Below are 56,268 nucleotides of genomic sequence, written 5' to 3'. Positions count from 1 at the left end.
GTTTCGTCGATGCGCACCGTGGTCCTCCGCATGACTCCAGCGTCCGCCGGTGACATAAAAATGTCAACAGCACAGAGTAGCCACACGCTCACGTTCTTTGCATCGCCTTTGCGGAATCACCACCGAGCGACATTCACCTTTCCGTCCGTCGTCACCCGGACGGCCTGCCCCACGAGCTCCCGCGACTCGGCGTCCGCCATCAACTCCTCCTCCAGCACATGCGCGTACGCCCGCCCGCCGCCCGGCAGCTCGACCACCGCGTACCCCCGCTCGGCGCCCCCGTCCCGCCCGTGCGCGACCGTGTACCCGGCCACCACCGCAGTTCCCTCGTACATGTCGACCACCGGCACCGGCTCAGCGGTGAACACCGGCGCCCCGTCACCCAGCACGCCCCCCGGCTCGGTGGACCACACGGCGTACGCGTGCTTCGTCAGGTGCATGCCGACCCCGGTGACGAGCCCGTGTCCCGGCCAGGCACGCAGCAGCCCGGCCATGGTGGCGGTCGAGTGCAGCACGTAACCGCTGGCCGGCCCGCCCGCGTACGGCAGCCCGCCGGTGACGGTGAGCCCGCGCGCGTCCATCGGATCGAGCCCGATCGCGTTACACGCCTGCCGCAGCGCGACGGCGAAACAGCTGTACACGTCGAGCGCGTGCATGTCGTCCAACCCCAGCCCGGCCCGCTCGAACGCGACGCCGGCCGCCCGCCCGATCGCCTCCGACGACCCCAGCGCCGGCCGCGCCGCGACCTCCCAGGTGTCCTCCGCGTACGCCCAGCCCCGCAGATACACCCGCTGATCGGCTGGCACCCCGAGCCGATCGGCCAGCGCCGTGCTGACGAGAACGACGGCCGCCGCCTGATCGACCTCCAGCACCGCGACGGTGTTCCTGGTGTACGGCCACCCGACGAACCGATTGCCCGTCACCAGCTCCTCCGGGCCGCGCACGCTCTGCCGCCACGCGTACGGGTTCGCGGCGGCCACCTCGGTCATCGGCGCCATCATCCGGCCCCGCTCGCGCATCTCCTCCTCGACGGACTGACCGCACGCCGCCCGCCGGGCCGTCTCCATGATCGCGTACGTGTGCACCGGCAGGAACAGCTCATGCGCGAGCTCAGCGGGATGCGGCGGCCGTTCCCAGCCGTAGGGCGGCTTGGGATCGGCGGCATGACTCCACGGCACCCGCTCCCCCGCCACCCGGTACGCCCGGCGCGTGGCCAGCGCCTCGGCCCCGACGACGAGCGCCGAGTCGAGCCGCCCCTGCGCGATCTCGTTCGCCGCGGCCCCGATGAGCAGCTGCGGCGCCGTGCCGCTGACCTTGGAGTACACCTGGTGCCGCGGCACCGCAACGAGACGCTCGGCAAGCCTGCCGGTGGGCGAGTCGTACTGCCAGGAGTCGGTGTAGACGATCTGGATCGAATCCAGCCGCCCGACAGGCAACCGCGCCTCCCGGGCGGCGGCGCGGGCCGTTTGCTCCCAGAGGTCAAGCGGTTCGGGACCGGGCTGCTCACGAACAGTGCACTGCGCGACGCCCACGAGGCAGGGGGTGCGTGGATCCATGCCATCATCTAACCAGAACAAGGTTCGGTTGATAAGAAGTGACGTTTGGTAAGTGCTGTTACCACTACCTTTCACAAACAGAGGCGATTTCGCTGGCCCTCAACAAGCCGTAACCGCTCCACCCCATTTACCGCCGCCTCCTGGCCGACTCGCCGAGTTGACGATCCAGCTCTGGAAACCCGGACCGGCTCGAGGCTGCAACCGATCACGACGCCCGCATCAACAGCCTGCGCCCGACCAGGGCCGCAAGGGGTGCCCAACAGCGTGGGCCGCGTCCTCTCCGCAGAGTTTGGGCATCTACTGGATTTTCGCCTTACGCGCCCCGGAAACACCAATTCCCACAACGGAGGCACCCAAAAGCAATTACCCCGCCCAACCGTTCAACATGCACGGCGACTTCACAGCGATGGATGCCTTAGCCAAGCATCACGGTCGACTGAAAGAAGGACCGACGCGAACGCCGACCGTCTCGACGTCGGTGTCGACGGCCAGGGCTTCACCCGGAACCGCGACGCCAGGGCGACGATGTTCTCCTTCGGCTACCCGCCGGCGGCAACCCCCGCACCGGCAGCACGGCGGAATGCGGCAAGGCCGAGCCGATGCCCGCCTCGGTGGCCAGCACGTCAGCCGCGTTGCTCGTTCACCGTCCGACGCCGGCAGCAGGCAACCGCTGGACCGGCAACATGTCGTAACCAATCAGTATGCCCAGGGGCACCCGTCACCTCTGGGCCGGGGCCTTCAGGTGGTGCCGGAAACCGCAGTCGACCTGGGGTGACGTGGTCCAATAAATGATCATTGGCGGCATGTTTGACATGCTCCTTATAGGACACGGGTCACGCTTGATCAGATAACGAATCTCCATCCGAGCTGCAATAAGGGCTGTTGATCTGGAAAAATCCACCCTTACAACCCCAAGAAAGGCAATTCATGATCCCCCGGGCCAGGCATCTGGCGGCCGCCGCGCTCAGCGGCGTGCTGCTGACGCTGCCTGCCCTCACCGGGGTCGCGCCCGCCGCCCAGGCCGCGTCCGCCAGCAAGGTGCAGACCGTCACGCTGGCCAGGACCAAGGCGGACGTGCAGAAGGTCGCCGACTACTGGAAGCCGGACAAGCTCAAGGACGCCGACAGCTACAGTCCCGCCGCGCCCGCCTCCGAGGCCGCGCCCGCCTCGTCGAGCGGCGCCGTGAGCGTGTCGAACCAGGCCATCGCCGCCCTCCGGAAGGCGCAGGGCACCCAGAACGTCGCCCCCGTCGCCCCTAGGCAGGGCGCGGCCAAGACCATGGGCAAGGTCTTCTTCCGCTTCGGCGACAAGGAGTACTGGTGCTCGGCCAGCTCCGTCGCCGCCAGGAACCTCAGCGTGGTCGCCACCGCCGCACACTGCGCCTACGACCCGCGACAGGGCAAGGCCGCCGATTACTGGATCTTCGTCCCGAACCCCACCAACAGCGGCGAGATGCCCGACGGCATCTACGTGGGCTCCTCGATCAGCATCCACGAGGACTGGGTCGGCAAGAACGACTACGACTACGACTACGCGTTCGTCACCGTTCACCGGGGCTTCACCTGGGAGAAGCAGGGCGCCAAGTACGTCGCCAAGGACGTCGGCCGGCTACAGGAGAACGTCGGCGGCCAGGGCCTGGAGCTGGGCAAGAAGGCGCCCGTGTCGCGGGTCGACGCCTTCGGGTACCCCGCCGGCCCGCAGCCCGACGGCACCCGCCCGTTCAACGGCACGACACTTCAGACGTGCGTCGGCAGCACCCGCAAGGCCGTCGCCCCCAGCCTGGAGCTGAACTTCGGCGTCCAGCTCGCCCCCTGCAACTTCAGCAAGGGCGCCAGCGGCGGCCCCTGGCTCGTCGACTGGCAGTCCGCGAGGAAGCTCGGCAACCTCGTCGGAGTCAACAGCCTCACCTGGAACCGTGACGCCAAGGGTGAGTTCGACGCGGTGTCGTCCCCGTACTTCGGAGCCGTGACCGGCGACGTCTACCGCCACGCCGCCGCACAGAAGATCCTGTCAAATGTGATGTAAGTCATATGCAACTCCCCAGTAACGGGGGGTGATCAGCTCATACCTGGATCTCGGTACGATCACGGCAACCATTCAGAGGTTTACCTGATCTTCTTTCCGCCCGCATGGCCCGGGTTGGCCCTGTACGGTTCCGGACTGTCCGTTTGCTGACAATCAAAGCGCACAAAGGCGCCGCGTCAGCGTAAGGGAAAGCCTGGAGTTACCTTGAAGCGAATCCTTCTCCCCGTCGGCGGCGCCGCTCTGGCCACCGGCCTGCTGGCGACCGGCCTGACCGGCACCGCAGGGGCCAGCGCCGACGTGGCGATCGACCCCATGGCCAGGAACACGAGTCAGGCGGCCTCCGTCGCGTCCTTCTGGCTGGCCTCGAACGGTGCCGCCCTCCGCCGCGCGACCGCCTACACGTGGGACTCCAAGCAGGTCCGCAAGGTCGTCTCCACCGGCGGTTACAACCCTGACGGCCGTCCCGCCAGCGTCGCCCCGACGAGCAACGGAGGCGGCGGCAGCTCCTCCAACGTGAACCTGCCCAAGACCATCGGCAAGGTCTTCTTCGTCGACGGCAGCGGCAAGTTCCGCTGGTGCTCCGCCACGTCGATCCAGTCGAACTACCGCAACCTGGTCGCCACCGCCGGCCACTGCGTGTACGACACCGACGCCAACCGCGACACGATGGACTACTGGGTCTTCGTCCCCGGCTACTACCAGGGCAAGGCGCCGTGGGGCATCTACGTCGGCAAGACCGCGTACACCCACTACGACTTCGGCGTGTACGAGGACTACGACCGCGACTACGCGTTCGTCACCGTCTACAACGGCATCCAGTTCGAGGGCGCCAAGCGGGTCAGCAAGTCGGAGTACAACCGGTTCAGCGGGCCGAAGCGCTCCTGGGGCGGCCACCACTACATCCTGCTGTCCAAGGACGCCGGCCGCCTCGGCGACAACGTCGGCGGCCAGGGCGTCGCCTGGAACCAGCCGCCGAACCGCACCGTCCGCACCTTCGGCTACCCCTCCGCCCCGCACCCCGACGGCGACAAGCCGTACAGCGGTGTGACGCCGAAGCACTGCTACGGCAAGACCACCTCCAAGACGGTCGGCGCCTCCTGGCTCAAGATCGACGAGCACATCGGCCTCAAGTGCGCCGTGACCCCCGGTTACGACGGCGGCCCCTGGCTGTCGCAGTACAACAACGGCAAGCGCCTCGGCTACGTGAACGGTGTCACCAGCACCTTCGCCGACCAGGACGCCAACGACCGCATCGACTACATCACCTCGCCGTACTTCGACGGTGAGACGGCTTCGATCTACAACGAGGCCAAGAACAAGTGGTCCGGCAAGATCGTCGGCCGCAACGGCGAGCTGTACAAGTAAGCCCCTCCACGAAAGGCCCGGCCCTCACGGCCGGGCCTTTCGGCATTCCCGGCTCCCCTTGCTCGACTCACCACCCTCCGGCTGCATGATCCTCGCCCATCAGGCGCTCCGCGCCGTGCCCTGCTCGGGCAGCGCTCCTGGGGGCTCCGCCCCTCGCGCACCCCGCCCCCACGTGGGCCGTCTGGCCACGGACGGAGGCGACCGCCACCGTGACCAGGCAGCCGGAGCGGAACACCCCGCATTCCTTGGGTGAGGGCCACGACCACCGCGCCTCGCAAGCCAGGCAGCGTCGTGCCACCCGAGAGGCTGTCAGGCTCTATGGGCAGCCCATAGGCGGCAAGCACTCCACCAAGCGCCACCGCGCATGCCGGCTCCCCGGATGTGGTCCCGCCAGCCTCGCAGGGTGTCCCTCCTCCCCTGTTTGACCGGGGGCGGGGTGGAGGAGAGACGGCGCCCTAGCCAGACGCCCCGTGGGCTCCGAACCGTCCCGGCCGCCCTGCAGGACTTCCATCGCGCCTAACGGTCCTGCTGCGACTGGAAGATCGGCCACCACTGCCCGTTGCATCGGCCGCGTCGCCGAGCAGCCGCCCGCATTGACGTACTCCCCCAGCAGGCCCCAGCCGATCACGAGGGTCACCGCTGATGGCCGCGGCGTCACCAGGCCGAGCTCCCAGACCTCCAGCACACGAGCAAGCGCGTCCCGAACCGCCCATTCCCTGCCCTGGATGGCCGCCAAATCGCGCTCGAGGCGTACGCGCGGGCCGACCGTACGACTTCCGGCCCGAGTTGCACGGGCAGTACCTCCAGCGCGGAGTCGTCCAAGTGGAGGCAGACCCCGGCCGCCGGGTCTGGCCGGTACCGGAGGCTCACAACCCCGCTGCACGAGGCCAAGAGCGTGATCAGCCCCATGCTCGGCCCGAGCGACCCTTCAGCAGCCGAATGCAGCCCGATCCGAGACAGCGCTCGTCGCGACGGCGGCCACGAACCCACAGCACCGGTGGCCGGTGCACGAGATCCGGCACCGGCACCCACCGTTTTCCGCCCCACCGGCACCCCCGAACGCCCGGAACGGAAGGGAAAGCCGCCACCCCGAAAGGGACAAACCGACACGTATCCCCGACCCCGAAACCCGAACCTGAACGTTCCCTGTGAAGATCAGAGCGAATTAGACGGAGCACACGCCAATCCGGTTCCTGTGATCTGAGTCACATTTGACTGGCCACCCTATGCACATGCCCGTTAACGGAACTTCGGCACCATCTGCCACAACCCCGCCATGCCCTGCAAAAACGCATCCAATCGATCACTCGCCGCATTCGACCTTGACTGGTAACGGAATGGTAACGCGAGTCGGGGCCCCAACCGATCGGGTCATTTCGGCTTTCACCTGCGGAGATCACCGCGCTATGTTCCTTGCTATCCCTTTACTGACGCATGGGTCGCACGTTGCGGCCCACGACAGACCAAGGAGCAGTTCCCTTGAAGCGCATCCTCATCCCCGCCGGCGGCGCCGTCCTCGCCACCGGCCTTCTCGCTGCCGGCCTCGCCGGCTCGGCGACGGCCACGAGCGACATCGCCAAGGACCCGATGGCGACGAGTGCGGCCAACGCCAAGGCCATCGCGGACTTCTGGGCGGACAACAACAACGCTGCCCTCAAGGCCGCTACCCAGTCCAACGTCTGGGACAACGCCGACGTCGCCAAGCTGAAGACCGCCGGCGGCTACAGCGCCGACACCAAGCCCGGCTCCGCCGCGCCGATCGGCGAGGAGAAGAAGAGCTCCTCGAAGTCCCAGAACGTCAACATGCCGAAGACCATCGGCAAGGTGTTCTTCGTCAACAAGAAGGGCGAGAAGAAGTGGTGCTCCGCCACTTCTATCCAGTCCAAGTACCGCAACCTGGTCGCCACGGCCGGTCACTGCGTGTACGACACGGCCAACAACGCCGACACGATGGACAAGTGGGTCTTCGTCCCGGGTTACTACCAGGGCAAGACGCCGTACGGCATCTACGTCGGCAAGCAGGCCTTCACCCACTACGACTTCGCCGTCTACGAGGACTACGACCGCGACTACGCGTTCGTGACCGTCTACAACGGCGTGTACCTGGGTGGCGGCAAGGCCAAGCAGGTCTCGAAGTCGGAGTACGACAAGTTCCAGGGCCTCAAGGAGGCCAAGGACGTCGCCATCACCGCTGCCGAGTACCAGAAGTGCGTCGACCTTCACGGTGGCGAGACCCCGGACTGCTGGGCCAAGACGGACACCAAGGTGGACGTCGTCGGCCCCGACTACCCGGGTGCGGTCAAGGCCTTCACCGAGGTGACCAAGGAGCAGTACGACGCCGCTCCTACGGGCAAGAAGAACGGCACCAAGGCCCCGACCCAGACCAAGACCGACTTCGTGACCGAGTCCGAGTACAAGGCGTACAAGGGCCCGGGCTACCGGAAGATCGACAGCAAGGGCAACTTCACGATCACGCACTACTTCATCAAGCACTTCGTGAAGAAGACGGACGTGAAGGGCTACTTCAAGACCGTCTTCACGATCGTGGAGGGCTGGGTCAAGGACGCCGGCCGCCTCGGTGACGTCGTGGGCGGCCAGGGCTTCGCCTGGAACCAGCCCACCGGCAAGTACGTGCGCGTGTTCGGCTACCCGGCCTCCGCGCACCCTGACGGCCACAAGAACTACACCGGCATCACGCCGAAGTGGTGCTACGGCAAGACCACCAAGAAGCTGGTGGGTTCCGCGGCCAAGAAGATCGAAGAGCACGTCGCGCTCAAGTGCGCGATGACCGAGGGCGCCGACGGTGGTCCCTGGCTCTACAACTACAAGAACAGCAAGCGTCTCGGTTACGTGAACGGTGTCACCAGCACCTTCAACGACCAGGACGGCAACAACCGCGTCGACTACATCTCCTCGCCGTACTTCGACGGTGAGACGGCGTCCATCTACAAGGCCGCGGCCAACTCCTGGTCCGGCAAGGTCGTCTAAGTAGTCAGCTCGTCACTGTTCGACACTGTTTGACCCGAAGGGCCCGGCATCCGCCGGGCCCTTCGGCATTCCGGCGGGAAAGTGTTGGGCGTTTGGACGCACGGGAGCCTCAGACGGTGCCATCGAAGCAGTGTGATGTGCGCCACATCGCCCCAGGAGAGGGATCGGCGGCGGCACCGGAGGCCCGGTTGTCACGCCAGTATCGCACGGCAAGTGATCTGCGGTTATGTGCCGTAGACGGCCTTTGCCCAGATGATCCGGCACGCTCGTTCAAACATCACAGAACGGTCACGCCCGCCATGTCCCATCTTTTCCTGTCAGATCAGCTACCGGTTCCCAAGATCGACACTGTATGTTCCTGGCTATCCCTTTACTGACGCATGGGACGCAAGAGGCGTTCCACGACAGCGCAAGGAGTTAAAAGTGAAGCGCATCCTCCTCCCCGCCGGTGGCGCCATTCTGGCCACCGGTCTGCTGGCCGCCGGCCTCGCCGGTTCCGCCACCGCCGCTGCGCCCGACTGGGCGTACGACACGATGGCCAAGGACGCCCCGGCCGCTGTCGAGGTGGCCAAGTTCTGGCTGGCCGCCAACGGTGCCACCAACAACCTCGCCAAGGCGACTCCCTACACCTGGGAGACCAAGGCCACCTCGAAGCTCAAGGTGAGCGGCGGCTATTCGCCCGACACCAAGGCGACGACGGTCGCGCCGATCGGCGAGGAGAAGAAGACCGCGGCTAAGACCAAGAACATCAACCTGCCGAAGACCATCGGCAAGGTGTTCTTCGTCGACTCCGAGGGCGACCTCAAGTGGTGCTCCGCGACCTCGATCCAGGGCAAGTACAAGAACCTGGTCGCGACCGCCGGTCACTGCGTCTACGACGAGGGCAAGAACGCCTCCGTCATGGACAACTGGGTCTTCGTGCCGGGCTACTACCAGGGCAAGACGCCTTACGGCATCTACGTTGGTAAGACCGCCTACACGCACTACGACTACGCCGTGTACGAGGACAACGACCGCGACTACGCGTTCGTGACCGTCTACAACGGCATCCAGGTCGGCGGCGGCGAGCCCAAGGCTGTCTCCCAGGCTGAGTACGAGAAGTTCAACGGTGCGAAGTTCACCAAGAACTACACGATCTCCAAGGCCGAGTACGACAAGTGCGTCGACCTGCACGGCAAGGAGACCGCCGACTGCCAGGCGAAGACGACTGACCTCGAGGACCTGGCCGGCCCCGGCCACCCCGAGGCCGTGATCGTCCGCAAGGAAGTCACCAAGGAGCAGTGGGACGCCGCGCCCAAGAAGGACGCCGGTAACGTCCAGGGTCGTCAGTCCGCCCTGTACCCGCAGGTCGACTACGTCACCAAGACGGAGTACGAGAACTACAAGGGTCTCGGCTACCGGAAGATCGACGACAAGGGCAACTACACCATCACCCGCTACGGGCTGGTGTACTGGGTGAAGCAGTCGAAGCAGGTCGACTACTTCAAGACCGTGTTCTACGTTGTCGACGGCTTCATCAAGGACGTCGGTCGCCTCGGTGACAACGTCGGTGGCCAGGGCATCGCCTGGAACCAGAAGACCGGTTCCAAGGTGTTCGTCTTCGGTTACCCGGCGGACGCCCACCCCGACGGCCACAAGGCCTACACGGGTGTCACGCCGAAGTGGTGCTACGGCGCCACCTCCGGCAAGACCTACGCCTCCGCTGCGTACAAGGCTGAGGAGCACATCGCTCTGAAGTGCGCCATGACCCCGGGTGCCAACGGCGCTCCGTGGCTCATCAAGTACAGCAACGCGAAGCGTCTGGGCTACGTCAACGGTGTTACCAGCCTGTTCCACGACCAGGACGGCAACAACCGCTACGACTACAGCTCCTCGCCGTACTTCGACGGCGAGACCGGTGCGGTCTACGCGCAGGCCGAGAAGAACTGGTCCGGCTCCCTCAAGTAAGCCTTGAGAGAGTCATGAGGGCGGGGGTCCAAACCCCGCACTCACCTTGCGTCACCCGAAGGGCCCGGCAGCAATGCCGGGCCCTTCGGCATTTGTCACGGCAAATCACAAGACCCCTTAGCCCTGTGACCAGAGTGGCGATAGGGTTCTTACGCCCGTTTTGTAAACTTCGTGGAGCACCCCAGTGAAGCGCCTCCTCATCCCCCTCGCCCTCGCCGGACTGAGCGCGGCCACGCTCAGCGCCCCGGCCAACGCCACCGCACCCACCTGGGCCAAAGACCCGCTCGCCCCCAAGCCCGCCGACGCCTACAGCAACGCCTTCTTCTGGCTGGACGCCAACGGCGCCGCCCTCCGCAAGGCCACCCAGTACCGCTGGGACGCCAAGAAGGTGGAGAAGCTCGTCGCCACCGGCAGCAAGACGCCGGACGACGGCAAGCCCGGCATGGTCGCCCCGCCGACCAAGGCCCCCACCCTCAAGGTCAAGAACGTCAACCTGCCGCGCACGATCGGCAAGGTGTTCTTCATCGACCACAAGGGCGAGTACCGCTGGTGCTCGGCCACGTCTGTCCAGTCCCGCCACCGCAACCTGGTCGCCACCGCCGGCCACTGCGTGTTCGAGAACGGCAAGGACGACGTCTTCGACAAGTGGGTCTTCGTGCCCGCCTACTACCAGGGCAAGGCCCCGTACGGCATCTACGCCGGCGCGTACGCCTTCACCTCCTACGACCTCGACACCTACGACGACTACGACGGTGACTTCGCCTTCGTCGCGGTGCACAACGGCTTCCAGTTCGACGGTGACAAGCAGGTCACCAAGGCCGAGTTCGACAAGCGGGCGGGCGACAAGTGGTCCAAGGACGTCGCCATCGACGAGGCGGCGTACAAGAAGTGTTACGACCTGCACGGCGGTGAGAGCCCCGACTGCTGGGCCAAGCTGACGACGACCACCGACATCGTCGGCCCGGACTACAAGGACAAGAAGCGCGCGTACAAGGAAGTCGACAAGGACGAGTTCCTGAAGGCGCCGAAGGGCGACGGCAACGGCACCCAGGAGCCCGCGAAGACGGTCAAGGACAACGTGACCGAGTCGGAGTACAAGGCGTACAAGGGTCCGGGCTACCGCAAGATCGACGAGGCGGGCAACTACACCATCACCCATTACTTCCTGGGCTACTGGGTGAAGGAGAGCGCCAAGACGGACTACTTCAAGACCGTCTTCTATGTCGGGATCGCCAAGGACACCGGGCGGGTCGGGGACGTCGTCGGCGGCCAGGGCATCGCCTGGAACCAGCCGCTCGGCGGCAAGGTCATGGCCTTCGGCTACCCGGCCGACCCGCACCCCGACGGTGACAAGCCGTTCACCGGCGTGACCCCCAAGTGGTGCTACGGCAACACGGCCAAGAAGACCTACCAGGCCAACATGTTCCGGGTCGAGACGCACCAGGTGCTCAAGTGCTCGATGACCGGTGGCGCAGACGGCGGCCCCTGGCTGCTGCGCTACAACAACAGCAAGCGCACCGGCTACCTCAACGGCGTGACGAGCATGTTCCACGACCAGGACGAGAACAACCGCGTGGACTACATCAGCTCGGCCTACTTCGACGGTGAGGTCGCCGACGTCTACAACAAGGCGAACTACGCCGAGACGAAGAAGATCGTCGGCCCGAACGGCGAGCTCCTCAGCTAGACCAGTGCCTGAGGGAGCCCGCCGCACGGGGGCTCCCTCAGACCGGCAAACCTCAGACCGGCAAACCTCAGGCCGGCGAAACCTCAGACCGCCGCCAGCTCCCGCGTCCGCTCGTTCAGCGCCCGGACCGCGGGTTCGTTCTTGTACGGCTCCAGCCGCCGGCGCAGGTCGGCCACGTAGGACCGGGACCGGACGGACTGCAGCTCCCCGGCCAGCGTCATGGCGCCGCTCGCCGCCGTGCACGCCTCCTCCAGCTCGCCGCACTGCAACAGCCCGGCGGCCAGCAGCGACAGGTTGAACATCCGCCCGCGCACGAACCGCCCGTCCATGTCGAGGGAGCGCCGCGCCTGCCGTACGGTGCGCTCGCCCTCCCCCAGGTCGCGGAAGCAGTGGGCGAACTTGGCCGACAGGTAGGCCTCGTCGAAGTAGCCCAGCCAGCGCGGCTCGTCGCCCGGGTTGCGGGTGTCGAAGGCGCGTTCGGCCTCGTGCAGCGACGCGGCGCAGGCGCGGGCGTCGCCGAGCCCGGCGTGCGCGTGCGCCTCCAGGACGTGGCCCGAGGAGACGAGCGTGGAGACGCCCGCGCGGCGGGCCGAGAGCTGGGCGGCGCGCGCCAGGTCGAGCGCGTGCGCCGGCTGGCCCATGTAGATGGCCTGGTGGGCCATCCCGGCGAGGATCTCGCCGCCGAGCGCGTGGTCGTCGGCGCCCCTGGCCAGGCGCAGCGCCTGGATGAGGTAGCGCTGGGCGAGCCCGTGCTGCTCCATGTCGTAGGCCATCCAGCCGGCCAGCCGGGTGAGCTCGGCGGCGGCCGCGGCGAGCTGCCTGCCGGTGGCGTCGCCGTAGGAGCCGTCCTTCAGCAGCGGCGTGACCGCCGTGTCCAGATATTTGACCACGGAGGAGCGGACCCGGCCGCTCCCGAACCTGTTGTCGAGCTCACCGAATGATCGGGTGACCTCGTGGATGGCGGCGATGTCCGCCCTCCCCACGCGGCGGGGGCCCGAGCTGCTCGGGCGCCCCTCCTGTGGTGAGGTCAGCCACCGCACGGCTCCCACGGAGCCCGCGCCGATCGCGAACGTCGAGTCGATCAGGAATCTTCGTCTCTCCACATCGGCCCGCCACAGCGCCGTCACGGTCGCGACCCCCTCCTGCCACGTGTGCGTGAACTCCTGCCCGAGATCGAGGGGTGTAGTGATGACCGGCATGCCCAGATCCTCAGAACTGATGGGCCTGCCCAGCCGTAGTGCGAATATCTCGGTAAGGAGGCACGGCACCGGGTCGCGCGGGCGCTGGCCACCGATCCAGCGCAGCACGGAGCTGTGGTCGTACTTCAGCCCGGGGGTGCCGCGGGCGGCACCCAGATCGTTGAGGCGCCTGGCCAGTCCCTTGTGGGAGAAGCCAGCCTCCGCGATGAGCTGCTGTAGCAGTCGGTTGGGCTCGCGTTCCATCGCTCTCCTCATAACGGGAGCCGGCGCCCGCATCCTTACAGAGAGCTATGTTTATAGCACGCCGAGTAAAGAGAGTTTGGTGTTTCCCGGAGCTCGTTTTGACGGATGCGGGCGCCGCGAGGTCAGGCGCGGGCGACGCCGTCGATTCTGGCCTGGGCGGCGACGGCTGCCGTGACGGCGGGGGCGACCCGGGCGTCGAAGGGGCTGGGGATGACGTACTCGGCGGTGAGGTCGTCGCCGACGACGGCGGCGAGCGCGTCGGCGGCGGCCACCTTCATGTTCTCGGTGATCGCGGTGGCGCGGACGTCGAGTGCGCCGCGGAAGACGCCGGGGAAGGCGAGCACGTTATTGATCTGGTTGGGGAAGTCGGAGCGGCCGGTGGCGACGACGGCGGCGTGCCGGGCGGCGACCTCCGGCAGGACCTCGGGCGTGGGGTTGGACAGGGCGAAGACGATGGCGCCCTCGGCCATGGAGGCGATGGCCTGCTCGGTGACGGTGGAGCCGGACAGCCCGACGAACACGTCGGCGCCGGCCAGGGCCTCCTCGGTGGAGCCGGTGTGGCCGGCCTTGTTGGTGTCGCGGGCCAGGGCCTGCTTGACGGGGTTGAGTCCGTCGCGGCCGTCGTAGATGAGGCCCTTGGAGTCGGAGACGGCGATGTCGCCGATGCCGGCCTCCAGCAGGATGCGGGTGACGGCGACGCCGGAGGCGCCCGCGCCGGCCACGACGGCGCGCAGGTCGCCGAGCGAGCGGCCGGTGAGGCGGGCGGCGTTCTTCAGCGCGGCGAGGGTGACGATGGCGGTGCCGTGCTGGTCGTCGTGGAAGACCGGGATGTCGAGCAGCTCGCGCAGCCGGTCCTCGACCTCGAAGCAGCGCGGCGCGCTGATGTCCTCCAGGTTGATGCCGCCGAACGAGGGCGCGAGCCGGGCGACGGTCTCGACGAGCTCGTCGACGCCGGTGCAGGCCAGGCAGATGGGCACGGCGTCGACGCCGGCGAACTCCTTGAACAGCAGGGCCTTGCCCTCCATGACGGGCATGGCGGCCGACGGGCCGATGTCGCCGAGGCCGAGGACGGCGGTGCCGTCGCTGACGACGGCGACGACGTTGGAGACCCAGGTGTAGTCGTCGGCGAGCGCGGGCGTCTCGGCGATGGCGGTGCAGACGCGCGCCACGCCGGGCGTGTAGGCGAGCGACAGGTCGCCGGCGTCGCGGACGGGGATGGTGGAACGGATTTCGATCTTGCCTCCGCGGTGCAGGGCGAAGGCGGGATCCTGGTCGAGAGATGTCGGTGTGGCAGTCACTGTGACCCCTGTAAGTCGGCGGACGGAAGTGAACCTTCGGCGGACGTGCACGAGGGCTGGCTTCGGTAGGCGCCAGGATCCCCTCGTCAGATCGTCTCGGTGAGGGGTTACGGGGGTCACCCGTTTCTCCATACTGCCACATGCTGAGACGGACACACCCGGTGATCGTGCCCTGGTATCAGGGCCGACGCCGTTCCGTTGACGCATTGTTGCTCACCAGATGACGGACTGCTGCAAAAGCCCATCTAAACTGCACGAAACCCCAACATTCTTGGCATAAACACTGAGGAGGCCACCCATGGCCCTCTGGCCCTTGAACCGCCGAGCCTCCGCCGCCGGCGCGCTCGCCCTCACCGCCGCCCTGGCGCTGTCCGGCTGCGGCAGCGAGTCGTCGTCGAGTGGCGGCACGACCTCCGCCAGCGCCTCGGCGGCCGGTGGCGCCCAGCTGGTGAAGCCCGGCAAGCTCACCGTCTGCACGAACATCCCCTACGAGCCCTTCCAGTTCAAGCAGGGCGCCGACATCGTCGGCTTCGACGTGGACATCGTCGACCTGGTGGCCAAGAAGCTCGGCGTCGAGCAGGAGATCGTCGACATCGACTTCGCCGTGATCAAGAGCGGCGCCGCCATGGCCACCAACAAGTGCGACCTGGCCGCCGCCGGCATGACCATCACCGAGGAGCGCAAGGCCAACATCACCTTCTCGGACCCGTACTTCGACGCCACGCAGGCGCTGCTGGCCAAGAAGGGCACCGGGGCCGCCTCCCTGGAGGACGTCAAGGCCAAGGGGCTGAAGCTGGGCGCCCAGGCCAGCACCACCGGCCTCACCTACGCCACGGAGAAGGGCTTCAACCCGACCGAGTACGCCGACTCGGCCAAGGAGCTGCTCGCCCTCCAGGCCGGCCAGGCCGACGTCATCATCCAGGACCTCCCGGTCGTGCTCACCTGGCTGAAGAAGCCGGAGATCGCCGAGAAGTTCGAGCTGATCGCCAGCCTCGACACCGGCGAGCAGTACGGCCTCGGTCTGAAGAAGCAGGCGGACCCGGTCCTGCTCAAGACCATCAACGAGGAGCTCGCCAAGGCCAAGTCGGACGGCACGTACGAGAAGATCTTCGTGAAGTGGTTCGACAAGAAGCCCGGCGAGCTGGGCTGACCCCATGGCGGACGAGCCGAAGACGGCTGAGCCGGGACGCGCCCGGCTCAGCCCCCGCAAGAGACAGCGGATCAGCCGCGGCGTCCAGTACGCCGTCCTGACCATCGCCTTCGTCGCCCTGGTCGTGTCCGCCGACTGGGGCAGCCTGGCGCAGAACTTCGCCCAGCCGGACGTGGCCGGGCAGATGCTGCCCGAGCTGTTCACGATCGCGCTCAAGAACACGGTCATCTACTCGGTCGGCGGGTTCGCGTTCGCATTCGTGTTCGGCCTGATCGTGGCGCTGATGCGGCTGTCCACGGTGGGCCCGTACCGGTGGCTCGCGACCCTGTACATCGAGATCTTCCGCGGCCTGCCGGCGCTGCTGGTCTTCCTGATGATCGTCTTCCTGCCGCTGGCGCTGCCCGGCTTCGAGGTGCCCGGCGGCACGTACGGGCAGGCCATCCTCGGCCTGGGCCTGGTCGGCACCGCCTACCAGGCGGAGATCTTCCGGGCGGGCCTGCAGGCGGTCCCCAAGGGACAGACCGAGGCCGCCAGGTCGCTCGGCATGTCGGCGGCCCGGGCGCAGATCACGGTGGTGATCCCGCAGGCGATCCGGATCGTCATCCCGCCGACGACCAACCAGTTCGTGGCCCTGCTCAAGGACTCCTCGCTGGTGCTGTTCCTGGGCGTCTCGGGAGAGTTCGTGGAGCTGACGAAGTTCGGCAACGACATGGCGTCCACGCACGCCAACGCCACGCCCATCCTGGTCGCCGGCCTGACGTACCTGATCGTCACCATCCCGCTCGGCTACCTGGCGGGACGGCTGGAGAAGCGCAAGGGGACGGCCCGATGACCGAAGCCATCGAGATCGAGGACCTGCACAAGCACTTCGGCCAGAACGAGGTGCTGCGCGGCATCGACCTGACGGTCGGCACCGGCCAGGTCGTCTGCGTGATCGGGCCGTCCGGCTCGGGCAAGTCGACGCTGCTGCGCTGCGTGAACCTGCTGGAGCAGCCCACCAAGGGCACGGTGCGGGTGCGGGGCGTCGAGGTCACCGACCCGGACGTGGACATCGACGAGGTCCGGCGGACCATCGGCATGGTGTTCCAGCAGTTCAACCTCTTCCCGCACATGACCGCGCTGCAGAACGTGATGATCGCCCAGCAGCGGGTGCTGAAGCGGGGCAGGAAGGAAGCCGAGGTCGTCGCCAGGGAGAACCTGGAGAAGGTCGGTGTCGGGGCCAAGTGCGACGCCTTCCCGGCGCAGTTGTCCGGCGGGCAGCAGCAGCGGGTGGCGATCGCCAGGGCGCTCGCGATGAACCCCGACCTGATGCTGTTCGACGAGCCCACCTCGGCGCTCGACCCGGAGCTGGTCGGCGACGTGCTGGCGGTCATGCGCAAGCTGGCCGAGGAGGGCATGACCATGCTGGTCGTCACCCACGAGATGGGCTTCGCCCGTCAGGTGGCCGACCGGGTGGTGTTCATGGACGGCGGCGTCGTGGTCGAGGACGGGCCGCCGGCCCAGGTGATCGGCGACCCGCAGCACGAGCGGACCCGCGCGTTCCTGCACCGGGTGCTGCACCCGGAGGGCTGAGCGTGAGCGGGGCGTCCGGGGATTCCGGGCGCCCCGCCGTTTCGTGTAATACTCCGGCATGGACCTGACCTCTTACGCCGAGTGGGCGGTCCGCCTCGTCAACGATCCCGCTCCCCCGCCCGAGCTGGTGCGGCTGCGGGACGAGCTGGCGGCCGTGTTCGACGCCGCGGCCGACGCCGAGGAGCTGGCCGCCCTGCTCAACGCGCTGCTCGTGCGCTATCCCGTACGCCCGCAGCTCACCGACCACGACGGCCGGGGCTGGCACCTGCACCTGGCCGACCACTCCGGCGCGGCCGCGGTGATGGGCCTGGCCGCGGTCGTGGCCACGCTGGGCGCCGACCGGCTCGGCCGCTGCCTGGAGCCGCGCTGCTCGCGAGCCTTCCTCGACACCTCCTCCAACCGCTCGCGCCGCTACTGCTCGGCCCGCTGCGCCAGCCGCGCCAACGTCGCCGCCTACCGGGCCCGGCGCCGCAGCGGCCAGTAACGCAGCACGACCCGCCCGACGACGTCCTCGACCGGCCCGAAGTCCCAGCTGTCGCGCCGGCCGCCGGCCCGCTGGTTGTCGCTCTCCAGCCACCAGCCGCCCTCGCCGTGCCACTGCGCCCGCTTCACGATCAGCCGGCTCGGGTCGCCGGGCAGCCTCGCCACCACGACGTCGCCGGGGCGCACCCGCGCGCCCCGCCGCACCAGAAGCCAGTCGCCCGGCTCCAGACCCGGCCGCATCGAATCCCCTTCGACACGCACTCTCATCGCCGAGACCCCCTCCTCCACAGGCGTTTGGACCCGAGTAAGGTCGGTACAGGACCAAGCTGATTCGGCATCAAGGAAGGATTTTCTGATGCTTGCACGACTGCTACGACCCAAGCATGTCGCTTCCGCACACTGCGACCTGCCCTGTGGGGTCTACGACCCCGCCCAGGCCCGGATCGAGGCGGAGTCGGTCAAGGCGATCATGGAGAAGTACGCGGGCAACGAGGACCCGGTGTTCCGCGCCCGCGCCATCAAGATCAAGGAGGAGCGGGCCGAGCTGGTCAAGCACCACCTGTGGGTGCTGTGGACCGACTACTTCAAGCCGCCGCACCTGGAGCAGTACCCGCAGCTGCACCAGCTCTTCTGGGAGGCCACCAAGCTGGCCGGGGCCGCGGGCGCCAAGGGCACCGTCGAGGTCGCCAAGGCTGAGGACCTGCTCGGCAAGATCGACGAGATCTCCAAGATCTTCTGGGAGACCAAGGCCGCCTAAAGCGGCACAAAGGCTCTGTGCGGCTACCGCCCGCACAGAGCCTTTTTCGCTGATGGCGAGTCTGAATCCGCCAAGCACCTCCCGGGGGCGGTAAGTTGCAGTAGGCGTCGTATACGCGAGGAGGAACGTGACCGAGGAAACCGAGACGCGTGCGACAGGCGAGGCCGCCATCCGCGACGTGGTGAGCATCAGGCTCCCCGCCGACAGCGCCTACCTGTCCGTGTTGCGTACGGCCACCGCCGGGTTGGCCGCCCGGCTCGACTTCACGCTGGACGAGATCGAGGATCTGCGGATCGCGGTCGACGAGGCGTGCGCCATGCTGCTCAACGAGGCCGTGCCGGGCACCGACCTGACCGCCGAGTTCGAGCTGACCGGCCAGGAGATGCAGGTTCGCGTCGAGGTGGCCACGGTCGGGAGCTCCGCGCCCAAACGCGATGACTTCGCCTGGATGGTGCTGACCGCCCTGGCCGACGACGTCGACGCGGTGACCGACTCCCCCGATCGCATGGCGATCGTCCTGCGTAAGCGCCGAGGCGCGGCGAGGCCGGCGTGACGGAAAGGACTGGAGCCATGGCCACCAGCGAACACGCCGTGCCCGACAGGGTGCGGGCTCGCATGCTCTTCGCCGAGCTGTCCGAACTCGGCCCTGACGAGCCCCGGCGCCAGCGCATCAGGGACGAGCTGGTCGAGCTTCACCTTCCGCTGGTCGAATACCTCGCGCGCCGCTTCCGCAACCGCGGCGAATGGCTCGACGACCTGACCCAGGTCGCCACGATCGGCCTGATCAAGTCCATCGACCGGTTCGACCTCAACCGTGGCGTGGAGTTCTCCACCTACGCCACGCCCACCATCGTCGGCGAGATCAAGCGGCACTTCCGCGACAAGGGCTGGGCGGTGCGGGTGCCGCGCCGCCTGCAGGAGCTCAAGCTCTCGCTGACGAAGGCCATCAGCGAGCTGTCGCAGCGCGAGGGCCGCGCGCCCACCGTGGCCGAGCTCGCCACCTACCTCAAGATGACCGAGGAGGAGGTGCTGGAGGGCCTGGAGTCGGCCAACGCCTACTCCACCGTGTCCCTCGACGCGCCCGACTCCGGCGACGACGACGCCCCCGCGGTGTCCGACTCGCTGGGCATCGTGGACGAGTCGCTGGAGGGGGTCGAATACCGCGAGTCGCTCAAGCCGCTGCTGGAGCGGCTGCCGCCGCGCGAGAAGCGCATCCTGCTGCTGCGGTTCTTCGGCAACATGACCCAGTCGCAGATCGCCACCGAGCTCGGCATCTCGCAGATGCACGTCTCGCGGCTGCTGGCCCGCACCCTGGCCCAGCTCCGCGAGGGCCTGACGGCCGACGACTAACCCGCGGGAGCGGCTTCGGCCGCTTCCGTTCTTCTCGCTCCCGCCCGCGCCGCCACGGCGAGCACGAGCAGCAGCGCGGCCACCGGCCAGCCCGCGCCCCATTCGGCGCCGGACGCCGGCGCGAACGTGCTGCCGAGCCCGGCCCGATCGATCACCGCCGCCGTGGCCGTCCTGGTCAGCCAGGGACCGGCGACGACGGCCACAGTCACCGCGAGGGCGATCCAGCCGAGCCGCGCCGCCTCCCCCCTCCCCAGCGGCCGTCCCTCCATGAGGGCGCGCAGCACCCCGGGAAGCAGCAGCGCGGCCACCCCCGCGCTCAGCCCGGCGAGCAGCACGTCGGCCCGTGACAGCAACTGCTCCGCGAGCGTGGAGCCCCAGACGTCCAGCACGCTCTCCCTCCGCCGGACGGCGGAGCTCCCGGCGAGCGGCACACCTGTGCGCAACGACAGCACCGTGACGGTGACGTAGCCGCCGGTCCTGGTCATCGCGTTGATCGTGTACGCGACTGCCCCGATCGCCGCGATCGCCCCGGCGAACCTCGTCAGATGTACGACCAGACGGCCCATGGCCGCATTATGGGCGCCGTGGCCGCGCCCGTACAGGTCAGGACTCGTCGCCGTAGAGCGCGCGGGTGGTGGGCGGGGCGAGCAGGCCGACGAGGCCGATCAGGGCCACCACCAGGAGCGGGATGCCGAGCTCGGGACGGCCGGAGTCGAAGAGCGTGACGGAGATGGGGATCAGGAAGATCTGCGCGAGCACGGCCGGCGCCCGCCCCCAGCGCTCGGCGGCCAGCAGGCCGCCCCAGGCGACCCAGAGCAGCCCCGCGCCGATCAGCAGCCCGAAGGCGGCCTCGGCCAGCGCGGCGGTCAGGTTGGCCGGGGTCCCGGACACCGTCTCCACCCCGACGTAGACGCCCAGCCCGAGCGCGATCAGCCCTTCGAGGGCGACGACGAGGGCGGCGGCAACCAGGCTCCACGGACGCTTCGACACACCCCGCACCCTATCCGCCGCCACCGCTGCCCCGTTCGCCGCCGTACACACCCGATGAATGGGATTTTTCACGACAATATCGACAGGCACCACCGGTTACGCTGGCCATATGCGCGCGATGCTCCTGGTCAACCCCAAGGCCACCACCACCAACGCCCGCACCCGCGACGTGCTCATCCGGGCGTTCGGCGCGGCCGTGGACCTCAGCGTCGAGGAGACCGCCTACCGGGGGCACGCGGCGATGCTCGCGGCCACCGCGCGGGCCAAGGGGTTCGACATGGTGGCCGTGCTGGGCGGCGACGGGACGATCAACGAGACCGTCAACGGGCTGCTGAACCCGGTCGACGGCGACGACACCGGCCGCCCGGCGCTCGTCGTCATCCCTGGCGGCAGCGCGAACGTGTTCGCCAGGGCGCTCGGGCTGCCCAACGATCCGGTCGAGGCCACGGGCGCGGTGCTGGAGGCGCTGCGCGACGGGCGGCGGCGCGGCGTGGGCCTGGGGCAGGCGCTGTGGGACGGCGAGAGCCGCTACTTCACGTTCTGCTCGGGGATGGGCTACGACGCCGAGGTCGTAAGGGCCGTGGAGGGCCTGCGCGGGGCCGGGCGGAAGGCTACCCCTGGCCGGTATGTGAACACGGCCCTGAGGCACTATCTGGCCACGGACAAGAGGCATCCCGCGATGACGCTGACGGGTCCCGGCATCCCGGCGGCCGAGGGGCTGTTCATGGCGATCGTGTCCAACACCTCGCCGTGGACGTACGTGGGCACGCGGCCGGTCCGGCCGACCCCGTGGGCCTCGTTCGAGACGGGGCTCGACCTGCTCGGGCTGCGCCGGATCGGTCCGCTGACGCTGGCCCCGGTGATCCGTCACATCCTCACGGAGAGTGAGCGTCTTCCGGGCGGCCGGCACCTCGTCCAGCTGCACGACGAGGCCGAGTTCACGCTCACCGCGGCCCGCCCGGTGGCCTTCCAACTGGACGGGGACTACCTGGGAGAACGCGAATCCGTAACGTTCCGGTCTATCCCGAACGCATTACAAGTTCTGGTCTAGCTGGTTACATTCGGTCATTGTGTGACGCATCCGACATCCATTACCGCCAAAACTTCGGCCGTACCCTCTTGCGTGCACTCTCCGTGGCTGAAAAGCTCAACACTGACGTCGGAACGTAGGACCTTTAACAACCCCCAAGGGTCCTCCGCCGTCCGCGGGCATCCCCGGTTCACCTGATCCGGGGACTTGTTCGCACGGGTTAGTGAAACCTTTCACAAAGGATGCCGCACGGAGCCCATCTCAGGCTCCATCTACTAAGGAGTGGACGCATGGACTGGCGCCACCGAGCTGCCTGCCGTGACGTGGACCCCGAGCTGTTCTTCCCGATCGGGAACACCGGACCGGCACTCATGCAGATCGAAGAGGCCAAGCAGGTCTGCCGTTCCTGTTCGGCCATGGAAGCCTGCCTGAAGTGGGCGCTGGAGTCCGGCCAGGACGCGGGCGTCTGGGGCGGCCTCAGCGAGGACGAGCGTCGCGCGCTCAAGCGCCGCAGTGCCCGTGCCCGCGCCCGCGCGACTGCCTGAGCCCGCCAGAAGGAGACCCGCCTGAAACCCGCAGCGAGCCGAACCGCCTGGTGCGATCGACTGTCCGCCAGGACCACGCCGCGTCCCTGATCGAAGGGACGCGGCGTTCAGCTCATCTGGCGCTCATGAAGCGGGCAGCGGGATCGACAGCGTGACCTCCGTGCCGCCGCCCTCGCGCGGCAGGACCGACAGCTTGCCCGACAGCTCCCCCTCGACGAGCGTGCGCACGATCTGCAGCCCGAGGCTGGTCGAACTGTCGAGGTCGAAGTCCGCGGGCAGCCCCTGACCGTCGTCCCAGACGACCACGTGCAGGCGCTCCGGCCCCGGCTCCACCATCACCTGAAGCCGCTCCGGCCGGCCGTGCTGCAACGCGTTCTGCAGCAGCTCGGTGAGCGCCATGGCCAGCGGCGTGGCGATGAGCGACGGCAGCACGCCGAACGCCCCCACCCGGCGCGGCGTCACCGCCGCCTCCGGCGCCGACACCTCGCCCGCCATCGCGATCACCCGGTCGGCGATGTCGTCGAAGTCGACGAACTCCTCGGGCGCGTGCGAGAGCGTCTCGTGCACGATCGCGATCGAGCCGACCCGCCGCACCGCCTCCTCCAGCGCCTCGCGGCCCTCCGGCACCCGCAGCCGCCTGGCCTGCAGCCGCAGCAGCGCGGCCACGGTCTGCAGGTTGTTCTTCACCCGGTGGTGGATCTCGCGGATCGTCGCGTCCTTGGTCATCAGCTCGCGCTCGCGCCGCCGCAGCTCGGTCACGTCGCGGATGAGCACCAGCGCGCCGATCCGGCCGCCGCCGACGATCAGCGGGATCGCCCGGAGCTGCACGATCGTGCCGCCGGACTCCACCTCGGTCTCCTTGGCCGCCCGCCCGCTGGCCACGATCATCAGGTCTTCGTTGATCGGCTCGTCGGAGTAGCACAGCGTCGCGGTCACCCGGCCGAGCTCGGCCCCCACCAGGTCGGCGTGCAGCCCCAGCCGCCGGTAGGCCGACAGCGCGTTGGGCGAGGCGTAGGTCACCCGCCCGGCCCGGTCGAGCCGCAGCAGCCCGTCGCCGACGCGCGGCGAGCGGACCAGGATCGGCTCCTCGCCCGAGAACGGGAACCGCCCCTCGGCCACCATCTGCGCCAGGTCGGAGGCGCTCTGCAGATAGGTCAGCTCCAGCCGCGACGGGGTGCGCGCGGACGACAGGTTCGTCGAGCGCTGGATCACCCCGAGGAACCGGGCCTCGCCGTCGGGGACGGCACGCCGTACGGGGATCGTCTCCTCGCGCACGGGCACGCCCGTGGACCAGTCGGGGTCGCCCTCGCGGCAGATGCGCCGCTCGTCCCAGGCCGTGTCGATCAGCGGGCGCTCGCCCTTGGCCACCACCGTGCCGACGACGTCGTCGTGGTAGACCGTCGGCCCGGTCGTGGGCCGCATCTGCGCGATCGCGATCCAGCCGCCCTCGCCCAGCAGCGGCGCCCACAGGATGAGGTCCGCGAACGACAGATCGGCCAGCAGCTGCCAGTCGGAGACCAGCGAATGCAGCCAGTCGAGATCCGCCCCGTCGAGCGCGGTGTGGCGGACGACGAGGTCGCTGAGAGTCGGCACGAGTGCATCATGCGTGCTGTCGGGGCCAACAGCCAAACCGCCGCCGCCTTTTCGGGCGGGTCAGGGGCTGTGAAGACCATCACAGCGGTTGCGGCCTGGCCTGCCGCAGCGGTTATCCTTCACCATCAGCCTGAGCTGCCCGGATTGGCGCTCGGCAGAAGTGAAGGTGAGAGCGTGACAGACGACGGCCCTCGCGTACCGAAGTACTACGACGTGAAACGGGCCCTGCTCGAGCTGACCAAGACGCTCGCGCCGGGTTCCGCGCTGCCGCCCGAGCGGACGCTCGCCGTACGCTTCGAGACCTCGCGCACCACGGTCAGGCAGGCGCTGACCGAGCTGGTCGTGGAGGGCCGGCTGCTGCGCATCCAGGGCAAGGGCACGTTCGTCGCGCAACCCAAGGTCGCGCAGGTGCTGCAGCTCACCTCCTACATCGGCGACCTGCGCACGGCCGGCCTGGAGCCCGACACCAAGATCCTGGAGATCGGCTACATCACCGCCGACGAGGCGCTGGCCCGCCGCCTGGCGATCAACCCGGGCGGCCGCGTGCTGCGCATCCACCGGCTGCGGCTGGCCAACGGCGAGCCGGTCTCGGTCGACACCACGCACCTGTCGGCGCGGCGCTTCCCGCGCCTGCGCCGCGAGCTCGAGGTGCACTCCTCCCTGTACGAGACGCTGCACAACGCCTACAACGTACGGCTCACCGACGCCGAGGAGATCATCGAGACCGTCCTCGCCACGCCGTACGACGCGAAGCTGCTGGGCGTGGACGTGGGGCTGCCCATGCTGCTGCTGACCCGCCACGCCTTCGACGCCGACGGCAATCCGGTGGAGTGGGCGCAGTCGCTCTACCGGGGCGACCGCTACAAGTTCGTCACCAGGCTGCGCCGCCCCTGACTACGCTTGGCCGCGTGAGCGTGATCGTGGTCAGCGGGACCGACTCCGGGGTGGGCAAGACGGTCGTGTGCGCCGCCCTGGCCGTGCTGGCGCGGGGCCGGGGGGCGAGCGTGGCCGTGGTGAAACCCGCCCAGACCGGCGTCGCCCCCGGCGGGCCCGGCGACGTGGACGAGGTCATCCGGATGTCCGGGGTGACGACCACGTTCGAGCTCGCCCGCTTCGACGCGCCGCTGTCGCCGGCCGCCGCGGCGCGGGCCGCCGGGCTGCCCCCGGTGTCGATGCCGCAGGCCGCCCGCCGGATCCGCGAGCTGGCCGAGAGCAACCGGCTGGTCGTCGTGGAGGGCGCCGGCGGGCTGCTGGTGCGCTACGACGAGGACGGCGCGACGATCGCCGACCTGGCCAGACTGCTGGGCGCGCCGGTGCTCGTGGTGGCCCCGGCCGGGCGCGGCACGCTCAACCACACCGCGCTGACGCTGGAGGCGCTCGCGCACCGCGGCCTCGACCTGGCGGGCGTGGTCATCGGCGCGTGGCCGGCCGAGCCGGGGATCGCCGAGCGGAGCAACGTGACCGACCTGGAGATGCTGGCCGCCCGGCCGCTGGCCGGCGCGCTGCCCGAAGGGGCCGGGCGGCTGTCCGGCGACGCCTTCGCCGACGCGGCGCGGCGCGGGCTCGCCGTGACGCTCGGCGGCGCCTTCGACCCCGCCGCGTTCCGGGGGACCTTGCGCTGAGCCGCCGGATGTGGCAAGTTCTGTTGCTCTTTCCGGGATGCTGGAGACGTCATGGACAACATCGCCGCGATCGAAGAGGTGCTCGCCCAGGTCGGCCCGCGGCTCAAACGGCTGCGCGCCGAGCGCGGCCTGACGCTGTCGGCGCTGGCCGAGGCCACCGGCATCTCCACGAGCACCCTGTCGCGCCTGGAGTCCGGGCAGCGGCGGCCCAGCCTCGAGCTGCTGCTGCCGGTCGCCCAGGCCTACCAGGTGCCCCTGGAGGAGCTGGTGGGCGCGCCGGAGGTGGGCGACCCGAGGGTGCGCGCCGTGCCGCGCAAGATGCACGGCCGCACCGTCCTGCCGCTGACCCGCCAGCCCGGGGCGCTGCAGGCGTTCAAGATGGTCATCATGCCGGAGCCGGGCGTCCCCGAGCAGCAGACGCACGAGGGCTACGAGTGGATGTACGTGCTGTCCGGGCGGCTGCGGCTGCTGCTGGCCGACCGTGACCTGGTGATGAAGGCGGGCGAGGCCGCCGAGTTCGACACGCGGCTGCCGCACTGGTTCGGCAGCGCCGACGACCAGCCGGTGGAGATCCTCAGCCTGTTCGGCCGCCAGGGCGAGCGGATGCACGTGCGCGCCCGGCCGGCCAGCCGCGCCTAGCGTCGGGGGGTGGGGCTAGCCCCACCCTGGTCGCGCACACCAGGCCCATGTCCGGCAGCTCCCAGGAGTCAATACCGTGGAGGCATGAAACGACCCCGGGTGGCCACGGCGTGGCTCGACACGGCCCACGTGATGACCGGGCTGCCCGTCGCGTTCGCGCTCGCGGTGCTGACGCTCGCGTCGGCCGTGGCCCCGCCCGTGCTGCGGCGCGGCGTGCCCTGGTTCACGCGGGTGCAGCGCTCCCGGTTCGAGGCGTTTCTGGGCGAGCGCATCCCGCCGGTGCCGCCCGCGCGCAGCTGGCGCACCTCCAGCCTGTGGCGGCAGATCGCCTACCATCTGCTGTCGCCGCTGGTCAGCGGGCTGGCGGTGTTCCTGGTCGCGGCGACGTGGGGCGCGGCGCTGGTGGGGCTGCTGGCCTTCCTGCCGCCGCTGATCCAACCGCCGCCGCTGACCTTCCTGTTCGACCTGCGCGACCCGAACGTGGTAACCACCTACATCGTGGCGGGGGCCGTACTCCTGCTGATCGCGCCCGTGCTGGCGCGCGGGATGGCGATGCTGGACCTGTCGGTGGCGCGGGCGCTGCTCGGCCCCAGCCGCGACGAGCTGGGGCGGCGCATCGAGACGCTGACCGAGAGCCGCGCCGGCGTGATCGACGCCGCCGATGCCGAGCGGCGGCGCATCGAGCGTGACCTGCACGACGGCGCCCAGCAGCGGCTGGTGTCGCTGGCGATGAACCTGGGCCTGGCCCGCGCCACGCTCACCGACCTGCCGGAACCGGCCCGCGAGGCCATCGAGCACGCGCACGAGGAGGCCAAGCAGGCGCTCAAGGAGCTGCGCGACTTCGTCCGCGGCCTGCATCCGGCCGTGCTCAATGACCAGGGCCTCGACGCGGCGCTGTCCGGCGTGGCCGCGCGGGCCCCCATCCCGGTGCGGTTGCGCGTCGACATCGAGCGCCGCGCCACTCCGACGATCGAGGCGGTGGCATTCTTCATCGTGTCCGAGGCACTGACCAACATCGCCAAGCACGCCGCGGCCACCAAGGCCGAGGTGAGCGTGCGGCGCGAGCGCGACCGGCTGCACGTACTCGTCTACGACGACGGCTGCGGCGGGGCCCGCCTCGACAGCGGCACCGGGCTGCGCGGTCTGGCGCAGCGCATCGACGCCGTGGACGGCAGGCTGCGGCTGAGCAGCCCGCTCGGCGGCCCGACGACGATCGAGGTGGACCTGCCGTGCGAGTAGTGCTCGCCGAGGACTCCGTGCTGCTGCGCGAGGGGCTCGTCCGGCTGCTGGAGGCGGCCGGGCTGGAGATCGTGGCCGCCGTGGCCGAGGCCGAAGGACTGCTGCGGGCCGCCGAGGAGCACCGGCCCGACCTGGTGCTCACCGACGTGCGGATGCCGCCCACGCACACCGACGAGGGGCTGCGGGCCGCGCTCGTGCTGCGCCGCCAGCAGCCGTCGCTGGCCGTGCTGGTGCTCTCCCAGTACGTCGAGGAGCGCTACGCCGCCCAGCTTCTCGCCTCGGCCGCGGGCGGCGTCGGCTACCTGCTGAAGGACCGAGTGGCGGACGTGGCCGAGTTCGTCGACGCGCTGCGCCGGGTGGCGGGCGGCGGCACCGCGCTGGACCCCGAGGTGGTCTCCCAGCTCCTGCTGCGCGGCCACAGCGACCCGCTGGACCGGCTGACGCCGCGCGAGCACGAGGTGCTCAAGCTCATGGCCGAGGGCCGCTCCAACGCGGGCATCGGCGCGCAGCTCGTGCTCAGCGAGGGCGCCGTGGGCAAGCACATCGGCAACATCTTCGCCAAGCTCGACCTGCCTCCGGCCGAGGGCGATCATCGTCGGGTGCTGGCCGTGCTCCAGTTCCTCAAGATCAGGAGCATGCCGTGAGAGCGCTCTGGCTGACCCTCGGCTCGGTGCTGACCGTGATCGCGGTGACGGTGTCGACCGCGATCATCTGGCGCGGGTTCGCCACCGCCCGTGAGCCCACCGAGACCACCGAGCGCGTCATCGCGGTCGAGGCGCTGACCACGCTGCGCGTGATCGGGGAGGGGGCCGTGAGCGTGCAGGTCCATCGGGGCGAAGCCGGGCAGATCCTCCTCATCCGGTCGATGCGCTGGTCACAGGAGAAGCCCAGCGTGTCGGAGGACTGGGACGGCCGGACCCTGCGCCTGGACTCCTCCTGCCCAGGCGCCGGCTACCTGACCGCGCCGGTCTGCGAGATCGGCTACCAGGTCCTGGTGCCGCAGCACGTCAGCGTGGACGCCAGGACCGCCTCCGGCTTCCTGGCCGTCGACGACATCGCCGGTGACATCCGCGTCGCCACCGTCTCCGGCGCCGTCCGCCTGGACGACCTGCCCGGCAAGGTGCACGCCAGGAGCGGGTCGGGCAGCGTCCGGGGCGACTCCCTGCGCAGCGAGCAGGTGGACGTGGAGGTGAGCTCGGGCGACCTCGACCTGTCGTTCATGACGCCGCCCAGCGAGGTGCGCGCGATCGTCAAGACCTCCGGCAACATCGACATGGAGCTTCCGCCCGGCGCCTACGACCTGTCGACCAGCGCGCCACAGGTGATCATGACCCCGGTCAGCGACCCAGGCTCGTCCAGGAAGATCACCGTCTCGACGCCCGACGGCGAGGTGTCCATATGCTGCTGAAGCTCTGTTTACTTTTGTGACTGGTTGGTAAGTTCCCGGCATGGAGTCTGCGAAGCACGCCGGTGACGCCGCTGTCGCCGTGTCCAAGGCCTATGGTGTCGAGACCATGTTCACCCTGTCGGGCGGGCATGTCTTTCCCCTTTACGACGGCGCCCAGCACGAGGGCATGCGCATCCTCGACGTGCGCCACGAGCAGAGCGCGGTCTTCGCCGCGGAGGCCACCGCCCGGCTGACCCGCAACCCCGGCCTGGCGGTGCTGACCGCCGGGCCCGGCATCACCAACGGCGTCAGCGGCGTGGCCACCGCGCACTTCAACGGCTCCCCCGTCGTCGTCCTGGGCGGGCGCGCCCCGCAGTCGCGCTGGGGCAGCGGCGCCCTCCAGGAGATGGACCACCCGCCGCTGTTCACGCCGATCACCAAGCTGGCGTTCACCGCCTCCGGCGCCGACTCCGTCGGCCAGGACGTCGAGACCGCCTTCCGCACCGCCGTCGCGCCGCACCGCGGCCCCGTCTTCCTCGACGTCCACATGGACCACCTGTTCTCGCCCGCCCCCGTGCCGGAGCCGAGCACCCAGTCGCCGTCGCCGCTGGAGCCCGACCCCGACGACCTGCGCGCCATCGCCGCCCTGATCGCCGAGGCCGAGCGGCCCGTGCTCGTGTACGGGTCCGACGTGTGGATGGACCGGGCCGAGGAGGCCGCCCGCGACTTCGCCGAGACCTGGCGGCTGCCCGTCATCCCCAACGGCCAGGGCCGCGGCATCCTGCCCGCCGGGCACGACCTGCTCGTCACCCGCGCCCGCGGCCTCGCCTTCGCCCAGGCCGACCTGGTCGTCGTCATCGGCACCCCGCTCGACTTCCGCCTCGGCTACGGCTGGTTCGGCGGCAAGGACGGCGCCCCGCTGGCCAAGGTGGTGCACATCGCCGACGCGCCGTCCGGCATCACCACCCACATGAAGCCCGTCGCCTCCGCCGCCGGCGACCTGTCGGTCGTCCTGTGGAGCCTCGGCACGGCCTGCGGCGAAGCCGGCGTCAAGCCGAGCCGCTACGAGAGCTGGGTCAGCACGCTCGCCGACACCGCCGCGGCCGCCATCGCCGGCGACGCCGCCCTGCTCGCCTCCGACTCCGACCCGATCCACCCCATGCGCATCTACGGCGAGCTCGGCAAGGTCCTCGCCGACGACGCCGTGGTGATCGGCGACGGCGGCGACTTCGTGTCCTACGCGGGCAAGTACGTCGAGCCCCGCCGGCCCGGCAACTGGCTCGACCCCGGCCCGTACGGCTGCCTCGGCACCGGACTCGGCTACAGCATCGCCGCCCGCCTGGCCAGGCCGTCCTCCCAGGTGGTGCTGCTGCTCGGCGACGGCGCGGCCGGTTTCTCCCTCATGGACGTCGACACGCTCGTCCGGCACCGGCTCCCGGTCGTCATGATCTGCGGCAACAACGGCATCTGGGGGCTGGAGAAGCACCCGATGCAGCTCCTGTACGGCTACGACGTGGCCGCCGAGCTGCAGCCGCAGTGCCGCTACGACCAGGTGGTCACCGCGCTGGGCGGCGGCGGCGAGCTGGTCACCAAGGCGTCGGAGATCGGGCCCGCGCTGCGCCGCGCCTTCGACTCCGGCATCCCGTACATGGTCAACATCGCGACCGACCCGCAGGTCGCCTACCCTCGCAACACCACGGGGGTGTGACTACGGCTTGACCGTGGTCGTGGCGGTCACGGTCGGGGTGGGCGTGTTACAGGTCGGGGTGGGGATCAGCACCGCCTCGACCGTCTTGCCCACCTCCAGCATCTCGCCCCCGTTGGGGAAGCTCTGGCCGACCATCTTGCACATGTCGGGCAGGGTGCCGTCGGTCTGGTCGTCGGCCTTGAACCCGAAACCGGCCTGCTTGATCTTGGCCAGGGCCTGCGGGTAAGGCATGTTGACGATGTACGGCACCTCCTTCTTCGGCTTGGGCGTCGGGGAGGGCGACTTCGTGGTCGTCTTCGTCGGGGTGGGCGTGGGGGTCGGGGTCGGAGACTCGGTGGGCTCGGTCTCCTCGGGGGTCGGCGTCGTCTTGTCGCCGATCGACTGATCCCTCGGAGGCTTGGTCGACGGCTTCGGCCTGGGCGGCCTGGTCGTCGGCTTCTCCGTCGGCTTCTCACGCTTGGACTCGGTGACGGTCGGCGTCGGGGTCGGCTGGGCGTACGGGTCGCCCTCGGCGCTCATGTTGGTCAGTGCGACCGCGCCCGCGCCCACGCCGAGGACCAGCACGGCGGCGAGCCCGGCCACCAGGCCGCCCCGGCGCGGGGCCTTGGCCGCGCGCCGGCTGCCCTGGCGCTGGCCCGCCACGGTCGTGGCCTCGGGAGGAGCCTGCACCGCGCCCGTCTGATACGCCTCGGGCGGCGGGGCCATGGTGGCGCCGGTGGTCGGCAGGGCCGCCTGGGTCATCGGGATCTCGCCGGTGGCGACCATGCGGGCCGCGTCGCTCATCGCCCTGGCGCTGGGGAAGCGCCGCGCCGGGTCCTTCGACAGGGCCCGCTCGACCAGCGCGCGCACCGGCCCGGGGATGTCGGGCGGCAGCGGCGGCGGCGCCTCGCGGATGTGCTTGAGCGCGATCGTGACCGGGCTGTCGCCGTCGAACGGCCGCTGACCGGCCAGGCACTCGTAGGCGACGACGCCGAGCGCGTAGATGTCGACGGCCGGCGTGACCGGGGCGCCCTCGGCCTGCTCGGGCGCGCAGTAGGCGGCGGTGCCGAGCACCATGCCGGCGTCGGTGAGCCGGTTGGCCAGGTCGGAGCGGGCGATGCCGAAGTCGGTGATGACGAGCGTGCCGTCGCGCTGCACCAGCAGGTTGCCCGGCTTGACGTCGCGGTGCACGATGCCCTGGTCGTGCACGGCCTGGAGCGCCGAGGCGGCCTGGGCGATGAGCTCCATGGCGGGCTGCGGCGAGATCCGGCCGAGCCGGCCCAGCAGGCGGTCGAGCGGTTCGCCGTCGACGAACTTCATCACCAGGTAGACGGTGTCGCCGCTGACCCCGTAGTCGTAGACGTCGACCACGCCGGGGTGGTTGATCGTCGCCATCGCGCGCGCTTCCCCCTGGAAGCGGGCGAGGAAACCGGGGTCCTGCATACGGCCCGGGAGCAGCACCTTGACGGCGACGGTCCGCGCGAGGACGGTGTCTTCGCCGCGCCAAACCTCGCCCATTCCTCCGGCGCCGATGCGGGTATCCAGGCGATACCGCCCCGCAAGCGTCGTCCCTTGGGCCACCATGACTCCCCCGCTACCCCCTGCCTCTAGACCCTCTCCCACCCCAGGGTTCTCAACAAAGCGAACTTGTGTCGCGGTGCGGTCACACGGAGGTCACGGAACTCGGAGAGTGTACGACTCACATTCCTCACACGCCACACAAATGCCACAAGTTGTCCCACCCTATCCTGCGGCCTGCGAACCCTGCTTGTCCCCGTTTTCGGACAGATCACCGCGCCACACTAAGCTGACGGCATGACGCTCGCTCCGGGTCTCCGCTCCCAGCTGCTCACCATGGTCGAGCGGAGCGACACCGCCGAGAAGATCGGCAGCGGCGACGTGCCCGTGCTCGCCACGCCGCGCCTGCTGGCGCTGGCCGAGCAGGCGACCCTCCAGGCCGCGGCCCCGCACCTCAAGCCGGGCGAGACGTCGGTCGGCACCCGGGTCGAGCTCGAACACCTGGCGGCCAGCCCCGTCGGCGCCCACGTGAGCATCGGCGTGGAGCTGACCGAGGTCGACGGCAGGCGGCTGGTCTTCGGCTTCCAGGCCAGCGACAAACACGCGCTCGTCGCCAGAGGCGTGATCGAGCGCGTCGTCGTCGACCGCGAGAGGTTTCTGGCGCGCGTCACTCGATGACGGCGATCAGGTCGCCTTCCTGGATCACGTCGCCCTCGGCCACCTTGAGCTGGGCCACCACGCCGTCGTCCTCGGCGAGCACCGGGATCTCCATCTTCATCGACTCCAGGATGACCAGCGTGTCACCGTCGGAAACCTCGTCGCCCTCCCGGACGACGACCTTCCACACGTTCGCCACCATCTCAGCTCGGACCTCAGCCACCGCGACTCCCCTCTTCCAATGATCCAACAGTCTTACGCACGCTTGGCGCGCATCCGCCCTACCAGGCCCGTGTCATAGTCGCCGGTGACGAACTCGTCGTTGTCCAGCAGCTCCGCGCAGAACGGCAGGTTGTTCTTGGGCCCCTCGACGGTGAACCCGGCCACCGCCTCCCGGGCCCGCTCCAGCGCCTCGGCGCGGGTGGCGCCGTGCACGCAGAGCTTGGCCATGAGCGGGTCGTAGAACGGGGTGACCGTGTTGCCCGACTCGTAGCCCGAGTCGACGCGCACGCCGTCGCCCGCGGGCTCGGTCCATGCGGTGATCTTGCCAGGTCCGGGGAAGAACCGCTTGGGGTCCTCGGCGTACACGCGGAACTCGATGGCGTGCCCGCTGACCTCGGGCGTGATCTCGGGGCTCTCCCCGGCGGCGACCCGCAGCTGCAGCTCGACCAGGTCGAGGCCGGTGACGAGCTCGGTGACCGGGTGCTCCACCTGGAGCCGGGTGTTCATCTCCAGGAAGACGAAGTCCTGGGCGTCGGCGTCGACCAGGCACTCCACGGTGCCGGCGCCGAGATAGCCGACGGCCTCGCCGGCGCGCACGGCCGCGGCCAGCATGCGCTCGCGCAGCTCGGGCGTGATGCCGGGCGACGGCGTCTCCTCCACGACCTTCTGGTGGCGGCGCTGCACCGAGCAGTCGCGCTCGCCCAGCGCCACGACGGTGCCGTCGGGGCGGCCGAGGATCTGCACCTCGACGTGGCGGGCTCGCTCGATGTAGCGCTCCAGCAGGATGGCCGGACCGGCGAGCACGTCGCCCGCGCCGCCCGCCGCCGCTGCCGCCGCGAATCGCAGCGCCGCCCGGGACGCCTGGTCGAACGCCTTGGCCAGCTCGTCGTCGTCATGCGCGACGCTCATGCCGATCCCGCCGCCGCCTCCGGCGGTCTTGACCATGACGGGATAGCCGATCTCCTTGGCCGCCGTCATGGCCAGGCCCAGGTCGGTGACGGGCTCACGGGTGCCGGCGGCCACCGGGACGCCGGCGTCCTCCATGAGGTTACGGGCGTTGATCTTGTCGCCCATCCGGTCGATGGCCTCGGGGGCGGGGCCGATCCACACCATGCCCGCGGCGATGACGGCCTCGGCGAAGCCCGCGTTCTCGGCCAGGAACCCGTAGCCGGGGTGGATCGACCGGGCGCCCGTGGCGCGGGCCGCCTCCAGCACCTTGACCGGGTCGAGGTAGCTCTGCGCGGGGTTGGCCGGCCCGATCAGCACGGCCTCGTCGGCCTCGCGCACGTACGGCAGGTCGGCGTCGGCCTCGGAGTGGACCGCTATGGCGCGCAGGCCCAGCCGCTGGACCGTGCGGATGATCCGGCGCGCGATCTCCCCTCGGTTGGCGATCAGGACGGGTCCGAGCGTCTCATTAAGCACGTCGCCAACCCTACGACCGCCGGGGCCGCCAGCCCTTTCCCCCGAAACCACCGATCCGGACAATCGGATCTGTAGGTTTCCTACAAATGAGGCAGTGCCGAAACCCGTGGGCGGGCGCGCCGTACTGCGAGGACCTACAGCGCCGTGGCACGTGCGCGAAGGGGCCGTAGTGCGGGAATCTACAGGACCGAAAACCCCGCCGTCAGCGCCGCAGGGCCGTGCGGCCGGTGACGCGGGCCAGCGCCTCGACCGCCTCCGCATCGTACGCGGTGCCGGCGGCGAGCCTGAGCCGCTCCAGCGCGGCGCCCGCGCGGTCGCGGTCGGTCGAGCCGCCGAGCAGGTCGTCGTAGGCGTTGGCCACCTTGATGATGCGGCTCGACAGCGGCGGGTCCTCGCTCACCGGGTCGCACTGGCGGCTGACCAGATCGGCCACCCGGTCGAGCACGCCGGTCTGCCTGATCACCTCGGCGCCCAGCTCGGCGATGCTGCGGGCCTGCTCGGGGTCGGTCAGGACGGTCGCGCCGCCGGGGATCGGGTCGCGCAGCGAGAGCTGGCCGATGTCGTGCATGAGCGCGGCGTACTCCAGCTCCAGCAGCTCCGGCTCGGCCATGCCCAGCTCCCTGCCGATCGCCACGGCCAGGCGGCTGACCCGGCGCGAGTGGCCGGGCTCGACGTAGCCGCCGACCTCGGTGACCCTCGACAGGGCGCGCACGGTCTGCAGGTAGGTGGCGCGGATGCCGGCGTACTTGCGGAAGGCCACCTGGGTGACGAGCAGCGGGGCCGCGAAGACGAGCAGCGCCACCAGGTCCATGCTGTGGGTGGCCAGCGCGAGCAGCACGCCGGAGGAGGCGACGGCGACCCCGAGCGGGAAGGCGACGTTGATCTCGTCGCGCACGGCCACCCGGAACGCGGTGCGCATCTCCTCGGCCCGCAGCATCGCGGCGACCACCACGTCGATCAGCAGCGAGAGGCTGGTGAGCGCCACCATCAGGCCGAGAGCCGGCCACCACGTGCCCGACTCGCCCTGGGTGAGCCGGTAGAGGGGGTCGGCCAGCGGGCGGAAGGCGAAGGCCAGCAGCGCGGCGGTGAGCAGGCGGCGGGCCATGGCGTCGAGGCGCGGCGGACGCCCGACGGCCAGGTGGGGCAGCGCGCCCGCGATCATGCCGACCGCGATCACGGCCACGACCTGGAGCGCGGAGTGGCGCAGCGGGACCTGGCTGAGGTCGAGCAGCAGCGTGTAGCCGAGCGCGGCGGCGGCGCCGATCGGGGCGACCTCGCGGTTGCCCGGCATGGTGAGCCTGGCCAGCTCGCCGACCGCGATCAGCGCGCCGAACCCGACCGCGATCTCCGGCCGGTCGAGCCCGACGGCCGAGGTGTGCGCGATCCCGGCCACGGAGACGAGCCCGGCCGCGCCGACGAGGAGGAGCCGGCCGGTGCCCAGCCGCTGGTAGGTCACTGCCCCGTCACCACTTCGATGGGCATCGTCGGGTCGTCGTGGTCCTTGATGTGCGTCTCGGCGTCCTCGGGCGTCGGCGGGTCGACGCGGCGCGGCGGCTGCCACGGGTTGTGCTCCAGCGCCTTGACGAACGCGGCCACCATGACCGGGTCGAACTGGGTGCCGGCGCCCTTGCGCAGCTCCTCCACCGCCACCTCGACCGGCCGGGCGCCCCGGTAGGAGCGGTCGGAGGTCATCGAGTCGAACGCGTCGGCCACGGCGATGATCCGGGCGAACTCCGGGATCTCGTCGGCGGCCAGCCCCATCGGATAGCCCTTGCCGTCGTGGCGCTCGTGGTGGTGCATGATCCCGGCGAACGCCTCGTCGAGGAAGTCGATGCCCTGCACGATCTCCAGCCCGCGCATCGGATGGAGCTGGATCGCGGCGAACTCCTCCTCGGTCAGCGGCCCGTCCTTCTGCAGCACCTTGGTCGGCACGCCGAGCTTGCCCACGTCGTGCAGCATGCCGGCGTAGCGGATGGCGCGCAGCCGTTCCATGCCCATGCCGACCTCCTGCGCGATCATGGTGGAGGCGAGCGAGACCCGGGTGCAGTGGCCTCTGGTGTAGTAGTCCTTGGTCTCCACGGCCTGGCACAGGGCGGCCATCGTGGCGTCGTAGGAGCGCTGCTGCGCGTGATACTGGCCGAAGGCCCAGCGCGCGACGAACAGCGGCACCAGCACGAGCACGGCCGAGATCGACTGCACGGTGGCCCACAGCCCGGCCACCAGCAGCCCGAACGTGCCGTAGCCCAGGTAGGACAGCAGGAACTGGGCCAGCCCGCGCAGCGGCACCTCCTCGGCCCTGACGTGGGTGGCCAGCCTGATCATGGTGAGCGTGAGCAGGATGTTGAGCGGCACGAACACGGCGGTGGCCGCGGCGTAGGGGCCGATCAGGTCGTCGAAGGCGGCGACCTCGGGCACGCCGACCGCGCCGCCGAGCCACACGTACACGCCGCCGGCCGCGAAGCCGCAGATGGCGAACTGGGCCCCGTTGAACACCCGTTTGATCAGCGGCAGCCCGGGACGGACGCTGAGCACGGCGGTGAGCCCGACGAGCGCCGCCCCCTCCGGGCCGATCAGCACCACCGCGGCCAGCGCGGCCGAGAAGCTGACCGACACCGCGAACTGCTCCACGTTGAGCAGCGTCGGCATCGACTCGCACACCAGGAACAGCAGCACGAGCACGAGCAGCACGTCGAGATTGTCCGGCGCCACCAGCGCGCCGGAGGTGACCACGCTGCGCCCGATGAGGGCCGCCGCGGCGCCGATGACGCCCAGCAGGTAGACCCTCGCGGGCCACGGCAGATCACGCATTGCGGCCCCCCACGCGCATCAGGTCCAGGAAACCCCTGGCGGCAGCGCTCCGCCCGCGATCACCGCGACCACGGGGGCGATGAGCACGGCGGCCGTGAACAGCCTGGCGACCATTGCCTTCAACATCCACTCGCCTCCACGTCGACTCCTGGGGCTCACGCTACAGAAGAAGGACAGCCCGTACGGGCGGAGTCACGAATCGCAAGCAAAGCGTAACCAAGCCACTACCGGAGGCGACTACGCGCCCACTCCACCGTGAGCTTCACACCAGTGGACAAATCGGTGCGCGGCTCCCAGCCCAGCCCCTCGAACGCGGGCACCGGGTCGACCGCCATCGCCGGCAGGTCACCCACACGCGGCTGCGCGAAACCGGGCTTGTCGGGCGCGCCGGCCGCGTCGGCGATCAGCGAGTGCAGCCGCCGGTCGGTGGTCTGGATGCCGGTGCCGAGGTTGAACCTGCGGCCGTTGCCGTCGGAGCCGCACGCCCGGACGAAGCCGTCGACCACGTCGTCGACGTAGACGTAGTCGCGGGTCTGCGTGCCGTCGCCGTAGAGGACCGTGGGCGTGCCGTTGAGCAGCCCGTCGGTGAAGATCGACACGACCCCGGCCTCGCCCTCGGGCGACTGGCGCGGCCCGTAGACGTTGGACAGCACCAGCGTGGTGTACTCGATCCCGTAAAGGGCGCGGAACGTCGCCAGGTAGGTCTCGCCGCTCAGCTTGGAGGCGGCGTACGGGGAGCGCGGGTCGGTGGGGGCGTCACCCGGCACCGGGATCGTCGCCGGGCGGCCGTAGACCGCGACGGACGAGGCGAACACCACCTTGCGGGTGCTGCCCTCGTGGGCCGCGGTCAGCACCGAGGCGGTGCCCTCGACGTTGAGGCTGGCGTCGTGCACCGGGTCGGCGACGCTCTTGCGCACGCTGATCTGCGCGGCCAGATGGCAGATCACCTCCGGCCGGAGGTCGGCGGCCAGCTCCCGCAGCGCGGGGTCGCGCACGTCGAGCTCGTGCAGCGTGAACCGGTCGCTCCGCGCGGCCGAGGCCAGGTTGTCGCGGCTGCCCGAGGACAGGTCGTCGACCACGGCCACCTCGTGCCCGCCCGCGAGCAGACGGTCGACGAGATTGGACCCGATGAACCCGGCACCCCCGGTAACAAGCACGCGCATGGGGGAATCCTAGTCGGCCAGATCCGCCCGTACCTGCGCGATGCGCGCCAGAACCTTGGCGCGCAGGTCTTCCGGGACCGGATCGCAGCCGCACTTCTTGGCCACGATCTGCTTGATCGCCTTGTCCAGGTCGTACTCCTGGAGGCAGGGACCGCACTCGTCGAGGTGGACGCGGATGCCCGCCACGTCGTGCTCGGTCAGCTCGCCGTCGAGGTAGGCGTAGACCTTGTCGAGGACCTCGCGGCAGTCGGTGTCATGCGGGTTGCCACAGCTCATTTCGATCCCTCCGTCGGGACCAGGCCACGCTCGCGAGCATAGTCCTCAAGGAGGCTTCTGAGCTGCCTGCGCCCACGGTGCAGCCTCGACATCACGGTGCCGATCGGAGTCCCCATGATGTCGGCGATCTCCTTGTACGGGAAGCCCTCGACGTCGGCGAGGTAGACCGCGATCCGGAACTCCTCGGGCAGTGCCGCGAGTGCTTGCTTGACGTCACCGTCGGGCAGGTGCTCCAGCGCCTCCACCTCGGCGGACTTCAAGCCGCTCGAAGTGTGGGACTCGGCCCGGGCGAGCTGCCAGTCCTCGATCTCCTCGGTGCCGGACTGCTTCGGCTCACGCTGCTTCTTGCGATAGGTGTTGATGAACGTGTTCGTCAGGATCCGGTAGAGCCACGCCTTGAGGTTGGTGCCCTGCTGGAACTGATGGAACGACGCGAACGCCTTCGCGAAGGTCTCCTGCAGCAGGTCCTCCGCGTCCGCCGGGTTTCGGGTCATCCGGAGGGCGGCCGAGTAGAGCTGCTCGAGATAAGGCATCACGTCGCGTTCGAAACGCTCGCTCCGCTGCTCCAGAGTCTCCGCGCCTGTCGCGGGCACCGGGCCCACCCCCCTAAGATCACCGGTGGCCTGCTGAGGCGGGACACCGTACTCAGGGGAGAATACCCGCTTGTCAGCGACCGGCCGGTCACCGGGGAGGGAGTCGAGCAATGTGAGCATGCTCGTCGCAACACACCCGCGCCTTCGTCTGTTCCCGCAAGATAGAAGGTGACGAACAACCCGGTGCGGGGAAAACCATACGTACCGGCTGGTAGCCATTTTCCGGAACCCAGGAGTCGCGTGTGCTGCCCATTCCGGCCGAGGAACTCAACGGCTCAGGGACGCTGGGGCCGTACTGGACCTTCTATCACGCCGTCGTCGCCGAACAGCTCACCAGATGGCTCCCTGACGAACCCTCCGTGGTCCTCGACCTGTCCGGCGGGCGTGGCCGCTGGTCCGGGCACGCGGCCAGGGCCGGCCACCGGGTGATCGAGGTGCTCGACTTCCGCCGCACCGCCGAGGGGCACCACCGGCTGCGCGACGCCGACCTCGTCCGTCACGTACGCGCCGACGACCTGTCCTTCCTGCCCGACGAGAGCGTCGACGCGGTCGTCGCCGAGGAACGGGCGATGTCGATCGAGCTCATGGCTGAGTCGGCGATGAGCGACGTGGCGCGGGTGCTGCGCCCGGGCGGTCGGGCGCTGGTGTGCGTCGACTCGCTCGTGCTCGGCATGGCGATCCTGGCCGAGCAGGGCCAGTGGCAGCACCTGCGGCAGACGGGCGAGGTCATGCTCGTGCCGTGGCCCGACGGCAGCATCACCCGCTGCTTCAGCAGCGGCCAGCTGCGCGAGCTGCTGGCCGGCGCCGGGCTGGAGGTGGAGTGGATGCGCCCGCGCACGGTGCTGTCGCCGTCGACGGTCGACCACGTGCTCGGCGGCGACACGCGGACCCTCGCCTACCTCGTGCGCACCGAGCTGGAGGCCAAGCCCGCCGACGACGACACGGTGGGCATCCACCTGGTGGCCAGCGCCCGCAAGAGCGGAGCGCCAGCGGGCGACGGCTAGCGACCCCGGCGCTCCCGCTTGCCCTGGCACTGCACGCACCGGGCGGCCTCGGGGCGCGCCTCCAGGCGGCCCTCGGGCACCGGGCTGGCGCAGTCGACGCACTTGCCGTAGGTGCCCTCGTCCAGGCGCTTGAGCGCCTCGACGACCGCCCGGCGCTGCGTGGTGGCCACGGCCACCATGGCCTGCGCGCGGTCGGCGTCGGTCAGGTCCGCGCCCGCGTCGGCCGCCGAACGCTCGCGGATCGCCACCGGATCGCCCTGGAGCACCGCGATCGACCGATCCAGCTCTGCCAGCATCTCTTCCAGCCGCTCACGAGCGGTCGTGACGTCCACGAATCCGCACCTCCGGGAAAGTGAGGGCAACCCGCGGCGGAAAGATCCCCGGTAATCCCGCCCGGCGCTGTTTGTATAGGGGTGATTCCGTGTGAACGGATGTAAAGCTTTCCTCACCGGATGCCCACTACACGCGCTTCTTACACCTTTACGAATCCCCTTCGGGCAAGGGCTTGATGAGGTCCGGGCCATTGTTGCGGACATTGTTGACCTCGGTGCTGACCGGATGCGCGGTCAGCCGCCCGGGATCGGCCGGCACCAGCAGCCCCGAGGCCGCCTTCGTGTCGGTCAGCTTCGGGTCGAGCCACTCGGCCCACCGCTCCGGCTCGATCATCATCGGCATCCGGTCGTGGATGCGCCCCAGCTCGTCCTCCGCGTCCGTGGTGATCACCGTGCACGTGACCAGCCACTTCAGCGGATCGTCGTCGTCGCGCGAGGGGTCCTTCCAGAACTCGTACAGCCCCGCCATCGCCAGCACCCCGCCGTCGGCCGGATGGATGAAGTACGGCTGTTTCTTCTTCTTGTCACCCTCGACCGGCATCCACTCGAAGTAGCCGTCGGCCGGGAGCAAGCAGCGCCGCTTGGCGAACGCCTGCCGGTAGGACGGCTTCTCCGCCACGGTCTCGATCCTGGCGTTGATCATCCGTGACCCGACGGACGGATCCTTCGCCCAGGCCGGCACCAGCCCCCACTTCACGACCCGCAACTGCCGCACCGCCCGCTCGGCGTCCTTCGGGACCCGGCTGAGCACGGCGTAGACGTTCTTCGTCGGCGCCACGTTGTAGTCGGGCGCCAGCTCCTTGTCCGGCTCGGCGTCCAGCTCCACCTGGAACTCCTCCAGCAGCTGGTGCTTGTCCCGCGCCGACGCGTATCTCCCGCACATGCCCTCACACTGCCACGTACGCCTTTCGCGTGCAGGTGCGAACCCGCGCCGGAAGTCCTCCGAGTCGCTCGTCCACAGGCGCCCCCTGCTTGTCCACAGGGCACTGCTCCCCCGCACGCGGGGCCAGTAGTCTTTGGCCATGCCCAACGCGCACTGGCCCGCCCCGCTCGCCACCGCACCCGTCGTCGCGACCGTCCCGCTGCCCGGGTCCAAGTCGGTGACCAACCGCGCCCTCCTGCTCGCCGCGCTCGCCGACGGCCCCGGTTCCGTACGCCAGGCGCTCCGCAGCCGCGACGCCGATCTGATGGCGGCGGCCCTGCGCGCCCTGGGCGCCACGCTCACGGCCACGGCCGAGACCCCGTCCAGCGTCGACTGGCAGGTGACGCCCGGCCCCGTCCGCGCGGGCGCCTCCATCGACGCCGGCCTCGCGGGCACGGTCATGCGTTTCGTCCCCCCGATGGCCGCGCTCGCCGACGGCCCGGTCTCCTTCGACGGCGACCCGCACGCCCGCAAGCGCCCGATGGGGCCCATCCTCGACGCCCTGCGCGCCCTCGGCGCCCGCGTCGACAACGACGCGCTGCCGTTCACCGTCCACGGCCCCCTGACCGGCGGCGAGGTCACGCTCGACGCCTCGGCCTCCTCGCAGTTCGTCTCCGGGCTGCTGCTGACGGCCGCCCGGTTCGGCAAGGGCGTCACGATCCGCCACGTCGGCCCGCCGGTCCCGTCCCAGCCGCACATCGAGATGACGATCCACATGCTGCGCGAGGCGGGCGTCCGCGTCGACGACAGCGAGCCCGACGTGTGGCGCGTCGAGCCCGGCCCCATCGCGGCCCGCGACTGGGTGGTGGAGCCCGATCTGTCCAACGCCGCCCCGTTCCTGTCGGCCGCCCTCGTCACCGGCGGCACGGTCACCGTCCCGCACTGGCCGCTCAGGACCACGCAGCCGGGCGACGCCCTGCGCACCCTGCTCACCGACATGGGCGCCCGGGTGGCCTGGGGAGGCGCCTCGTCCGGCGGCGTCGACGACCTGGTCGTCACCGGCACCGGTGAGATCCGCGGCATCGACGCCGACCTGCGCGCGGTCGGCGAGCTCACCCCGACGATCGCCGCCCTGGCCGCCCTGGCCGTCTCCCCCACCCGCCTGCGCGGCATCGCCCACCTGCGCGGCCACGAGACCAACCGGCTCGCCGCCCTCGTCACCGAGATCAACGCCCTGGGCGGCGACGCCGAGGAGACCGACGACGGCCTCGTCGTCCGGCCCCGGCCCCTGCACGGCGGCACCTTCCACAGCTACGACGACCACCGCATGGCCACGGCCGGCGCCGTCATCGGCCTCGCGGTCCCGGGCATCGAGGTCGAGAACATCGCCACGACCGCCAAGACCCTGCCGGAGTTCGCCCAGATGTGGACCACCATGCTGGCCCCCCGATGACCGGGCGGCCGCCCACGCCCAGCACCATGCCCGCCTACCGGAGCCCGAGAACGCCCCCGCATGACCACGCTCCGGCCCGCCCGGGTAGCGCGCCCGCGGGCGCCCCACCCCGGCGAGCGACACCCCGTACAAGAGGCTGCCTGGACCGTGCGGGCAGAGCGCCGTACGGGCGGATTGCGCCCGCTGGGGCCTTCAGGCGGGACGCGCGGCCCCGGACGGGCGGATCGCCGTGCCGGCCGGTTGCGCCGGCTGGGGCCTTCGGGTGGGGGCGCGCGGCCCCGGGCGGGCGGGGCTTCGTCGCCGTGGTGTGGGGCTGCTTCCCCGCAGTGGGGGTGGTTACGGTGGGGGATGCCGTTCCCGGGGGATACCGGGTGTGGAGCGGGCATAGGTCCGCAGTGGGCCGGGCGCCCGTGAGGGGCGACGGCGGACGAGGATCGAGCGAGCACATGGGAGTGGACCGCTGAGAAAGCGGGAGTACGACGAGGACGACGTGCGGGTCAGGCCGGGCAAGGGTTCGAGGCCGCGGACCCGGATTCGGCCTGCGCACGAGGATGCCGTTGAGGGGTTCGTGGTCGCCGTGGACCGGGGCCGCTACACGACGCTGGTGGAGCCGGAGCGGGCCAAGGGCTCGGCGGCCAAGCGCAGGCAGCAGGCGTCCCGGCTGGTCGTGGCCATGAAGGCGCGGGAGCTGGGCCGTAAGGGGATCGTGGTCGGCGACCGGGTGGCGCTGGTGGGCGACGTGTCGGGGCAGCCTGACACGCTGGCCCGGGTGGTCCGGGTGGAGCCGCGGACGTCGATGCTGCGGCGTTCGGCGGACGACACGGACGACACGGACGGGATCGAGCGGCCGGTGGTGGCGAACGCCGATCAGCTGGTGATCGTGACGGCGCTGGCCGATCCGCCGCCCCGGCCGCGCATGATCGACCGCATGCTGGTGGCGGCGTTCGACGCGGAGATCGACGCGCTGCTGTGCCTGACGAAGTCGGACCTGGCGCCGCCGGACGAGCTGGTGGCGCTGTACGAGCCGCTGGGGGTCCCGCATGTGGTGGTGCGCAAGGGCGGGGCGCTGGACGAGTTGCGCGAGCTGCTGACGGGCCGGATCAGCGTGCTGGTGGGGCATTCGGGGGTGGGCAAGTCGACGCTGGTCAACAGCCTCGTCCCGGACGCGAACCGCGCGGTGTCGCATGTCAACGCCGTGACGGGCCGGGGGCGGCACACGTCCACGTCGGCCGTGGCGCTGGAGCTGCCGGAGGGCGGCTGGATCATCGACACGCCGGGGGTGCGGAGTTTCGGGCTGGCGCACGTGTCCGTGGAGACGGTGCTGGCGTCGTTCCCTGACCTGGTGGAGGGCACGGTCGCCTGCCCGAAGGGGTGCACGCATCTGGCCGACGGCTGTGCGCTGGACGCCTGGGCAGCGCAGGGGCACGCCGATCCGGCGCGGCTGGAGTCGTTGCGCCGTCTGCTCTCCAGCCGCGAGGGAGCTCCGGACGACCCGGCCTGACGGCGGAGAGCCGGTCAGGCGCGGTTCGGCCGGAGGGTCCAGGTGACGGTGAGGGTGGCGACGGTGGTGCCGCCGGCGTCGCGCACGTCGACCTCGACGCCGAACTCGGCCCGCTCGCCCGCGTCGAGCCGGGCCACGACGTCCGCGCGTTCGGCCTGCAGGTGCGCCTCGGCGGTGATCTCGCCCTTGGCGAGCTTGACGTAGCGGACGGCGGAGGTGGCGACGAGCGGGACGGCCCGGTCGAGCTGGTCGCCGAACACCGACAGCATGGCGGCGCCGGACGCCGACTCGGCGAGCGTGAACATGGCTCCGGCGTGCGGTCCGCCGATGTGGTTGTGCAGGTCCGGCCGGTCAGGCAGCACGCAGGTGGCGCGGCCGTCGCCGGTCGAGGAGAACGTGATGCCGAGGGTGCGGGCGAAGGGCACCGTCTGGAGCAGCAGGTCGCCGACGTCGAGTGACATACCTCTTACCCTACTGGCCGGTAACCACAAGACCCACGCCTGGAACGGGACTTACCAGAAAAGGCGCGCCCGTCGCCTGATGCTCGGCATACCCGGCACGGTAGCGTGGCTGTCCGTGCAGGGTTACAACGACGATCTACGCCTCGCGCATGTCATGGCGGACGCCGCCGACGACCTGACCATGCGCCGGTTTAAGGCGGTCGACCTCAAGGTCGAGACGAAGCCCGACCTGACTCCGGTCAGCGACGCCGACCGGGCCGTGGAGGAGGCGATCCGGGGCACGCTGCGCCGCGCCAGGCCGCGTGACGCGGTCGTGGGCGAGGAGTACGGCGAGACCGGCTGGGGCGCCAGGTCGTGGATCATCGACCCCATCGACGGCACGAAGAACTACGTGCGCGGCGTCCCGGTGTGGGCGACGCTGATCGGGCTGATGGAGTACGGCAAGGTCGTCGTCGGCCTGGTGTCGGCCCCGGCGCTGGGCCGCAGGTGGTGGGCGGCGGCCGGGGGCGGCGCGTGGACCGGCAAGAGCCTGACCAAGGCGAGCCGGATGCGCGTGTCGCAGGTGTCGACGCTGGAGGACGCCTCGTTCTCCTACTCCAGCTTCGGCGGCTGGGAGAAGATCGGCCGCCTGGACAACTTCCTGGACCTGGGCGGCGCCTGCTGGCGGACGCGGGCGTACGGAGACTTCTGGTCGCACATGATGGTCGCCGAGGGCTCGGTGGACGTGTCGGCCGAGCCGGAGCTGTCGCCGTGGGACATGGCGGCGCTGACGGTGATCGTCGAGGAGGCGGGCGGCCGCTGGACCGACGTGTCGGGAGTGCGCGGCATGGAGGGCGGCAGCCTGGTGTGCACGAACGGCCTCCTGCACGACGAGGTCATCCACCGCCTCACAGCGCCAGCACGTTCCTGACGGCCGCCATCAGCCCGTCGCGGTACGCGCCGCCGTACAGCACGACGTGCACGAGCAGCGGGTGGAGCTGGTGCAGCGACACCCGCTCCCGCCAGCCGTCGGCGAGCGGCGCCTCCTCGCGGTAGGCGCCGAGGATCCGGTCCAGGTACGGGGCGCCGAACAGGGCGAGCATGGCCAGATCGGTCTCGCGGTGCCCGCCGTGCGCCGCCGGGTCGACGAGCACGCCGGTGCCCGCCGACCACAGCAGGTTGCCGCTCCACAGGTCGCCGTGGATGCGCGCGGGCGGCTCGGGCGCACCGGCGACCTCGCCGAACCGCTCGACGGCGCGCTCGATCAGATGAACGTCCCGTGAAGCGAGCCGCGCCCGCCGTACGAACGGCAGGACGCGGCGGGTGGCGTAGAAGGACGGCCAGTCGGGCGCAGCCGAGTTGTCCATGGGCAGCTCGGCGATGAAGCCCGGCCAGGGCGCGCCGAAGGCGGGCGCCCCGGCGCGGTGCATGCGGGCCAGGTCGCGCCCGAAGCGTTCGGCGGCCCCGGCGGTGGGCGGCTCCTCCTCCACCCATGACAGCACGAGCCGGTCGTCGGCGGCCTCGATCACCTCGGGGACCGTGACTGCCTCGCCGAGCCAGCGCAGCCCGGCCGCCTCGGAGGTGAACACCGGAGAAACGGCCCCGATCTTGGCGAAGACCACGCGCCCGTCGTCGAGCACGCCCCGCTGCAGCCGCCACCCGTGGGACGCGCCGAGGTCCTCAGCCGATCTCATCGGCGATGTGGTCGGCCACGCCCTCGGCGGCCGCCTCGACCAGCGCGAGGACTTCCACGAAGCCCTCGTCGCCGCCGTAGTAGGGGTCGGGGACCTCGGCGCCGTCGGGGGCCGCCGGGTCGAAGGAGCGGAACAGCCGCACCTCCACCCCGGCGGGCGCCATCCGGCGCAGGAACGCCTGGTTGTCGCGGTCCATGGCAAGGACCAGGTCATATCGGTCGAACCAGTCACGGGTGAACTGCCGGGCGCTGTGGTCGGCGCCGTCGTAGCCGTGCTCGGCCAGGACGCGCAGGGCCCGCTCGTCCATCGGCCCGCCGGCGTGCCAGCCGCCGGTGCCGGCGCTCTCCACGATCACCCGGTCGCCCAGGCCGCGGTCGGCCACGACCTTGCGGAGAACCGTCTCGGCCATCGGCGAGCGGCAAATGTTTCCCATGCATACGACACATACGCGGTACGTCAGTGAGGTCATGTCTTCAATCATGAGGTGTTCACCGTCCGTTCACCCTCGTTAGGGGATCGAGTCACCTTGGCTGCATAGCTTCGTGGACGTCTAAGGATCGAAGTGGGAGAGGAACCCATCGTGAAGTATGCAGGCCGGCTCGCCGCCGTCGCCGTCGTCGGCGCGCTCTCGCTCGCTGCGTGCGGCACAGATAACAACTCGCCGGCTGGCAGCACCAGCTCGGCCGCCGCCACCTCCGCCGCGAGCGGTGACAGCAGCCTGAGCGGATCGATCAACGCCGCCGGCTCCTCGGCCCAGGCCAACGCGATCGACCAGTGGAAGAAGGACTTCCAGGGCGCCAACTCCGGGGTCAGCGTCAACTACCAGCCCAGCGGTTCGGGCGCCGGCATCCAGGCGTTCATCGCCGGCACGGTGGCGTTCGCGGGTTCCGACTCGGCGCTGAAGGAGGACGAGCCCGCCCAGGCCGACGCGCGCTGCAAGACCGGCAAGGCCATCAACATCCCGATGGTGACCGGCCCGGTCGCGGTGGTCTACAACCTGCCCGGCGTCGAGGGCGTGCAGCTGTCGCCGAAGACGCTCGCCGGCATCTTCAACAGCAAGATCACCAAGTGGGACGACCCGGCCATCAAGGCCGAGAACCCCGAGGCGCAGCTTCCCTCGACCCCGATCCAGGCGTTCCACCGCTCGGACGAGTCGGGCACCAGCGACAACTTCACCAAGTTCCTCAAGGCCACCTCCGACTGGCCGTACGAGCCGGGCAAGGCGTGGCCGGCCGAGGCCAAGGGCCAGGGCGCCAAGGGCTCCGACCAGGTCGCCGCCAGCGTCAAGGGCACCGAGGGCGCGATCGGTTACGTCGAGCTCTCCTACGCCGAGAACTCCGAGCTCCAGAAGGCCAAGGTGGCCAACGGCAGCGGCGAGTTCGTCGAGCTGACCCCGGAGAGCGCGGCCAAGACGGTCGAGACCGCCGAGATCACCGGCACCGGCAACGACCTCAAGCTCTCGATCGACTACGCCACCAAGACGCCGGGCGCCTACCCGATCGTCCTGGTCACGTACGAGATCACCTGCGAGAAGGGTCTGCCCGCCGAGGACGCCAAGCTGGTCAAGGCCTTCCTGACCTACACCGCCAGCGACGCGGGCCAGAAGGCGCTGACCGACCTGGGCTACGCCCCGCTGTCGGGCGACCTGCTGGTCAAGGTCCGCTCCGCCGTCGAGGCCATCTCCTAGTCACCGATGACGACCAAAGTCGAAATTCGCGAGGGCGGACCGGCCACGAGCCGGCCCGCCCCGCGGCGCACCTCCAGTGAGGGCCTGTTCCGCTGGCTGTCCACCGGTTCGGGCATCGTCCTGCTGGGCATCATGGCGGCCATCGCGGTCTTCCTCGTCGCCGAGGCGATCCCCGCGCTGTCCGCCAACAAGGCCAACTTCTTCACGGAGCTGACCTGGGACCCCAACGGCAGCCTGGTGTTCGGCATCGGCGCGCTCGCGTTCGGCACCGTGCTCAGCTCGGCGATCGCGCTGGTCATCGCCACGCCGGTCGCGGTGGGCGTCGCGCTGTTCATCTCCCACTACGCGCCGCGCAAGCTGGCGGCGGGCCTGGGCTACCTGATCGACCTGCTGGCCGCGGTGCCGAGTGTGATCTACGGCCTGTGGGGCGTGGCGTTCCTGGTGCCGCTGCTGAAGACGCCGTCGGAGTGGCTGAACGCCACGTTCGGCTGGTTCCCGCTGTTCGCCGGTGACGGTGCGATCGGCGGCAAGACCATGCTCGCGGGCGGCATCGTCCTGGCGATCATGATCCTGCCGATCATCGCGGCCATCTCCCGCGAGGTCTTCCTCCAGGCTCCCAAGATGAACGAGGAGGCCGCGCTCGCCCTCGGCGCCACCCGCTGGGAGATGATCCGGATGGCCGTGCTGCCGTTCGGCCGTCCCGGCGTGATCAGCGCCGCGATGCTCGGCCTGGGCCGCGCGATGGGCGAGACGATCGCGGTGGCGCTGATCTTCCCGGCGACGTTCGGCATCAGCTTCCAGATCCTCACCCCGCAGGGCAACAGCATCGCCGCCAACATCGCCAACGGCTTCGGCGAGGCGGGCGACATCGGCCGGGGCGCGCTGATCGCCTCCGGTCTCGTGCTGTTCGTCATCACCCTGCTCGTCAACATGGCTGCTCGCATGATCATCAACCGACGCAAAGAGTTCATGAAGGCCGGCACATGACCACCATCCAGCACATCTCGACCGGCCGCCGGGTCAAGGACCGCATCGTCCAGGGCCTGGTCTATCTGGCGTTCGCGCTGGCCGTGGTGCCGCTCGTCTCCGTGCTCTGGCTGGTGATCTCCAACGGCCTGGCGCGCTTCGACATGGAGTTCCTCACCCACTCGATGCGCAACATCGGCGCACGCGACGCGGGCGGCGGCGCCTACCACGCCATCATCGGCACCCTGGAACAGGTTCTGCTGGCCTCGGTGATCTCGGTCCCGATCGGCCTGCTGACCGCCATCTACCTGGTGGAGTACGGCAACGGCGGCCGGCTCAGCCGGGCCATCAGCTTCTTCGTCGACGTCATGACCGGCATCCCCTCGGTGGTCGCCGGTCTGTTCGTGCTGGCGTTCTGGATCCTGTTCCTGGGCATGCCCTACTCGGGTTTCGCGGGCGCGATGGCGCTGTCGATCCTGATGATGCCGACCGTGGTGCGGTCGGCCGAGGAGATGCTCCGACTGGTGCCGGGCGACCTGCGCGAGGCCTCGTACGCGCTGGGCGTGCCCAAGTGGCGCACGATCGTCAAGGTCGTGCTGCCGACGGCGCTCACCGGCATCATCACCGGCGTCATGCTGGCCGTGGCCCGCGTGGCCGGCGAGACCGCGCCGCTGCTGCTGACCGTCTTCTTCACCGACTCCATCAACAACGACCCGTTCAGCGGGCCGCAGATGGGGCTCCCCCTCTTCGTGTTCGACCAGGCGGCGCGTCCCAACGACACCGCCATCGACCGGGCCTGGACCGGAGCCCTCACGCTCATTCTGATCGTCATGCTGTTCAACCTGGTGGCGCGCCTGATCGCCTGGTGGCGCTCGCCCGCCAGGGGCCGATAGGGGGAACTCCGCGACATGTCCAAGCAAATCCAGGTCTCCGGACTCGACGCCTACTACGGCGGGCACAAGGCCATCGAGGATGTCTCGATGACCATCGAGCCGCGCTCGATCACGGCCTTCATCGGCCCGTCCGGGTGCGGCAAGTCGACGTTCCTGCGCACCCTCAACCGCATGCACGAGGTCATCCCGGGCGCGCGAGTCGAGGGCAAGGTGCTGCTCGACGGCGAGGACCTCTACGCCCCCACGGTCGAGCCCGTCTCGGTGCGCCGCATGATCGGCATGGTCTTCCAGCGGCCCAACCCGTTCCCCACCATGTCCATCTACGAGAACGTGGCCGCCGGCCTGCGCCTCAACGGCCGCGTCTCCAAGTCCGAGATGGACGGCGTGGTCGAGGAGTCGCTCAAGGGCGCCAACCTCTGGAACGAGGTCAAGGACCGGCTCAGCAAGCCCGGCGCCGGCCTGTCCGGCGGTCAGCAGCAGCGGCTGTGCATCGCCCGCGCGATCGCGGTCAAGCCGCAGGTGCTGCTCATGGACGAGCCCTGCTCGGCCCTCGACCCGATCTCCACGCTGGCGATCGAGGACCTGATGGCCAAGCTCAAGGACGACTACACGATCGTCATCGTCACCCACAACATGCAGCAGGCCGCCCGGGTGAGCGACCGCACCGCGTTCTTCAACCTGGCCGAGCAGGGCAAGCCCGGCAAGGTCATCGAGATGGACGAGACCTCCCGCATGTTCACCAACCCCTCCGAAAAGGCCACCGAGGACTACATCACCGGGCGCTTCGGCTGATGATCGACCAGGCGGCAAGCACGGTGAACGGGGATACGCGGACGAAACCCGTACTCCTCATCGCCGACCCCGATGCCGAGGTCGTGCAGGATGTCGCCGCCGCCCTCGAACGCGAGGGCGTCGCGGTCACGGGCGCCCCCGACGGCGCCCAGGGGCTGCTCCAGGCAGGCGCGCTGCAGCCGGACGTGGTGCTGGTCTCGGCGACCCTCCCGGTGATCGACGCGGTCGACTTCGTTCAGGCGGTACGGCGCTCCCGGGTCGTGCCCGTCCTTCTCGGCGTCGGTGAGGGGCACGCCGAGCAGGCGGTGCGCGCGCTCGCCGCCGGCGCCGCCGCGTGCGTGGCCCGCCCGTACCGGGTGCCGGAGCTGCTGCCGTTCATCCACGCCGCGTCCCCGGAGGCGCGCAAGGTGCTCGCCGTCGGCGGCGTGGAGCTGGACGTGCACGCCTATCAGGTACGGGTCGACGGGCGGATCGTGCATCTGCCGTTGCGCGAGTTCGAGCTGCTGCACTATCTGATGCGCAACGCGGACCGGACGGTCACCCGCGAGCAGATCATGCGCCACGTGTGGCACGCGGCGGCCAGCACGTCGACCAACACGATCGCGGTGCACGTCAAGCGGCTGCGGGCGCGGCTGGGCGACGACGACGACCGGCTCATCCAGACCGTGCGCGGCGTCGGCTACCGGCTGGTCACGCCCGGCACTTCCGGAACGACCGCATGATCCGCGTGGTCACCCCTTCGACGGTCGCGATCCCGTAACCGGCCTCCGGGCTGCCCTCGGTGAGCACCGCGATCGCGTAGTCGTGGCCGCGGGCGCGCAGCAGGCCGGCGCTGACGACGGCCCAGCGCTTGGTCGAGACGCGCTTCAGCCAGCCGTTCTTCAGCGCCACGCGGTCGCCCCGGCACCTGGCGGTGCTGATGCCCCAGTTCTGGCCGTCGATCACGCCGCCCATGAGCCTGAGCACCTGTTCGCGGTCCGCGGCGGGCAGCGCACTGCGCTCCGCGACGAGCGCCCGCATGAGCCGGACCTGGTCCTCGGCCGACGTCCGCGTGATGCCCCAGCAGTAGAGGTCGACGCACGAGCCGGGCACGCCCGCCGTGTGGCGCAGGCCGAGCTTCCGTCCCGCCCGGGTGAAACCGGGCGCGCCGCCGATGCGCAGCCACAGCCGGTCGGCGGCGTGGTTGTCGCTGTAGCGGATCATCAGGTCGGCGTCCCGCCTGACCTGCGCGGGAAGCTTCTTCCACGCGGTACGCAGCAGCAGCGCGGCGAGGATCTGGACCTTGGCGGTGCTGGCGGTGATGAGCCGCTCGCCGCGGTGATAGCGATACTGCCTCCCGGTGGTCAGGTCCTTGACCATCGCGGTGACGGGCCCCGGCCGGCCGGCCAGGAAGCGGTCCAGCAGGGCGGTGACGCGCTTGGCGTCGACGCGCGGCGCCTTGCGACGGGCCGCCCGCCTGCCGCCGGGCGCGGGGACCGGCGGCCCGAGCGCCTCGGCGGCCCGCCCGGGGCCCGTCACCGCGCGCGTCACGCCCTGCCGGGGCGCCGCGGCGGCGGCGCCGGTGGGGAGGCTCGAGACAGCGTGGGGAGTCAGCAGGGCGAACGCCAGGACGATTCGTGACAATGCGCGCCCCCGGCCCGCGATCATTCGAGCATTATCACGAAATGTCAGGCTGGCGCGCTAGGAGCTGGTGGCGACCACTTTCGCGATCGAGTCGTCGTCGCAGGTCGCCCAGAAGTCGCCCACGACGTCCTCCAGGTGCCCGAGCGAGTCGGCCTGGAACAGCACGTCCTGATATTTCGTGATGTCGTAGTGGGTGGTACCCATCGCCGCCACGTCCAGCGGCCGGATGTCCATCCCCCTGAACTCCTCGATCTCCCCGTACGAAGACAGAATCCCCGCCCCGTACGCCCGCAGCTCACCGCCCTCCCGCATCACGCCGAACTCCAGCGTGAACCAGAACACCTTCGAGACGAACTCCAGCGCCTCCTCGCCCTCCACCCGGCGCGCCGCCTGGCCCGCCAGCCGGTAGAGCGCCGCGTAACGGTCACTGGCCAGCGCGTTGGCGTGCCCGATCACCTCGTGCACCACGTCCGGCTCCGGCGTGTAGAACGGCACGGAATGGTGGCGGATGTACTGCGTCGAGTGGAAGTACCCGTCGGCCAGCACCCCGTAGAAGTCGCGCAGCGGCACCAGCCCGGCAGCCGGTAGGTAGCGGAACCCGGTGAGCGGTTCGAGCAGCTCGCTCACCTCCTGGAGCTGCGGGATCCGCTCACGCGGCAGCCCCAGCCGCTCGACCCCGGCCAGATACTCGGCCGTGGCGTAGGCGCGGTGCTTGACGCCCAGTTCCCTGGTGACCAGCGCCCAGACCTCGTGCTCCTGCTCGGTGTACTCGGCGACGGGGATCGGCTCCCCACGCCGATGGTTGACCGCCAGCCCGGCGATCGCGTTGCGCCGCGCCCGATACACCGGATCGGCGAACCCCGGGTGCGACGAGGCCAGCTCGACCACCACCGAGCCGTCGTCCTGGGTAGCGATCGGGGCGAAGTACTGTGCTTCCTCGAACATGTCTCAGATGACAGCAAGTCCCCAGATCCCTGGCAAGAGCGCGCAGTTTCCCTGCGCGATACGCTGGATTTCGTACGACTTTTGCTGGTATTTCTAGTCGAATCGCACAGCCTTCGAGGAGGCCGCCGTGGACGATCTCGACGCCCGACTGCTCGTCACCATGCGGGCCCACCCGCGAGTCGGCCTGACCGAGCTCGCCCGCCTGCTCGGCGTCGCCCGCGGCACCGTACAGGCCCGGGTGGACAAGCTCACGGCCCGCGGCGTGATCCAGGACTTCGGCCCCACCGTGTCACCCGCCCACGCGGGACACCCCATCCTGGCGTTCGTGTGGCTGCAGATCGCCCAGGGCCGGCTGGCGGAGGCCGTCGAGTCGTTGCGCGCCGTGCCGCAGATCCTGGAGGCCCACGGCACCAGCGGCCAGCACGACCTGCTCTGCCGCGTGGTCGCCACCAGCACCGACCACCTCCAGGAGATCATCGCGCACATCCTGACCTCCCCCGCCGTGCAGCGCACCGACTCCACCATCGCCCTCTCCACCCAGATCCCGTACCGGATCGAACCCCTGCTCCAAGCCCGCTGATAGCATCCCCCCGGCCCTCGCCGCCGTCGGCCGTGAGCCGCGCGGGGCTGCCCCGGTGCCCGTCACCAGGAGCTCACCGCCCTGGGCGAGGGCCGTGGCCGGACGCCCGCCGCGCACCCGCCACGCCAGGAAGCAGCACACCTGATCGGGGACACCGCATGACCAACCCGCCCACCCCCGCTGGGGACTTCGGAGGGCCCCCGGGGGACGACGCCACCTCGCCACCGGTCCTGGACGCCACCTCACCACCGGTTCTGGGCGACCCCGGGACCACGCCCCCCGCCGGCACCAGGCCACCCACCGACACCACGCCACCGGACACGCCCGCCCCCTGGTCACCCCCGGACCAGCCTGGCGAGCCCCCGCCGACGCCGTGGTCCGGCCCCTCGTCCCCACCGGCGCCCTTCCCCCCACCCCACGGAACGCCACCTCCCCCGCCACCCGGCCAGCCGATGCCGCCCGGGCACGTCGGTCCGCCCCTGTCCGGTCAGCCGATGCCGCCACCGCCGGGGCAGCCGTCTCCGCAACCGTGGAACCCGTACGGGCCGCCACCATCGCCCAACACCGGACCGCCTCTGCCCTCGCCCCCACAGGGACCGGCCCCCTACGAGCCCGCCCCGTACGTCGCCGTCCCCCACGAGCCCGCCCCGTACGGCGCCGCACCCGACAAGCCGGCCCCGTACGAGCCCGCCCCATACAAGCCAGCACCGTACGAGCCTCTCCCGTACGGGCCTGTGCAGCCGAACAGCGGTCCGCCCGCGTACCGGCCACCCGCAGCCCGGGAGACTGCCCCGCGCGGCTCGGCCCCGCAGGCGCAGCTGTACCTCCGGGGGAAGGCGGGAACGGCTCCAGGCCAAGGGCCGTGGGGCGGCCAGCCCCAGCAACCGCCGCCTCGGCGCAAGGGCAAGACCGCCCTCATCGCAACCTTCAGCGCACTGGCCCTGCTCGGGACGGGCGGCGGCATCGCCTGGTACGTGACGCAGTCCGGCACCCCGGACCCGGTGGCCGCGACCAGCCCCGACCCCCAGAAGCCCGAGGAGCCGAAGAAGGCCGAGCCCGGGGTGCCCGAATGGTCGGTGCCCCTCGCCGGGCACGGCACCATGGACTTCACCGCCGGCATGGCGTTCGCCAGTTGGCTGACCGACACCACGGTCATCAGGGCCCAGAAGGACGCCGTCCTCGCCTACGCCCTGAACACCGGCAAACAAGCCTGGAACCTCCCCGCCCCCGGCAAGCAGCTCTGCGGTGCCACCCCGGAGCTGTCCGAGAACGCCGCCGCCATTGCGTACATGACCGAAGGCCGCTGCGACCAGCTCGCCGGTCTCGACGCCGCCACCGGCAAGCTCACCTGGAAGACCGGGATCTCGTCCGAGAAGAGCTCCCTGAGCGGATCGCTGACGGTGCCGACCATCATGTCGACGGCGAACATGGCCGTCGTCCAGGTCGACGACACGCTCACCAGCTACCGGCTCTCCGACGGCGGCAAGGCCTGGACCTGGTCCCCCCGGAAGGGCTGCTACCTGAAGGACGCCAACTCCGCCCCCGACCGCGTGGTGGTCCTGCTCGACTGCGATGGCGGCAAGCGCAACAGTGTCCAGGTCCTGCACCCGGCGACCGGCCGCGTCGCCGGCAAATACCCCATCGGCGACATCCCACTGATGAACGGCGTCCTGTCGGCGAAGCCGATCGTCATCCATCGCAAGGCCCGCAGCGGCGACGTGTTCACCGTGTACGCGTCGACGGGCAAGGTGAGCGAGTTCAACGCGGGCAGCGCCGACATGCGCACCCTCAACAGCGTCGCGCTCGTCCGGGGCGGCCACGAACGCCGCGCGTACGCGGTGCACGGCGACCGCCTCTACCTGGCGACCAAGCTGGAGCACCTGCCCAAGGACGGAGGCGGCTACCGCAACAAGGCTCTCGCCTTCGACCTCAAGACCGGCCGCCGCCTCTGGCAGTCGACGGGCACCGGCAAGACGACGCTCTCCTTCATCCGCGCCGACGAACAGGGACTCCTGGCCCTGGAGGTCGGCGACTGGCGCGAGCTCGCCCCCCGCCTCGTCCGCTTCGACCCCGCCAGCGGCAAAGCCCAGGAACTCGCGACACTCCCCCTGAAATACGGCACCGAGGCCGACCGTGGCCAGGTGTACGAGCGCGACGGCGCGGTCATCATCGTCCCCTGGACCTCAGTGGTCAGCAAGAACGCGGTGAGCTACATCGACACGAACCAGTCCTGACCAACCGACTCCGTACGTGGTGACGGACCGGGCCAGTAGTTACGCCGGGTCCGTCACCACCAGAAGCCGGCCCTGAAACACGAAAAGGCCCCCAGTCTCCTGGAAGCCATATCGTGAACGTAGAGAAGGCCCCGACAAATCTGTCGGGGCCTTCTCCTGAAAGATTGTCCGGCGGTGACCTACTCTCCCACACCCTCCCGAGTGCAGTACCATCGGCGCAGGGAAGCTTAACTTCCGGGTTCGGAATGTAA

General features: G+C 70.1%; 56 protein-coding genes and 1 rRNA gene (1 of these 57 only partly in view). 33 read left to right on the top strand and 24 right to left on the bottom strand.

All coding sequences use genetic code 11. The features are described 5' to 3' along the window. Positions 1-17, bottom strand: partial view of a hypothetical protein gene (locus AB0G11_RS31515; RefSeq protein ID WP_357590247.1) — the 5' portion only. 253 nt of this gene lie to the left of the window's left edge; the window shows 17 of its 270 coding nt (coding positions 1-17); the start codon lies at positions 15-17; its stop codon lies beyond the left edge, outside the window. Between the two features lie 99 nt (positions 18-116). Continuing rightward, the gene (locus AB0G11_RS31510) at positions 117-1,556 is read right to left on the bottom strand and encodes an acetyl-CoA synthetase (RefSeq protein WP_357590245.1); all 1,440 of its coding nucleotides are present in this window, start codon (positions 1,554-1,556) and stop codon (positions 117-119) included. Between the two features lie 927 nt (positions 1,557-2,483). Between AB0G11_RS31510 and AB0G11_RS31505 the strand changes: the two genes are divergently transcribed. The 5 genes from AB0G11_RS31505 to AB0G11_RS31485 all read left to right on the top strand — a co-directional run bounded on the left by AB0G11_RS31505 (position 2,484) and on the right by AB0G11_RS31485 (position 11,568). Then, positions 2,484-3,581, top strand: a complete 1,098-nt coding sequence (locus AB0G11_RS31505; protein ID WP_357590243.1) for a trypsin-like serine protease — start codon at positions 2,484-2,486, stop codon at positions 3,579-3,581. Between the two features lie 204 nt (positions 3,582-3,785). Then, positions 3,786-4,946, top strand: coding sequence for a hypothetical protein (locus tag AB0G11_RS31500; RefSeq protein ID WP_219500875.1), 1,161 nt, complete (start codon positions 3,786-3,788; stop codon positions 4,944-4,946). Between the two features lie 1,479 nt (positions 4,947-6,425). Beyond that, positions 6,426-7,934, top strand: coding sequence for a hypothetical protein (locus AB0G11_RS31495; protein ID WP_357590241.1), 1,509 nt, complete (start codon positions 6,426-6,428; stop codon positions 7,932-7,934). A 423-nt stretch (positions 7,935-8,357) separates the two neighbouring features. Continuing rightward, positions 8,358-9,881 carry a hypothetical protein gene (locus AB0G11_RS31490; protein ID WP_357590239.1) on the top strand — a complete coding sequence of 508 codons (1,524 nt, stop codon included), beginning with the start codon at positions 8,358-8,360 and terminating at the stop codon, positions 9,879-9,881. Positions 9,882-10,065: 184 nt separating this feature from the next. Beyond that, on the top strand, positions 10,066-11,568 hold the full coding sequence (locus AB0G11_RS31485; RefSeq protein ID WP_357590237.1) for a hypothetical protein: 1,503 nt from the start codon (positions 10,066-10,068) through the stop codon (positions 11,566-11,568). An 83-nt stretch (positions 11,569-11,651) separates the two neighbouring features. On the opposite strand, the gene AB0G11_RS31480 is transcribed toward AB0G11_RS31485, so the two are convergent. Then, positions 11,652-13,010, bottom strand: coding sequence for a hypothetical protein (locus AB0G11_RS31480; RefSeq protein ID WP_357590235.1), 1,359 nt, complete (start codon positions 13,008-13,010; stop codon positions 11,652-11,654). A 122-nt stretch (positions 13,011-13,132) separates the two neighbouring features. Further along, a complete protein-coding gene (locus tag AB0G11_RS31475) occupies positions 13,133-14,308 on the bottom strand; it encodes an NADP-dependent malic enzyme (RefSeq protein ID WP_219500867.1) in 1,176 nt (391 codons plus the stop codon). Between the two features lie 298 nt (positions 14,309-14,606). Here AB0G11_RS31475 and AB0G11_RS31470 point away from each other — a divergent pair, with 298 nt between their 5' ends. Genes AB0G11_RS31470 through AB0G11_RS31455 form a run of 4 tightly spaced genes read left to right on the top strand, consistent with a single transcriptional unit; the run spans position 14,607 to position 17,514 of the window. Next, the gene (locus tag AB0G11_RS31470; protein WP_219500866.1) at positions 14,607-15,458 is read left to right on the top strand and encodes an ABC transporter substrate-binding protein; all 852 of its coding nucleotides are present in this window, start codon (positions 14,607-14,609) and stop codon (positions 15,456-15,458) included. A gap of 4 nt (positions 15,459-15,462) precedes the next feature. Then, a complete protein-coding gene (locus AB0G11_RS31465) occupies positions 15,463-16,290 on the top strand; it encodes an amino acid ABC transporter permease (RefSeq protein ID WP_357590233.1) in 828 nt (275 codons plus the stop codon). Continuing rightward, complete coding sequence (locus tag AB0G11_RS31460; protein WP_219500864.1) at positions 16,287-17,030, top strand: amino acid ABC transporter ATP-binding protein; 744 nt, start codon at positions 16,287-16,289, stop codon at positions 17,028-17,030. Before AB0G11_RS31465 ends, AB0G11_RS31460 begins: the two co-directional genes overlap by 4 nt. Positions 17,031-17,088: 58 nt before the next feature. Then, the gene (locus AB0G11_RS31455; protein WP_219500863.1) at positions 17,089-17,514 is read left to right on the top strand and encodes a CGNR zinc finger domain-containing protein; all 426 of its coding nucleotides are present in this window, start codon (positions 17,089-17,091) and stop codon (positions 17,512-17,514) included. On the opposite strand, the gene AB0G11_RS31450 is transcribed toward AB0G11_RS31455, so the two are convergent. Continuing rightward, positions 17,484-17,801, bottom strand: a complete 318-nt coding sequence (locus AB0G11_RS31450; protein ID WP_308125621.1) for a S24 family peptidase — start codon at positions 17,799-17,801, stop codon at positions 17,484-17,486. The two genes, AB0G11_RS31455 and AB0G11_RS31450, sit on opposite strands and share 31 nt — an antisense overlap. Positions 17,802-17,868: 67 nt before the next feature. Here AB0G11_RS31450 and sodN point away from each other — a divergent pair, with 67 nt between their 5' ends. The 3 genes from sodN to AB0G11_RS31435 all read left to right on the top strand — a co-directional run bounded on the left by sodN (position 17,869) and on the right by AB0G11_RS31435 (position 19,620). Further along, the gene (sodN, locus tag AB0G11_RS31445) at positions 17,869-18,270 is read left to right on the top strand and encodes a superoxide dismutase, Ni (RefSeq protein ID WP_082310527.1); all 402 of its coding nucleotides are present in this window, start codon (positions 17,869-17,871) and stop codon (positions 18,268-18,270) included. A 127-nt stretch (positions 18,271-18,397) separates the two neighbouring features. Then, entirely contained in the window at positions 18,398-18,823 is a 426-nt protein-coding gene (locus AB0G11_RS31440; RefSeq protein ID WP_049569269.1) for an anti-sigma factor, read from the top strand. Positions 18,824-18,840: 17 nt separating this feature from the next. Further along, the gene (locus AB0G11_RS31435; protein ID WP_219500859.1) at positions 18,841-19,620 is read left to right on the top strand and encodes an RNA polymerase sigma factor SigF; all 780 of its coding nucleotides are present in this window, start codon (positions 18,841-18,843) and stop codon (positions 19,618-19,620) included. On the opposite strand, the gene AB0G11_RS31430 is transcribed toward AB0G11_RS31435, so the two are convergent. Continuing rightward, positions 19,617-20,186 (bottom strand): hypothetical protein, encoded by a 570-nt coding sequence (locus AB0G11_RS31430; RefSeq protein WP_357590232.1) that lies wholly within the window; start codon positions 20,184-20,186, stop codon positions 19,617-19,619. The two genes, AB0G11_RS31435 and AB0G11_RS31430, sit on opposite strands and share 4 nt — an antisense overlap. A 37-nt stretch (positions 20,187-20,223) precedes the next feature. Continuing rightward, a complete protein-coding gene (locus tag AB0G11_RS31425; RefSeq protein ID WP_219500855.1) occupies positions 20,224-20,610 on the bottom strand; it encodes a hypothetical protein in 387 nt (128 codons plus the stop codon). Positions 20,611-20,719: 109 nt separating this feature from the next. Between AB0G11_RS31425 and AB0G11_RS31420 the strand changes: the two genes are divergently transcribed. Together AB0G11_RS31420 and AB0G11_RS31415 are read left to right on the top strand one after the other, a co-directional pair. Next, the gene (locus tag AB0G11_RS31420; protein WP_219500853.1) at positions 20,720-21,661 is read left to right on the top strand and encodes a diacylglycerol kinase family protein; all 942 of its coding nucleotides are present in this window, start codon (positions 20,720-20,722) and stop codon (positions 21,659-21,661) included. A 269-nt stretch (positions 21,662-21,930) separates the two neighbouring features. Beyond that, the gene (locus AB0G11_RS31415) at positions 21,931-22,185 is read left to right on the top strand and encodes a WhiB family transcriptional regulator (protein WP_049569263.1); all 255 of its coding nucleotides are present in this window, start codon (positions 21,931-21,933) and stop codon (positions 22,183-22,185) included. Between the two features lie 123 nt (positions 22,186-22,308). On the opposite strand, the gene AB0G11_RS31410 is transcribed toward AB0G11_RS31415, so the two are convergent. Continuing rightward, positions 22,309-23,778: a histidine kinase N-terminal domain-containing protein gene (locus AB0G11_RS31410; RefSeq protein ID WP_357590230.1), complete on the bottom strand. Its 1,470-nt coding sequence runs from the start codon at positions 23,776-23,778 to the stop codon at positions 22,309-22,311. A 174-nt stretch (positions 23,779-23,952) separates the two neighbouring features. Between AB0G11_RS31410 and AB0G11_RS31405 the strand changes: the two genes are divergently transcribed. The 7 genes from AB0G11_RS31405 (at position 23,953) to AB0G11_RS31375 (ending at position 30,373) form a co-directional block, all read left to right on the top strand. Beyond that, the gene (locus AB0G11_RS31405) at positions 23,953-24,672 is read left to right on the top strand and encodes a GntR family transcriptional regulator (protein WP_049569261.1); all 720 of its coding nucleotides are present in this window, start codon (positions 23,953-23,955) and stop codon (positions 24,670-24,672) included. A 14-nt stretch (positions 24,673-24,686) separates the two neighbouring features. Beyond that, entirely contained in the window at positions 24,687-25,400 is a 714-nt protein-coding gene (bioD, locus tag AB0G11_RS31400) for a dethiobiotin synthase (RefSeq protein ID WP_357590228.1), read from the top strand. 51 nt (positions 25,401-25,451) lie between these two features. Then, entirely contained in the window at positions 25,452-26,039 is a 588-nt protein-coding gene (locus AB0G11_RS31395) for a helix-turn-helix domain-containing protein (protein WP_219500846.1), read from the top strand. A gap of 84 nt (positions 26,040-26,123) precedes the next feature. Further along, complete coding sequence (locus tag AB0G11_RS31390) at positions 26,124-27,278, top strand: sensor histidine kinase (protein WP_219500844.1); 1,155 nt, start codon at positions 26,124-26,126, stop codon at positions 27,276-27,278. Next, the gene (locus tag AB0G11_RS31385) at positions 27,269-27,922 is read left to right on the top strand and encodes a response regulator transcription factor (RefSeq protein WP_219500842.1); all 654 of its coding nucleotides are present in this window, start codon (positions 27,269-27,271) and stop codon (positions 27,920-27,922) included. Before AB0G11_RS31390 ends, AB0G11_RS31385 begins: the two co-directional genes overlap by 10 nt. Beyond that, a complete protein-coding gene (locus tag AB0G11_RS31380) occupies positions 27,919-28,686 on the top strand; it encodes a DUF4097 domain-containing protein (RefSeq protein ID WP_219500840.1) in 768 nt (255 codons plus the stop codon). Before AB0G11_RS31385 ends, AB0G11_RS31380 begins: the two co-directional genes overlap by 4 nt. Before the next feature lie 40 nt (positions 28,687-28,726). Next, positions 28,727-30,373: an acetolactate synthase gene (locus tag AB0G11_RS31375; RefSeq protein ID WP_219500838.1), complete on the top strand. Its 1,647-nt coding sequence runs from the start codon at positions 28,727-28,729 to the stop codon at positions 30,371-30,373. Here AB0G11_RS31375 and AB0G11_RS31370 read toward each other — a convergent pair whose 3' ends face one another. Beyond that, a complete protein-coding gene (locus AB0G11_RS31370) occupies positions 30,374-31,936 on the bottom strand; it encodes a serine/threonine-protein kinase (protein ID WP_357590226.1) in 1,563 nt (520 codons plus the stop codon). It abuts the gene before it with no gap. A 231-nt stretch (positions 31,937-32,167) separates the two neighbouring features. Here AB0G11_RS31370 and AB0G11_RS31365 point away from each other — a divergent pair, with 231 nt between their 5' ends. Then, positions 32,168-32,548 (top strand): thioesterase family protein, encoded by a 381-nt coding sequence (locus AB0G11_RS31365; RefSeq protein ID WP_246644102.1) that lies wholly within the window; start codon positions 32,168-32,170, stop codon positions 32,546-32,548. Here the strand turns inward: AB0G11_RS31365 and AB0G11_RS31360 are convergent. The 7 genes from AB0G11_RS31360 to AB0G11_RS31330 all read right to left on the bottom strand — a co-directional run bounded on the left by AB0G11_RS31360 (position 32,538) and on the right by AB0G11_RS31330 (position 39,020). Further along, positions 32,538-32,750, bottom strand: a complete 213-nt coding sequence (locus tag AB0G11_RS31360) for a biotin/lipoyl-binding carrier protein (protein WP_156325834.1) — start codon at positions 32,748-32,750, stop codon at positions 32,538-32,540. The genes AB0G11_RS31365 and AB0G11_RS31360 overlap by 11 nt on opposite strands. Positions 32,751-32,782: 32 nt before the next feature. After that, on the bottom strand, positions 32,783-34,171 hold the full coding sequence (locus AB0G11_RS31355; protein ID WP_357590224.1) for a biotin carboxylase N-terminal domain-containing protein: 1,389 nt from the start codon (positions 34,169-34,171) through the stop codon (positions 32,783-32,785). A gap of 202 nt (positions 34,172-34,373) precedes the next feature. Next, positions 34,374-35,627, bottom strand: coding sequence for an HD domain-containing phosphohydrolase (locus tag AB0G11_RS31350; protein ID WP_219500832.1), 1,254 nt, complete (start codon positions 35,625-35,627; stop codon positions 34,374-34,376). Further along, entirely contained in the window at positions 35,624-36,979 is a 1,356-nt protein-coding gene (locus AB0G11_RS31345; protein WP_219500830.1) for an HD-GYP domain-containing protein, read from the bottom strand. The genes AB0G11_RS31350 and AB0G11_RS31345 overlap by 4 nt, the downstream gene beginning before the upstream one ends. A 224-nt stretch (positions 36,980-37,203) precedes the next feature. After that, positions 37,204-38,142: an NAD-dependent epimerase/dehydratase family protein gene (locus AB0G11_RS31340; RefSeq protein WP_219500828.1), complete on the bottom strand. Its 939-nt coding sequence runs from the start codon at positions 38,140-38,142 to the stop codon at positions 37,204-37,206. Between the two features lie 9 nt (positions 38,143-38,151). Next, positions 38,152-38,418 carry a mycothiol system anti-sigma-R factor gene (rsrA, locus tag AB0G11_RS31335; protein WP_219500826.1) on the bottom strand — a complete coding sequence of 89 codons (267 nt, stop codon included), beginning with the start codon at positions 38,416-38,418 and terminating at the stop codon, positions 38,152-38,154. After that, complete coding sequence (locus AB0G11_RS31330) at positions 38,415-39,020, bottom strand: sigma-70 family RNA polymerase sigma factor (RefSeq protein ID WP_219501184.1); 606 nt, start codon at positions 39,018-39,020, stop codon at positions 38,415-38,417. Before AB0G11_RS31330 ends, rsrA begins: the two co-directional genes overlap by 4 nt. A 233-nt stretch (positions 39,021-39,253) precedes the next feature. Here AB0G11_RS31330 and AB0G11_RS31325 point away from each other — a divergent pair, with 233 nt between their 5' ends. Continuing rightward, positions 39,254-40,015, top strand: coding sequence for a methyltransferase domain-containing protein (locus AB0G11_RS31325; RefSeq protein WP_219500824.1), 762 nt, complete (start codon positions 39,254-39,256; stop codon positions 40,013-40,015). Here the strand turns inward: AB0G11_RS31325 and AB0G11_RS31320 are convergent. Both AB0G11_RS31320 and AB0G11_RS31315 read right to left on the bottom strand, forming a co-directional pair. Next, positions 40,012-40,347 (bottom strand): TraR/DksA family transcriptional regulator, encoded by a 336-nt coding sequence (locus tag AB0G11_RS31320; protein ID WP_219500822.1) that lies wholly within the window; start codon positions 40,345-40,347, stop codon positions 40,012-40,014. The two genes, AB0G11_RS31325 and AB0G11_RS31320, sit on opposite strands and share 4 nt — an antisense overlap. A gap of 148 nt (positions 40,348-40,495) precedes the next feature. Further along, positions 40,496-41,230, bottom strand: coding sequence for an SOS response-associated peptidase (locus AB0G11_RS31315; RefSeq protein WP_219500820.1), 735 nt, complete (start codon positions 41,228-41,230; stop codon positions 40,496-40,498). Positions 41,231-41,369: 139 nt separating this feature from the next. On the opposite strand from AB0G11_RS31315, the gene aroA reads away from it, so the two are divergent. Both aroA and rsgA read left to right on the top strand, forming a co-directional pair. Then, on the top strand, positions 41,370-42,662 hold the full coding sequence (aroA, locus tag AB0G11_RS31310; protein ID WP_357590222.1) for a 3-phosphoshikimate 1-carboxyvinyltransferase: 1,293 nt from the start codon (positions 41,370-41,372) through the stop codon (positions 42,660-42,662). 460 nt (positions 42,663-43,122) lie between these two features. Next, positions 43,123-44,163, top strand: a complete 1,041-nt coding sequence (rsgA, locus tag AB0G11_RS31305) for a ribosome small subunit-dependent GTPase A (RefSeq protein ID WP_219501180.1) — start codon at positions 43,123-43,125, stop codon at positions 44,161-44,163. Positions 44,164-44,177: 14 nt separating this feature from the next. Here rsgA and AB0G11_RS31300 read toward each other — a convergent pair whose 3' ends face one another. After that, positions 44,178-44,624 carry a YiiD C-terminal domain-containing protein gene (locus tag AB0G11_RS31300; RefSeq protein WP_219500815.1) on the bottom strand — a complete coding sequence of 149 codons (447 nt, stop codon included), beginning with the start codon at positions 44,622-44,624 and terminating at the stop codon, positions 44,178-44,180. A gap of 115 nt (positions 44,625-44,739) precedes the next feature. Between AB0G11_RS31300 and hisN the strand changes: the two genes are divergently transcribed. Further along, the gene (gene hisN, locus AB0G11_RS31295; RefSeq protein WP_357590220.1) at positions 44,740-45,534 is read left to right on the top strand and encodes a histidinol-phosphatase; all 795 of its coding nucleotides are present in this window, start codon (positions 44,740-44,742) and stop codon (positions 45,532-45,534) included. Here hisN and AB0G11_RS31290 read toward each other — a convergent pair. Both AB0G11_RS31290 and AB0G11_RS31285 read right to left on the bottom strand, forming a co-directional pair. Continuing rightward, positions 45,512-46,297 carry a fructosamine kinase family protein gene (locus AB0G11_RS31290; protein WP_219500804.1) on the bottom strand — a complete coding sequence of 262 codons (786 nt, stop codon included), beginning with the start codon at positions 46,295-46,297 and terminating at the stop codon, positions 45,512-45,514. The genes hisN and AB0G11_RS31290 overlap by 23 nt on opposite strands. Continuing rightward, positions 46,284-46,766 carry a low molecular weight protein-tyrosine-phosphatase gene (locus AB0G11_RS31285; protein ID WP_357590218.1) on the bottom strand — a complete coding sequence of 161 codons (483 nt, stop codon included), beginning with the start codon at positions 46,764-46,766 and terminating at the stop codon, positions 46,284-46,286. Before AB0G11_RS31285 ends, AB0G11_RS31290 begins: the two co-directional genes overlap by 14 nt. 111 nt (positions 46,767-46,877) lie before the next feature. Here AB0G11_RS31285 and pstS point away from each other — a divergent pair, with 111 nt between their 5' ends. The 5 genes from pstS to AB0G11_RS31260 are packed head-to-tail and all read left to right on the top strand — an operon-like array spanning position 46,878 to position 51,357. Beyond that, a complete protein-coding gene (gene pstS, locus AB0G11_RS31280; RefSeq protein ID WP_219519807.1) occupies positions 46,878-47,984 on the top strand; it encodes a phosphate ABC transporter substrate-binding protein PstS in 1,107 nt (368 codons plus the stop codon). A gap of 6 nt (positions 47,985-47,990) precedes the next feature. Continuing rightward, positions 47,991-48,971: a phosphate ABC transporter permease subunit PstC gene (gene pstC / locus AB0G11_RS31275; protein WP_219519810.1), complete on the top strand. Its 981-nt coding sequence runs from the start codon at positions 47,991-47,993 to the stop codon at positions 48,969-48,971. Further along, complete coding sequence (pstA, locus tag AB0G11_RS31270; protein ID WP_219519814.1) at positions 48,968-49,843, top strand: phosphate ABC transporter permease PstA; 876 nt, start codon at positions 48,968-48,970, stop codon at positions 49,841-49,843. The genes pstC and pstA overlap by 4 nt, the downstream gene beginning before the upstream one ends. A 15-nt stretch (positions 49,844-49,858) precedes the next feature. Next, the gene (pstB, locus tag AB0G11_RS31265; protein WP_219519817.1) at positions 49,859-50,635 is read left to right on the top strand and encodes a phosphate ABC transporter ATP-binding protein PstB; all 777 of its coding nucleotides are present in this window, start codon (positions 49,859-49,861) and stop codon (positions 50,633-50,635) included. Between the two features lie 23 nt (positions 50,636-50,658). Further along, on the top strand, positions 50,659-51,357 hold the full coding sequence (locus AB0G11_RS31260) for a response regulator transcription factor (protein WP_308126269.1): 699 nt from the start codon (positions 50,659-50,661) through the stop codon (positions 51,355-51,357). On the opposite strand, the gene AB0G11_RS31255 is transcribed toward AB0G11_RS31260, so the two are convergent. Further along, positions 51,326-52,258, bottom strand: coding sequence for a serine hydrolase (locus AB0G11_RS31255; RefSeq protein ID WP_357590216.1), 933 nt, complete (start codon positions 52,256-52,258; stop codon positions 51,326-51,328). The genes AB0G11_RS31260 and AB0G11_RS31255 overlap by 32 nt on opposite strands. 57 nt (positions 52,259-52,315) lie before the next feature. Then, complete coding sequence (locus AB0G11_RS31250; protein ID WP_357590214.1) at positions 52,316-53,203, bottom strand: phenylalanine 4-monooxygenase; 888 nt, start codon at positions 53,201-53,203, stop codon at positions 52,316-52,318. 127 nt (positions 53,204-53,330) lie between these two features. On the opposite strand from AB0G11_RS31250, the gene AB0G11_RS31245 reads away from it, so the two are divergent. Continuing rightward, positions 53,331-53,783 carry an Lrp/AsnC family transcriptional regulator gene (locus tag AB0G11_RS31245; protein WP_219519996.1) on the top strand — a complete coding sequence of 151 codons (453 nt, stop codon included), beginning with the start codon at positions 53,331-53,333 and terminating at the stop codon, positions 53,781-53,783. 974 nt (positions 53,784-54,757) lie between these two features. Then, on the top strand, positions 54,758-56,017 hold the full coding sequence (locus tag AB0G11_RS31240) for a PQQ-binding-like beta-propeller repeat protein (RefSeq protein WP_357590212.1): 1,260 nt from the start codon (positions 54,758-54,760) through the stop codon (positions 56,015-56,017). Positions 56,018-56,183: 166 nt separating this feature from the next. Here the strand turns inward: AB0G11_RS31240 and rrf are convergent. Beyond that, a 5S ribosomal RNA gene (rrf, locus tag AB0G11_RS31235) occupies positions 56,184-56,268 on the bottom strand; the annotation flags it as partial.

Source organism: Nonomuraea sp. NPDC023979, from assembly GCF_040639085.1.
Lineage (GTDB): Bacteria > Actinomycetota > Actinomycetes > Streptosporangiales > Streptosporangiaceae > Nonomuraea > Nonomuraea ceibae.
Note: the sequence above shows the minus strand (reverse complement) of the source record. Positions and strands in the feature narration are given on the sequence as shown.

Bases quoted from the DNA above. Each gene is read 5' to 3' on its own strand.
- AB0G11_RS31510 (WP_357590245.1), bottom strand. From the start codon at position 1,556: ATGGATCCACGCACCCCCTGCCTCGTGGGCGTCGCGCAGTGCACTGTT.
- AB0G11_RS31505 (WP_357590243.1), top strand. From the start codon at position 2,484: ATGATCCCCCGGGCCAGGCATCTGGCGGCCGCCGCGCTCAGCGGCGTG.
- AB0G11_RS31480 (WP_357590235.1), bottom strand. From the start codon at position 13,010: ATGGAACGCGAGCCCAACCGACTGCTACAGCAGCTCATCGCGGAGGCT.
- AB0G11_RS31470 (WP_219500866.1), top strand. From the start codon at position 14,607: ATGGCCCTCTGGCCCTTGAACCGCCGAGCCTCCGCCGCCGGCGCGCTC.
- AB0G11_RS31465 (WP_357590233.1), top strand. From the start codon at position 15,463: ATGGCGGACGAGCCGAAGACGGCTGAGCCGGGACGCGCCCGGCTCAGC.
- AB0G11_RS31460 (WP_219500864.1), top strand. From the start codon at position 16,287: ATGACCGAAGCCATCGAGATCGAGGACCTGCACAAGCACTTCGGCCAG.
- AB0G11_RS31455 (WP_219500863.1), top strand. From the start codon at position 17,089: ATGGACCTGACCTCTTACGCCGAGTGGGCGGTCCGCCTCGTCAACGAT.
- sodN (WP_082310527.1), top strand. From the start codon at position 17,869: ATGCTTGCACGACTGCTACGACCCAAGCATGTCGCTTCCGCACACTGC.
- AB0G11_RS31435 (WP_219500859.1), top strand. From the start codon at position 18,841: ATGGCCACCAGCGAACACGCCGTGCCCGACAGGGTGCGGGCTCGCATG.
- AB0G11_RS31430 (WP_357590232.1), bottom strand. From the start codon at position 20,186: ATGGGCCGTCTGGTCGTACATCTGACGAGGTTCGCCGGGGCGATCGCG.
- AB0G11_RS31420 (WP_219500853.1), top strand. From the start codon at position 20,720: ATGCGCGCGATGCTCCTGGTCAACCCCAAGGCCACCACCACCAACGCC.
- AB0G11_RS31415 (WP_049569263.1), top strand. From the start codon at position 21,931: ATGGACTGGCGCCACCGAGCTGCCTGCCGTGACGTGGACCCCGAGCTG.
- AB0G11_RS31395 (WP_219500846.1), top strand. From the start codon at position 25,452: ATGGACAACATCGCCGCGATCGAAGAGGTGCTCGCCCAGGTCGGCCCG.
- AB0G11_RS31390 (WP_219500844.1), top strand. From the start codon at position 26,124: ATGAAACGACCCCGGGTGGCCACGGCGTGGCTCGACACGGCCCACGTG.
- AB0G11_RS31375 (WP_219500838.1), top strand. From the start codon at position 28,727: ATGGAGTCTGCGAAGCACGCCGGTGACGCCGCTGTCGCCGTGTCCAAG.
- AB0G11_RS31370 (WP_357590226.1), bottom strand. From the start codon at position 31,936: ATGGTGGCCCAAGGGACGACGCTTGCGGGGCGGTATCGCCTGGATACC.
- AB0G11_RS31365 (WP_246644102.1), top strand. From the start codon at position 32,168: ATGACGCTCGCTCCGGGTCTCCGCTCCCAGCTGCTCACCATGGTCGAG.
- AB0G11_RS31345 (WP_219500830.1), bottom strand. From the start codon at position 36,979: ATGCGTGATCTGCCGTGGCCCGCGAGGGTCTACCTGCTGGGCGTCATC.
- AB0G11_RS31340 (WP_219500828.1), bottom strand. From the start codon at position 38,142: ATGCGCGTGCTTGTTACCGGGGGTGCCGGGTTCATCGGGTCCAATCTC.
- rsrA (WP_219500826.1), bottom strand. From the start codon at position 38,418: ATGAGCTGTGGCAACCCGCATGACACCGACTGCCGCGAGGTCCTCGAC.
- AB0G11_RS31315 (WP_219500820.1), bottom strand. From the start codon at position 41,230: ATGTGCGGGAGATACGCGTCGGCGCGGGACAAGCACCAGCTGCTGGAG.
- aroA (WP_357590222.1), top strand. From the start codon at position 41,370: ATGCCCAACGCGCACTGGCCCGCCCCGCTCGCCACCGCACCCGTCGTC.
- AB0G11_RS31300 (WP_219500815.1), bottom strand. From the start codon at position 44,624: ATGTCACTCGACGTCGGCGACCTGCTGCTCCAGACGGTGCCCTTCGCC.
- AB0G11_RS31290 (WP_219500804.1), bottom strand. From the start codon at position 46,297: ATGAGATCGGCTGAGGACCTCGGCGCGTCCCACGGGTGGCGGCTGCAG.
- AB0G11_RS31285 (WP_357590218.1), bottom strand. From the start codon at position 46,766: ATGACCTCACTGACGTACCGCGTATGTGTCGTATGCATGGGAAACATT.
- pstC (WP_219519810.1), top strand. From the start codon at position 47,991: ATGACGACCAAAGTCGAAATTCGCGAGGGCGGACCGGCCACGAGCCGG.
- pstA (WP_219519814.1), top strand. From the start codon at position 48,968: ATGACCACCATCCAGCACATCTCGACCGGCCGCCGGGTCAAGGACCGC.
- pstB (WP_219519817.1), top strand. From the start codon at position 49,859: ATGTCCAAGCAAATCCAGGTCTCCGGACTCGACGCCTACTACGGCGGG.
- AB0G11_RS31250 (WP_357590214.1), bottom strand. From the start codon at position 53,203: ATGTTCGAGGAAGCACAGTACTTCGCCCCGATCGCTACCCAGGACGAC.